Origin of the sequence: Paenibacillus cisolokensis, assembly GCF_050481165.1 — a bacterium.
Lineage (GTDB): Bacteria > Bacillota > Bacilli > Paenibacillales > Paenibacillaceae > Paenibacillus_AH > Paenibacillus_AH cisolokensis.
The window spans coordinates 1-57,671 of sequence record NZ_JBCNFP010000030.1 but is presented as its reverse complement, the minus strand read 5'-3'; the positions used below and the strand labels follow the sequence as shown (position 1 = coordinate 57,671).

Sequence of the window (57,671 nt, the reverse complement as noted above, 5' to 3'; positions counted from 1 at the left end):
TCGATTTCCATCCATTTGAAAAAGGGCATGTACAGCAGACCGAACATCGGGTAAGCGGAAATGTTATGCCACTGCGTCACGATATGCTCCCAGGCGTAAGGGAGAAAATCGCCAAGCCGCTCGAATTCGACGACTTGCTCGTAATAATGGATCTCGTCGGGCCCGGCCAGCGGATCGGTCGTCATCGCATAGACCAGCTTGCCAAGCATCAGGACGCACAGCCCGGTGAACAAAGCGCCCGGCGTATGCGGCCAACGCAGCAGGAAGAAGAACGGAATGAGCAGCGCGAAGAACGCGGTCATGCCGAGTCCCTCGTCCCACGGCAGGATCATCCTGACCGCGAGCAGCAGCAGAACGGCGGCGGACAATTGGACGATCGGACGGTTAATCGAAACTTCCGCCTGCATAAACCCTCTCCAGACGCCGGACGCTGCCGGTGATGTCGTATTCGTGGCGTATCAGCGCGTCCCGCACCGCTGCCCAATCCGGGGACGCCGCCGCGGCAAGCTTGCTCATTCCTTCCGCCCACCGCTCGGCCGGAGCCTCAAGCGGCAGCTTGTCCACCATGCCGAGCTTCAAATCCGCTTCCTCCGGCACCCGGTCCGAGACGAGACAGGGCACGCCGGCCGCCTGGGCTTCGATCAGCACGATGCCGAGCCCTTCGTACAGCGACGGCAGCACGAAGCCGTCGAGTGCGCCCAAAATTTCCGGCACGTCCTTACGCAGCCCGAGGAAGCTGACCTGCTTCGCGAGGCCGCGCTCTTGCACCGTTCGCTCAATGCTCGCACGCAGCGGGCCGTCGCCGACAAGCACGAGCCTGGCGTCCGGCCGTTTCGCGGCAAATGCGGCGAACGCCTCAATCAGGAAGGCATGGTTCTTCTGCTCGCTGAACCGCCCGATATGGCCGAAAAGCGGCGCCGTCGGATCTTCCGCGCCGAGCCGGCGGCGCAGCTCTTCCCGTTTCGCCGGCAAGCTCTCGTACGGCGACAGCTGGATGGCGTTCGGGAATACCCGAACCCGCCCGTCGCGCCAGCAGTCCGTGCCGAACAGCGACTGGCAGGCCGCCCGCGAGCAGCCGAGCATCGCCGTGCTGTGCCGAAGAATCAGCCTGCGCATATAGGCGCGGTATATTTTGCGCGCCAGCGAGGTGCGGCGGCTGTCGTGCGTATTGTGGCTGTGGCTGATCCGCACCGGGATGCCGAGGTTCTCCGCCAGCTTGAGCACGTAGCCGCTGAAGCCGAAAATATGGCTGTGCACCGCGTCGTATGGCCCGTACCGCCGCACGTTGCTTTCGAAAGCGACGCGAAACCGGCGCAGCCCCTTCTGCGGATGCGGCTGGCGGACGATGGTGCCGCCGAGTGCCCGGATTTCGTCGTCATAGAAGGCATCTTCCTCCGTCTGTACGGCGAAATGATACTCGTAGCGGTCGCGGTCCGTATTGCGGTACAAATTCATCAGCAACGTCTCGATGCCGCCCGGATGCATTTTGCCCACGACGTGAAGCACTTTGATTTTGTCCGTTTTCGTGCCCGTATTTCTCCCCGGGCGAATCGTTCCGCTAATCATGCCAAAATTCTCCCCATATGCCGGTACAGCTCCTCCTTCTTCAGCCGGATCAGTTCGGGAAAGCGTCCCGCCGGCGCCTCGGTCAGCCGCATGGCGGCAATCGCCGAAGACGCCGGTCGCCGGAAATCGACGAGATGGCTCTCCAGCCCGAGTTCGCGGAATATGCTGCTCAGCTTCTGATCCCAAATGAGTCCGTACGTCGGTTTCATCATCGAGAGCGCCGGAATGCAGGCATGCAGCCGCTGGGCGATAACGGCCTCGCAGGCCGCAATCCGTTCCACCAGCCCCGCCACCGTCGTCGGATAGCCGAGAAACTGCACGCCTTCAAGGCCGGCGCAGCGCGGCTTGACGTACATCTCGACGAATGCGTTGTCCGTCGCCGAACCGTTCGTAAACACGTTTACCTGCAAGCCGCGCGAGGTCAGCTCGATCGCCGCATCCCGCCACCAGTCGGCGCATTCGTCGCGTTCCCAGCGGAATGCCGAATGCCGTTTCATTTCATGCGGATCCATGATGCCAAGCCCCACGACGGGCCGGTTCCGGGCCGAGCGGCTTGCCGGGACGCGGTCCGTACCGCTCCCGGCCGGGAGCCGGGGGAAAGCTTCCAACGTATACAGCGCGGGGTCGGCAAGCGCCACCGTCTTGTCCGCGAGCGAAGCGTCCATGGCGAGCAGAAATTCCCGGGAATCCGCATCCCGCACCGCAATCGTCTCGGCGTAGCGGCATGCCTCGAGGAACCACCGCTTGGCCGGCAGGCTCCACGGGCCGCGCGCGCCGACGAACACGATGTGCAGCGGTTTGCGCTGCCGTTTCGCTTCGCGGGCGACGCGGCGAACCGACAACGGGAAAGTCAGATACGTGTCGATGAGCAGATGGCCGCCGCCGATGAACACGGCGTCCGCCTCCGCCACCGCTTCCCGGACTTGCCCGAGCATGACGGAGTCTTTCGCCCGATGAAGCCAATAGGCTTTCAGCATCCGCATCCAGTCCGGCGTTGCCCGCTTTTTCAGGCCGGCGGCGTTCAGCCGCACGACGGGCGCGGCTTCGGAAGGCGTCTCCTCCTCGGGGCAGCGGCCGTCCAGCAGATCGAAATGAATGATCCGGTAGGAGCCGCGCATGCGGATCATGCGGTTTATCGTATACGCGATCAAGCCGTCGCCCAGATTGGGGGACTTCGGCACTCCCGCCAGCAAAATCGTCTTCATTCGTCGAACTCTCTCCTTTTCTCTCCAGCACCCTGCTCTTGTATCTGCCATTTATCTTTCGTCTTCATGAAGGGAGGCGCCCAGGCGAACGTCTGAATGCCGAACCGGCGCCAGATGATCACCACCATGACCACGTTCCAGGCGACGCCGGATACGCTCGTCGCCAGCGCCGCGCCCGTTATGCCGAGCGGCGGGATAAGAAGGACGCACAGCGCGACGTTCAGCACGCTGGCCAGGCTCAGCACTTTCGTCAGCACCTTCTGATGCCCGGTCATCGTCGTCAGCGTCCCCGATTGGCCGCAGAACGCCTTGATCAGATGCCCTCCGGCCAACAGCATAAGCGCAGGGTACGCGTCGCGAAATTCTTCGCCGAACAGGCCGAGCAGCGGACGGCCGAGCAGGGCGAAGACGGCGAATACGACGGCGGCGAAGAGAAATCCGGCGCGGCCGGTCGTCGTGCAAACCTGCTGCATCTGCTTGCGGTCGCCCTTCGCATACGTTTCCGACAAAAGCGGAGCGGCCGTCATATTGATCGCCGTCAGCGCAAACGCCACGAGCGTGCCGAGCCGGACGGCCGCCGAGAACAGACCCGAGGCCGTTTCCCCTTGCATGAATCCGATCAGCAGCACGCTGAGCTGCCCGAGCAGCAGGTACATCCCGGCGTTGATCATGAGCGAGACGGACAAGCGAACCCACTCCCGCGTCTCATAGCGGGGAGCAAGCTGCCGGGTATGCCTTCCGATGCGGACTTTCAGCACGAAGGCACCCACGACGTACGTAACGGCGACCGAAACGCCGAAGCACAGCATCGCCAGGCCCGCGTCCGCCGTCATGCCGAAGCCGTATGCGCAAAGCGCCAGCAGCGCGATCGTCAGAACCGGCCGCATAATCTTCTCCGGCATCTGCGCGAACAGAACGTCCTTCAGACCTTGCAGCGCGCTTTGGCGCAGCGTCGCCAGCGTCAGCAGCGGAATGCCCGCCAGACCGGCGATATAGGTCGCAAGCTGCTCGCCGGTCATCCCGTCACGGCCGAGCCATACGGCGGCCATGCCCCCTGCGGCGACGATGAGCGACAGGATCAGGCCGATCTGATTGCCCCGCCGCAGCAATCCCTTGATTCCCGGCCAATCGCCGACGGCGCGATAAGAAGCGGTCAGTCTCACGATCGTCGTATCGAAGCCCAGCTTCGCCGGGAAAACGAGGAACGTGACGACTGTCGTGACGAAGGAGAAGATGCCGTAGCCGTCGACGCCGAGCATGCGGGCCAGCGCAATCTGCATCAGCAGCGCCAGACCCATGCCGCTCGTATTGACCAGGAAGCTGATGCTTCCGCCCTTCGCCAGCGTCCTGGCGATCGGGGAACGTCCCCGGACGCCGGACGCGCCCTGCGCGCGAGGTGCCGGAGCGGTTCCGGCCGCCTCCCCCGAAGCTCTACGAAACATTGCGGTACGTCGGCACGAGATGCTTGAGCACCGCTCGGATTTCGTCCGGATCATTGCCGATCACTTTCTCCAGCTTCCTGATTTCAAACTCCAGCTCGGTCCGGTTGATCTGCGACGGCTTTCCGATAAAGATCCGGTCATGCTTCGTCGACGTCAATCCCTCTTCGCTCGTGAGCAGCTCTTCGTACAGCTTCTCTCCTTCGCGAATGCCGGTGAACCGGATATCGATGTCGACATGCGGCTCGTAGCCGGACAAGCGGATAAGGTCGACCGCCAGATCGTAAATTTTGACCGGCTTGCCCATGTCGAGGATGAACACTTCGCCGCCGCGGGCGAAGGCGCCGGCTTGAATGACGAGCTGCACCGCTTCCGGAATCGTCATGAAATACCGGACCATCTCCGGATGCGTAACCGTAACGGGACCGCCTTGCTCGATCTGCTGCTTGAACCGCGGAATGACGCTGCCCCGGCTGCCGAGCACATTGCCGAAGCGGACCGCGACGAATTTCGTCTCGCTATGCTTGTCGAGGCTTTGGATGAACATCTCGGCGATCCGTTTCGTCGTGCCCATGACGCTTGTCGGGTTGACCGCCTTGTCCGTCGAGATGAGCACGAACCGCTCAGCCCCGTATTTATCCGCGCACTCCGCCACATTGCGCGTGCCGAACACGTTGTTTTTGATCGCTTCGGCCGGATTCCGCTCCATCAGCGGCACATGCTTGTGAGCGGCGGCGTGAAAGACGACTTCGGGCCGTTTCAGCTGGAAGATCTCTTCCATGCGGGGCCGGTCCTGGATATCGGCGATCAACGTCTCGATTTGAAGCTCCGGAAACTTGCTCCGCATCTCCATCTCGATCGTGTAGATGCTGTTCTCGCCATGACCGAGCAGCAGCAGCCGCGAAGGCCGGAACGGCGCAATCTGACGGCAAAGCTCGGAGCCGATGGAGCCTCCCGCGCCGGTGACCAGCACCGTCTTGCCTTCGACGTAGTTGGCGATGTTCTCGAGATCGGTGCGGATCGGGTCGCGTCCGAGCAAATCTTCGACCTGGACGTCGCGAACCCGGCCGACCGCCCCTCCGCCGCGGATAATGTCCTGCAAATCCGGCACGATTTTCAGCCTTGCCTTCGTCGTCTTGCAAATGTTGACGATCGCGGATATTTGAGATTTGGATACCGAAGGCATGGCGATAATGATTTCATCGATGCGGTTCGCCTCGGCCGCCTTCGGAATGTCGGCGCGCGCGCCGAAAACCGGGAGCCCCATAACACTCAGCTTCCGTTTGTACGGATCGTCGTCGATGAAGCCTACCGGCATCAGATTGGAGGCGTCGTTCTGCATCAGCTCGCGGGCAACCAGCGTGCCGCAGCTGCCGGCGCCGACGATGAGCGCGCGGCGGCGGCCGTTATGGCCGCGGCGCGAACCGTATTTGTCGCAGAACGACCGCCAGATGAGACGGGGACCGGCCATGAAAAATACGGTGAAAGCAAAGTGGTGAAACAGCATGAGCGGCTCGGAATCCCCCGGAATAAGCACAACCGCGAGATAGGGCAGCAGCGCCGAAGCGGCGGCGGCCTGCAAGACCGTCAGCATGTCGAGCGCGCCGGCATACTGCCAGATCGTGCGGTGCAGCCCAAGCTTGACAATCGCGCCCAGACCGATCGCCGCAGACAGCCCGATATAGACGAGCCATGCGGCAGTTCCCCACGGCACCTCCGCATGCTGCTGCTGCAGGGCAGCGGCGGCGGCGGCACCGATTCCGACAGCGGCCAGATCGACCGCAAGCCATATATAAGTGCGGTATGCCGATATCATGACCGGACCTCCTGACTGTATTCGTAATAAGGATTCGCCTCGCTGGACGGCACCTGATTCAGCGCCACGCCAAGCACTCTGGCATGGACGAATTCGAGCGCTTCTTTCGCCTTGATGACGTAACGGCGCTTGACGCTCTTCGCATTGACGACAAGCAGCACGCCGTCGCAACGCGCAGCCACAACCTGCGCGTCGCTAACGGCCAGCACGGGAGGCGTGTCGATCAGCACAATGTCGTACGACTCCCGCAGTTCTGCGAGCAGCCGGTCCATCTTGTCGGACCCGAGCAGCTCGGAAGGATTGGGCGGTATCGAGCCGCTCGACAGCAGCTTCAGTCCGTTAATCGACGTATTTTGCACGGCGTCCGCCACTTTGGCCTGGCCGGTCAGAATATGGGTCAGCCCGCAGCGGTTTGATGTCTGAAACATATGGTGGGCCGTCGGCCTGCGCAAATCGGCATCGACGAGCAGTACCGACTTTCCGGTCTGGGCGTAAGCGACGGCCAGATTGTTGACCGTCGTCGTTTTCCCTTCGCGCGGGCTGGCCGAGGTCACCATCAGCAGCCGCAGCGGCCGGTCGACCTCCGCATACTGCAAATTGGTGCGCAGCGTACGATACGCTTCCGATATCGGCGACAGCGGATTGACATCTGTAATGAGCGGTCTCGCTTCATGAGATCGGGACACGGGATGCTTCACCTGCTTTCGATGAATTGGCGGCTAACCGCCGCTTGACTTTCAGATCCCCCTGACGGATGGACGGAATCATGACGAGCGTCGGAAGGCCCAGGTAATACTCGACGTCCTCCTCGTTGCGAATTCTGTCGTCGAAATATTCGAGCGCAAGCGCCGCGGCGATACCGAACAGCAGCGCGACGACAAAGCTGACGGCCATATTCAACTTCTCGTTCGGCTTGACCGGAGCCGGAACTTTGTCCGGATCGGCCATATGAAGCAAGTGGACGTTGTCCACGCGCATAATGACCGGAATTTGCGATTGGAACACCTCGGCTACGGCGTTGACCGCATTCGCCGCCAGACTGTAGTCGTGGTCCTGGTAGCTGAGCGTAAACACCTGCGTTCCGTTGACGGAATGAAAGCGGATCTTGCGCATCAGTTCCTCGCTTGTCACGCCCAGATCCGGATTTTGGGCGACGACCTCATCCATCATGGCCGGCGTCCGCAAAATCTCTTTATATGTGTTGATCAAACTGATATTACTGTTGATCATGTTCAGATCGAGCTTAATGGTGCCCAGATTGCCGACGGCCGAGTTAACGAGCAGCTTGGCCGATGCCTGGTAAACCGGCTTGAGCATGAAATAACTGACAGCTCCGGTGGCGGACACGACGACAATGACAAAAATCATAATTAACCATAACCGTTTGCGTATAATCGACAAGTAATGCTTCAAATCGAGTTCCTTGCTCAATGTGGGTATAAACCTCCATCCTGATAGTTTGGCTTTCGACTCTCCCTCCGGCTTTTCAGTCGATTTTTGATTATGATTATGACACAGTTCGTCGCTAGGCTTTGAGGGAATAAGGATATAAATTGGATTAGGTTTACATATCCATTTTCAAAGTCGTTTTCATAAGCTGGAAAGCCTAATTACTTGTGATGAGAAAAATATAATTTCCATCATTTTTAGCTAAAAATCCGTGAAAAAAAGGAAATTATTTGCTATTTTACAAGGAAAGAATGTGATGACCGGGCGATTGCCGCCTCCATCTAACGAATCATCATTTACAAGATGTAAAAATAAACCTGGAGACCGCTTCGCGACTGGCTTTGCGGCCCCTGGCAGGCCCGATTCGGATAGGGTTGAAAGGAGAGTTAAATACCAAATTGCGGGGGACGGGATGAAGAAGAGAGGGGCTTGGGGCCGATCGTCCCAAAAATCCGGGACGCCCCGCCGATCCCCGGCTGCCGACGCCGAATCCGGCAGGCTGGCAAGGAGGAACGGGCGAACACCTTCCTGTGGACTACATATAGGTCTTCTTGACAATGCTCGGGAAAGTAAAAACCGGACAAGAGAAGTGGTGCGCGAAAGCTTCGCGGAAGAGCGGTGAGCGAAAGCTTCACGCAAGAGAAGCGTGTGCGGAAAAGAAGCGGTATGCGAAAGCTTCGTCCCGAAAGGACGCGACGCAACAAGTTTCGGGGGCGGCTAAGCGCCGCCTCCGGCGGGGATTTGCGATCGAACGGCGGGATCGGACGGGGACGGCTCTTGCATTTGCTGCCGGTATGCGCCTGGCGTCATGCCGACGATGCGGCGGAACACCCGGTTGAACGAATCGATATCGCGGTAACCGGCCCGTTCCGCCACAGCTTGAATTTTGTCTCCGGTTTCGCGGAGCATGTCGCAGCTTTTGCGAATTCTCAGACTTTGCATGTAACGAGCAAACGTTTGTCCCGTATACTGCTTGAACAAGCGCTGAAAATGCCGCTTGCTGAAGCCGCACCGTCCGGCCAGGGAAGCGATGTCGAGCGGCTCCCCGTAATGCTCGTCCAGCCAGGCCAGCACGTCGTACAGCGCATTCGGCGCGGCAGCCGCGGGCAATTCCGGGCATTCCTGCCTGGCCCGGAACACCGACACCAGCAGCTGCAGCAGCATCGCATACATCATCGTCGTCGAGCCGCTGCGCCGAAAGGCAAATTCCCGATGCAACCCGTAAAGCAGCCGTTCGATCGTCCCGTCGTGATCGGGTACGGAGAACCATTCGCTCCTTTCTTCCATCAAGAAATCGAACTGCGTCCGAAGAATCGGCTCGGCCATTTCCCGAAGCGATGCCAACAGGTCCGGCGCAATGACGCAGTTGTAAACGACGAGCGGTTCTTCCTGATTGGCCGAAGCCGGGCGGAATACGTGTGAAACCCCGACCGGGATAACATAGAGCCGGCCTTTGCCGACCCTTTCCGCCGCGTCCCCGATATGGTGGAAGCCAAAGCCTTCGGCGACATACGCCAGCTCCACAAAGTCATGGGCGTGATAGGCGAGATCGAACGTTTCGAGAGCGCGGTTGACGAATAAACGGACGTTTTCGGTAAAGTAATAATCGCTTTTTAACATAAAAGACGGTCGCGCCGTTGCCATTCGCACTCACCTCCGCAGTATGGACCCCGGCGTTTCTCCCGGACGCCGAGCCGACGCGATGTCGCGTTCAACGGGGAAGGATGGCATCATTGCCGGGAGAGGCAACGCTTTCTTTTTTTATAATGATAATTATAAGTAAAACGTCTATCAGCGTCTATTTCGCAATGAGCATCCGCGATTCGGCGGACAAAGAGGAGGTAGAATACGATGTTGAACGTGATCGACCCGCGCTGCGAATATCGTCGCAACCCCATCGGCATCGGCGAACGCCGGCCCCGCATCAGCTGGCGGCTTCAGGGGGATCGCCGCGACGTGCTGCAGACCGCCTATCGGATTCAGGTATCGCTTGACGATGCTTTTCGGCAGATCGTTTGGGATTCGGGCAAGGTGGAAAGCGACGCTTCGACACATATCGAGCTGGACGGCCTATCCGTCAAGTCCCGAACCGTTTATTACTACCGCATACAGGCATGGGATAACGGCGGCGAAACGTCCGACTGGTCGGAAACGGCCTGGTGGGAAACGGGCTTGCTCGATTACCGGGAATGGCAAGCGCAATGGATTGCCTACCCGGAAGCGCATTTGGCGGCGCTTGGCGAAGCCTGTCCGATCTTCCGCCGGACGTTCGACGTCCGCGACGGCGTTGTCTCCGCCCGCATCTATGCCACCGCGCACGGCGTGTACGAGCTGCAGCTCGACGGCCGGCGCGTCGGCGACTGGTATATGACGCCGGGCTGGACGAGCTACAACAAGCGGCTGCAATACCAAACCTACGATGTGACGGAGCGGATGACGCCCGGGAAGCACGCCATCGGCATCGGCGTCGGCAACGGCTGGTACAAAGGAAATCTCGCTTGGTCGGACAGACGCAATATTTACGGCGACCGGTCGGCGGCGCTCCTCCAGCTTCATCTTGTGTATGCCGACGGCTCGGAGGAGATGATCGTCACCGACAGCGAATGGCGGGCCGCTCCTTCGGCGGTGCTGATGTCGGAGATCTATCACGGCGAGACGTACGACGCCTCGCTGGAGCAGCCCGGCTGGTGCTTGCCGGATTTTGACGATTCGTCATGGCTGGCCGCCGAGACGGTCGAATTCGACAAGAGCCGGCTGACCGCCCAATACAACGAGCCCGTCCGTCCGATCGAGACGATCAAGCCGATCGCGCTGCTGCGCACGCCGGCGGGCGAGACGGTGCTCGACATGGGGCAAAATATGGTCGGCTGGATACGCTTCACGGTTCGGGCGGAAGCCGGACGGGAGATGAGGCTGCAGCATGCCGAGGTGCTCGATGCGGAAGGCAATTTCTATACGGAAAATTTGCGGAACGCGAAGCAGACGATCACCTACCGCGCGAAGGGCGGGGAAACGGAAACGTACGAGCCGCACTACACCTTCCAGGGATTCCGTTACGTCAAGCTCGAAGGCTTTCCCGAGCCGGTCGAGCCGGAACAGTTCACCGGCGTCGTCATCCATTCCGACATGACGCCGACGGGCCGGTTCGCCTGCTCCGAGCCGCTGGTCAATCAGCTGCATCACAACATTTTGTGGGGACTCAAGGGCAACTTCGTCGACGTACCGACCGACTGCCCGCAGCGCGACGAACGGCTCGGCTGGACCGGCGACGCGCAAATGTTCGCCCGGACCGCCACATACCTGATGAATGTCGCGCCGTTCTTCGGCAAATGGCTGCAGGATCTCGCAGCCGACCAATTGGAAGACGGCGGCGTGCCGTTCGTCATTCCGAACGTGCTGTCCGAGAAGGAGCATTCGTCGTCGGCCTGGGGCGACGCGGCCGTCATTATCCCGTGGACGCTCTATCTCGTCTATGGCGACAAGCGCATACTGGAACGCCAGTACGACAGCATGACCGCGTGGATCCAATACATCCGCAAGCAGAGCGGCGACGAAGCGCTATGGAATACGGGCTTTCATTTCGGCGACTGGCTGGCGCTCGATTCCAAGCCGGGAAGCTATTTCGGCGCAACGGACAACGATTTCATCGCAACGGCCTTCTACGCCTACTCCGTTTCCCTGCTGCGGGATGCCGCCATTGCGCTTGGCAAGACGGCGGACGCCGAGGAGCTTCGCGCGCTGCACGAACGGATCGTCGCCGCCTTCCGTCGGGAATTCGTGACTCCGGCCGGCCGTCTCGCCGTTCCGACGCAGACGGCGCATGTGCTCGCCCTGACGTTCGGCCTGGTGGAAGGCGACGACCGGAAGCGGATCGGCGAACGTCTGGCGAAGCTGGTGGAGGACGCCGGCCATTTGACGACCGGCTTCGTCGGCACGCCGTACTTGAACCATGCGCTCAGCACCGCCGGACATCATGAAATCGCGTCCCGGCTGCTGCTGCGCACGGAATACCCGTCCTGGCTGTACCAGGTGACCAAAGGCGCGACGACTGTCTGGGAGCATTGGGACGGCATCCGCGAAGACGGTACCTTCTGGAGCAAGGATATGAACTCGTTCAATCATTATGCGTACGGCTCGATCGGCGACTGGCTCTACCGCGTCGTCGCCGGCATCGACACCGATCCTTCCGCCCCCGGCTACAAGCGGATCGTGCTGCGTCCGCAGCCTGTGGCGGGATTGACATGGGCCGACGGAGCGTTCGATTCGATGTACGGCGAAATCCGCTGCGCCTGGAAACTGCCGGACAAGCCGGACGGCGAAATCGAAGTGACCGTCACCGTGCCGCCGAACACGACCGCCACGCTGACGCTGCCCGACTCCGCCTCGCTGACGCCGGATGCGGTCACCGAGAGCGGAACGCCGCTCGACCGGGCAGCCGGCGTGCACGGCGTACGCCGCGGCGATGCGGGACTCGAGCTTAAGATCGGCTCCGGCACGTACCGGTTCGCCTATACGGCGAGCGCCGCAGCAGCGGCGGTTCCGGCCTCGCAAGCGTAAGATTTCGCGCGGCACGCGCAGAACCGCCCGGCAATCGTGTCCGATTGCCGGGCGGTTCGCCGTTTCGAACGCTGCGTCGGATTCCGCTTCAGGTTATGGCTCAGGTTACGGCTTCTTCTTGGGAATGCTGAGCGAATCCCATTGCCCGTTCCGGATCAGCTTGCCGATATAGACGATTTGTCCGACATGGTACCCGTAGTGAGACGCTTGCCGCTGGATCGCTTTGATGACCGTGTGCGCTTCGCCCCGGATACGGACCGTGCGGAGCAGATCGCTTTCTCCCAACTGCTCGAGCGCCCGGAACAGCGTGTCCCAGCCGCTTTCCCACAATCGGAGCAGCTCCTCCTTCGTCAGCGGTTCCCCTTCGAATTCCGCATCGCGCTGTCTCGTCGGCTTTTCGCCGTCCGTCGTCAAAAAATCGGTCCATCTCGAAATCATGTTGCCGTGCAAATGCTTGACGATGATGGCGATGCTGTTGGACTCGCTCGCGGGCGTCCGGTTCAATTCCTCGTCCGACAATCGCTCGATCGTGCGGTCGCCGATCCGCTTCGCGCTTTTGAACGTGCCGATCGCGCTCGTCAACAATTTCTGTCCGATTCCCATGCCGTCCGCCGCCTTTCATTTCCCGTTTGTTCCATTACAGCTTGAACGCCGGTATCGGCATAGCGGGCTCTCCCGTGTCATCATTGCAGTGACGGGGAAAGCCCTTTTTCCCGATCGGGAACATGCCCGCGTGCAAACGGCGATCCGGCTATTCGACATCGCTGCCGTCCAGGGCGAATTTCCCGGGAAATTTGTCCGATTGTTTCGAAGCTTGCCGGTTTCCGCCGTGTAGTTCGCAGCGATACCTGATTCTCTCCGCTCCCGGATGAGCATCGGCCGGCCCGGGATGAGCAGCGTGCAGCCGCTTCTTCCTTCTATCAATATACGAGCAATATACGAGCCCGAAGCATAAAGGGCCGCTTTCGCGGCCCAACAGCATTTTGCTATGCGGACAAATGTCCGTTGTTCTTCAGCCATTCGATACTCGTACGGACGGACTCGAGCGGCGGATTGGCGCAGCGGTCCTGCTCGACGACGAGCCATTCGGTGCCGGCTGCCGCAGCCGCGGCGATAATATCTTGCAGCGCCAGATCGCCGCGTCCGAGCTCGACCGTGTCGATCGGCTCGCCCGGAGCCCCTTTGCGGAAATCTTTCAAATGCAGCAGCGGCAGGCGGCCCGCATATTTCGCGATATAAGCAATCGGGTCCTGACCGGCGAACTGCACCCAGCCGATATCCATTTCCACCTGCAGCAGGGACGGATCGACCGTCTTGTACATCGCGTCGAAGATATAGTCATCTCCGATTTTGCCTTCGAATTCGAAATCGTGGTTATGATAGGCAAATACGAAGCCTTCCCGCGACAGCCGTTCGCCGTAGCCGCGGAATTTCTCGAACAATGCGCGCCATGCGGCTTCATCGCCCCGCTGTTCCGGCATCAAATACGGGCAGACGACATATTTCGCGCCGACCGTCTTCAAATATTCGATCTCTTCGTCAATATGATGCTCAAGCCGGTCCAGGCTGACGTGGCTGCCGAAAGCTTCCAGCTTCAATTCCCGGAGCAGATCGCGCATTTCCCCGGCCGACAGGTCGCCGTAGCCGGCAAATTCGACGCCTTGATACCCCATTTCCGCGACTTGCCGCAGCGTACCGGCAAAATCCCGGGCCGTGTCGTCGCGCACTGTGTACAACTGCAATCCGATTTTCATCTGCACTCTTCCTTTCGTTCGCCGCCGTCTGACGACAGGCGGTTTTTCAGTTTCCCTATTTCACTCCTCCATGTCACATTATTATAGTGGAAAAGCTGCTGCATGAAGATGTAGAATCTAATTATGGCATGTACAATATTGCTGCAAGATGGAGGAAGACCGATGCTGGCGACGGAAATATTGAGCTGCGCCTATTCATTCCACAGCCAGCCGTTTCAGGACGGTTATCCGAACGGGCTCGACTGCTACCTGTTCCGTCTGCAAACCGACGGCGGCTGCGAAGCGCTGGCGGACGGCCGCATGCAGCGGATCGAGCCGGGAGACCTGCTGCTGTTCAGGCCCGGAGACAAATATCAATTGATCGTATCGAAGCGGCAGGCGGAACCGGAAAGCGGCATCGCCAGCGGCGATTATTACGTCATGTGCCGGGGCGAATGGCTGGACGAATGGTGGAACCGCAAATCCCGGCCGCAGAAGACCAGGATCGCGCTCGACGAGCGGCTGCTGACGATCTGGCGGGCGCTCGTGCTGGAGAAGCGGAGGTTCGAAGAGGAAGACCGCGAAATGTCGGATTACTTGCTGCGCTCCCTCTGCCTCGGTCTCGACCGCGCCATCGCCACCCAGTCCGTGCTGCAAAGCCGGTCGTTCATCGCCACCCGGATGAAAAACTTCATCGACGAGCATGCGGCCCGCCCGTTCCGGATACGGGAAGTGGCCGACCATGTCGGGCTCAGCGTATCGCGCACCGTCCATCTGTTCAAGGAATGCTTCGGAACGACAATTATGCAGTATACGCAGCAGGTCCGGCTGTCGCTCGCCGAGGACCGGATGAAGTACAGCACGCTGACCTTGGAGCAGATTGCCGATACGTGCGGATTCGGGAGTTACTCCTACTTTTACCGCGTATTCCGGAACAAGCACGGCGTTTCGCCGGCTCATTACCGGGAAGCGGGCGGTCCCCGTTCCATGATGTAGGCAGTTATCGGTCGAAAGCGGCCATTGAGCCTCCCGGCGGTTTCCGCTACGATAAGAGAGTATCGGCAAAAGAGCCCTTGCCGAGCGATTGGCAAGAACGCATTGGTGTCGCCATTCTATTCGATCAGGAGGAATCGTTAACGATGATTAAAGGATTGACACGGGCCGGCGCAGGCGATGCCGGCAGTTTGAAGCAATTTGCGGAATTGGCGGCCAGACACGGCTTCGGCGCGGTCGACGCGAGCGGCGGCGAACTCCGTCAATGGGCCGAGGAAGCCGGACTCGACGCGGCGCTCGACGCACTCGACGCTATCGGCGTCCGGATCGGCTCCATCGGGCTGCCGGTTGAATGGCGGGAATCGGAAGAGCAGTTTCGCGCCGGACTGCCCAAGCTGGCCCAAGATGCGGAAATCGCCGCGCAGTTCGGCGTCACCGCCTGCTGCACCTATATCCTGCCGTCGACCGACGACAACGCGGCGCGTTTCATGGCCGTCGCCACCAGGCGGCTGCGCACCTGCGCGCAGCTTTTGGGCGCGTACGGCATCTCGCTCGGCCTTGAATTCGTAGGACCTCACCACCTGCGCACCCGATGGGCCAACCCGTTTATCTGGTCGATGGAAGATACGCTGGAATGGATCGCCGCCATCGGCGAGCCGAACGTCGGGCTGCTGCTCGACGCTTACCACTGGTATACGACAGGAGCGGATGAAGCGGCGATCGCCAAGCTCCGTCCGGAGCAAATTACGCATGTTCATCTGAACGATGCCAAAGCCGTGCCGGTAGAAGAAGCGCTGGACAACGACAGACTGTATCCCGGAGAAGGCGTCATCGACCTGGGAACCTTCCTGCGGACGCTGCATCGGATCGGGTACAAGGGCGTCGTCGCCCAGGAGATTCTCACGCCCGAACCGCCGCGGGAAAGCGCCGAAACGCTGATTGCAAGATCTGCGGAAGGATTTCGCAAAGCCTACGCGGCTGCCGGACTCGCCTGACGAAGCCGCAAACACCGTCTTCGCATCCGCAGCGGGCTGTATCCGTGCGGCCCGCATGCCGGACGTCCCGTATCCGTCCTCCGTGAAAAGTTCACTTTGATCACGAAACTGTAACCGCATTTTAATCAAATTTTAATTTAACGCCATTATACTGAAACGAAAAAAGATCACCGATCGGAGGAGTGAACGGGCGATGCGAACGATGATTGTGTTTCAAAATCAAAACATTCCGGTATACCTTTACGATAATAACACCAAAGCGCTGGACAAGCTGACGGCTATTCTGAACCGCAAGCTTGAAACCGGCAAAAAAGCGTTGCAGCGCTGCCTCCGGTCGCTCATAAGCGTGGAGATCAGCGGCAGCGAAGCGACGCTGCACGCGCGCAACGAGATGGATACGCTGACGATATCGTTGTACTGACCATCACATATCGCTAGGGCGGCGGATCATGAAGATCCGCCGCCCTTTGCCGTTATTTTGCCGCGAGACGAAATTCGTGCGCCGCTTCGCCGCCGGCGCTCGTTTCCGCAAGCGCGCCGGGCATACAGGCGGGACGATCGGGAACGTCCAGCCATATAAGATCGGCATCCATCGCTTTCAACGCATCCAGCATTTCGGTTTCGTCGCTGAAGCACAGCCGCAGCTCGATCTGCGTATCGTCTGCGGCCTGACCGGTCGCAAGCTGCAACGTCTCGCCCGCCCATTGCAAGTACCCGTCCCACTCCCGCTTCTTGAGCGGCGCCCCTTCGCGCAGCGCCGGTTCGTCGAGCTGCAGAACGCCGATGCCCGCCGCCTCCAGCGCCCGGATCTCCATTCGGATCGCGGCGGCCAGCTGGCCGGCCGCATCCTGCGACGAAATATCGGTCCGGACATAAGAGCGGTTCAGCAGCGTCAGCGGGCCGGGCAGTATCGCTTTTACCGGCCGATCCGCAATCGATGCGGCATATGCCGCCTCCTCGGCCAGTACCGGCGTCCGGTATGCGATGTCGCCGAACAAAATCGGCGGCTTCACGCAATGCGTACCGCAGGACTGCACCCACCCGCGCCCGGTGATCAGAAAACCGTCCAGCTGCTCGGCGAAATATTCCTCCGTGCCGTGCATCCCCGCTCCGCCGAGCTCCAGCACGTCCTGCCCGAGCTTCTCCTGCCGTCCGACCCATTCGGCGACATGGCTGCGCATGAAGACGAGGTACTGCTCGCGGCTCCACTCTCCGCTCCGCCAACGCTTGCGCGCGAGCCGCAGCTCCCGGGACTGCGTCAAACCGCCGGCGGCGGCCGATAACGGCGGCAGCGCGAGCCGCGCCTGCCGCAGCTTGCGCTGCCGCGCTGCCGTCGCCTTCCCGGAAGGCGCAGCGTCCGCTGCGCGGCTACCGGCACTGAGCCCATTCCGTTCCGGACAGCGCCGCAGCGCATCGGCCAACACCGCGCTGTCGGCAAGATCGAGCTTGACGGCTTGCCTGCCTTCCCGGATAGCGGTCCCTAATACGGCCAGCTCCTTCAGCTTCTCGTCGGCGAACGCGAGCGCCAGCTTGCCGAGGCCGTGCAGCCGTTCATCGCCCCGAACCGTCACCGGAACATGCTGCAAGCTGCAGGACGGCTGCAGCACCAGCCGCTCTTCGCCGACGATCCCGGCCAGCGTTTCCGTCAGCCGCAAAGCGGCGGACAGGTCGGTTCGCCACACGTTGCGCCCGTCTACGACGCCAGCTCCGAGTATTTTGTCCTCGGGAAAGCCGTTCGCCGCCAGTTCGCGCGCATGCCGGCCGCGATCGTGAACGAAGTCGAGGCCAACGCCGGCAACGGGCATTTCGAGCAGCGCGCCGACGTTGTCGACGGCGTCGAAATAAGTTTGCAGCATGACATTCAGCTTCGGCGCAGCCTGACGAAGCGCGGCGTACACTTCCTGAAGCAGCTTCCAATCCCCGGCCTCCAAGTCCCCGGCCAACGCCGGTTCGTCGAGCTGCACCCATTCGGCCCCTGCCGCTTCGAGTTCGCCGAGCAATTGAGCGTAGACAGGGACCAGCGTCCACACCGCATGCGGAACGCAGGCAGACCGGACGCCCTTCGACAAGCGGACGAACGTGAACGGTCCGATCACGACCGGACGCGTCGCCAGCCCGAGCTCGCCGCGCGCTTCCTCGAAAGCGTCCCGCCACGGATTGGCGAGCAGCTTCGGCCGGGTTCGCGCCGTCCATTCCGGCACGACATAATGATAGAAAGTATCGAACCATTGCGCCGTCTTGCAAGCCGGCACGCCGTCCACGCCGCGCGCCATGGCGAAGTAAAGCGGCATGCCGCCCGCATCCCGCTCCCGCAGCGGTTCGAACCGTTCCGGTATGATTCCGAATGCCAAGCTATGATCGAGCATCGTATCGTACAGCGAGAAATCGCCGGAAGGAATCCAGCGAACCCCGGCTTTTATCTGTTTGCGCCAGTTGGCAAGACGCAGCGCCTTCATCCGGACGGCCAGTTCGTCCTCCCGCAGCTCGCCTCTTTCATATTGCTCCAGGGCCATTTTCCATTCCAACCGTTCGCCGATCCTCGGATAACCGAGGCTGGCAAAGGTGCCGCAGTCGATTGTAGGCATGCTTCGATTACCTCCTTGTTTAAATAAATATACATTATTGCGTATATTAATACAACATTTTTTCCGCTGCCGCAGGCCTATCGGCGGATAGTCCGCAGCTCCTATCGTGTGATATGCTGATAATGAGGCGGATTTAGACCGCCCCAACATTTTCCGAAGGAGTGATCACCGTTGCCAAAGAAAATATTGCTGCTGACCGGAGACGCCGCCGAAGTGCTGGAAGTGTATTACCCGTACTACCGCCTGCTCGAGGAAGGGTTCGAAGCAGTCATTGCCGCGCCGACCAAAAAGGTGCTGCATACCGTCGTGCATGATTTCGTGGATGGTTGGGAGACATACTCCGAGAAGCCCGCGCATTTGTTAAAAGCGGATATCGCCTTTGCCGACGTTAACCCTTCGGACTATGACGGGCTGATCATTCCCGGCGGCCGCGCGCCGGAATATATTCGCGGGGATAAAGATTTGCCGCGGATTCTGAGCCACTTCCTGGAGCAGGACAAGCCGGTAGGCGCCATCTGTCATGCGGTCCAGGTGTTTGTCGCTCTGCAGGATACCCGCTATTTCGAAGGCAAAACGATGACAGCTTATACCGCGTGCCGCCCCGATGTGGAGCGTCTCGGCGCCCGCTATGCGCCGGATACGCTGCATGTGGACGGCAAGTTGGTGACCGGCCACGCCTGGCCGGATCTTCCGGGATTTATGCGGGAGTTTCTGCGGTTGTTCAAATAACGGGGCGTACGACAAGCAGGATGGCGGCCCTGGACGTTCGCGCCACCCCCACCGGGGGCCCGATTGCGAACCTCCAGGGCCTTATTCGCTCGCTCCACCGCCGCCGGGCGCCTGATTGTGCACCTCCTGGGCCTTATTCTCTCACTCCACCGCCGCCAGGCGCCTGATTGTGCACCTCCTGGGCCTTATTCGCTCACTCCACCGCCGCCGGGCCCCTAATCGCGCACCTCCAGGGCCTTATTCGCTCGCACCATTCCCGCTTTGAACTGATACCAGTCCCGAAATTGCTTGTGCTTACTTTACTTCGGCTCCGCGGCGGCTGGCATCCGGAAGATAGAAACCCTATAAAAGAACAATGCTGCAAAAATGCAGTTTTTTCGGATGTAAAATAACCAAAACGCGAAAATTGCTGCGATTATACAGTTTTTTTGATCCGTTCAAGCCAGACAAGCGAAAATTTCCAAAAAATACTGTATTTTTGCAGGATTTTGCTCCATAGTTATCTACTCGGGCCAAAATTCCTGCACTTTTGCAAGATTTTCGCCAAAGCAATCTGCCGGGAGACAGGGGCGCTGAAGGCGGGGCACACCGACGGACTGGAGACGATTTGACGGAGGACGAAGCGCACCGACGGACGGGCGACGATTGACGGAAGGCGTGGACGGTCTCAAGCGGAAACGACTCCGTCGTCCCTGTCTAAGGACCGATACTGTTTCGCGGTGAAATCAAAAAACAGCCGGACAAGGATGTTCCTTGCCCGGCTGTTTCTCGTTCCGGCTCCCGCCGTGGACAGCGGAGACGAGCCGAAAGCGACACGTTTCGGGAGTGTCGGTCAAACAACAGGCGTTCCGTGCCGACGTCAGCAAATTTTGTCTTTCTGCCAGCGGATCGATTCGTCGAATTCGGTAACGGCAAGCCGCTCTTTCTGCCAGTAATACTGCAGCTCCGGCCGCTGCCACCCCTCGTAGAGATCCGCCCAGGAGAACGGGCCGTGCGGCAGCAGCGATGTGCGGTCGACCGGCTCGGAGGCCGGCTGATATCTCATGTCGCAAGACAGCCGGATGCGGCGGGGCGTCAAGTTGGGCAGCGCCTTGTGTACGGTCAGGCTGTGGAAGGTGATGATATCGCCCGCCTCGTAATCACCTTCCGCCCATTCGTAGCCGAGCCCGCACAGAATCGATTCCAGGCCGCCCGCGCCGGGATGGGCCGTAACCCCGAGCAAGCCCGCCTTATGGCTGCCGGCCAGCACCTTCAGCCCTCCCAGCGATCTCGGCACGTCGCCGAGCGGAATCCAGCACGTCCACGTCTCGGTCGTCCCTTGAATATGAAGATAATCCTGATGCGACGGCGTAACGTGCGTGTTGCGGTGCGGCAGCATAAGCCGGGCGATGTTGCGCGGATGGACGAACGGACGCTCGTCGAACAGCATCTCGTACAGCGCCAGCAAGCGCGGCTCGTGAGCAAGTGCGTGAAACGCTTCCAGCTTCTGCGTCTTGCGGTACAGCTCGAACGGTACGCCGACGCCGTTCCAGTTGGCGTCCGTCTCGTCCAGCCGGTGAACCGCCCTGACATTCGCGATGCCGTCGATCCGCTTTCTGTCGCGATGCAGCAACCCGGCCTCATCCAGGATGGCCAGCATTTGGTCCCGAACGTCCATAATTTTGTTGCGATCGATAAACCGTTTGAAGAACAGGTATCCGTCTTCTTCCGCTTTCGCCCGAAGCCGGTCCGGGTCGGCCAACAGCGGAGTCGCATCCTCGAAGGTCAGAGTCGACGGTTTGCGGGCGGCATCCTCATCCTCGAAGGCCAGGGTCGACGGTTTGCGGGCGGCATCCTCATCCTCGAAGGCCAGAGTCGACGGTTTGCGGACGGCATCCGCATCCTCGAAGGTCAGAGTCGACGGTTTGCGGACGGCATCCTCATCCTCGAAGGCCAGAGTCGACGGTTTGCGGACGGCATCCTCATCCTCGAAGGCCAGAGTCGACGGTTTGCGGACGGCATCCGCAGCCGGCGAAAGCGGATCGGCCGATTCGATGCCGGAAACGGGAGCAGACGCAAAAGCGGGCGAAGCGGCGTCCGACGGTCCCGACGGCCGTAAACCGGAATCGTCCGGCGCAGGACGGCGAAGCACATCCATGCTCGCACACCTCCTTATCATTTATCCGTTGCCGTTCTTTCCACTCCAGTATATGCTTGACTTGAAAAGGAGTCTTTGCGCGTCATCGATGAAAATGTATCATTCGCCGACTATAACGGCATCTAGCTCTAGCGAAAGGACGGTGCCAAGCCGCATGCGCGAAGCGTCACGCCGATTGCCGTCGCTCCCCTGGCGGGAGCTGGCGCCTGTCGTCGGCTATGCGAATCGGCTCGAATGCCGGCCGGGGGAAACGTTTGGCCCCCGCTGCATATCGGATTATCAGCTGCTCTATGTGGCGGAAGGCAAAGGCGAGGTCACGGTCCAGGAAACGGCGCGCCAATGCGAGGCAGGCGATCTGTTTTTCTACGGCCCCGGCGTTCCTCACCGGATTCGGGCCGACCGTAGAGACCCCTTCGTACTTTACGGGGTCCATTACCTTTGGCAAGGACCGTTGCCCGAGCCCGGCCGGCCTCCGCAAATCACCATTCGGCAGCTCGGCGCCGCCGAAAAGCTTCCCTATCGGGACAACCGCTTCTTGATTGGCGAAGACATGACGGGCGACTCGCTGCTGCTTGACGGCCACCGGCGCGTTCCGCCGAAGCGGTTCGAGCCGTTCTTCGCCAGGCTGGCCGAAGCGTGGCCGTCCCAGCGCGCCGCTACGCCGCTGCTGCTTCGATCGCTATTGACGGAGCTGCTCGTCGAGCTGCACGCGAGCGCGGCAGGCGGGGACGGTGAAGGAGACGGCCCGCTCGTGCAGCGGCTGGCCGAGCGGCTGAGGCGCCACGCGGCGGAAAGGTATGACCGGGATTGGTTGTCGGTCTGGACGTCCTATCACCCCGATTATATATCCCGTTTATTCCGCAGCCGGATGCGGCAAACGCCGTACGCGTATTTCATGTCTTGCAAGCTGGAGCTGGCGCGGGAAGCGCTTGCGCATACCGGAGAACCGCTGGCCGCAATGGCCGAGCGGCTCCGCTTCTCTTCCGTCCATGCGTTCACGCGCTGGTTCGTCCGCCAAACCGGCATGCCGCCAGGACGCTTTCGCCGCGCGAGCCGCACGATCTGAGCGCAGCCGGAAGGAACAGCGGCAAGGTCAGAGGACGATACGGGCCGGTCCTTGCCGAAGTCCAAAGCCGCAGCAGCCCAGGCCGATTGCGCCATCGCTGTGCCGGGACGATATCGGCCAGCCGCAGCATATCGAGAACACTTCGACACCGCCTCCGGATTAAGGCCGGCCTCGTAAACAACGCGGCCATCGAGCGATGGCCGCACAAACCGTTACGGCAGGACAATCTCCCGGCCGCACGCCCGGACGGCGATGCCGGAAGCGTCACCGTATAGCACCTGCACGTCGAACTCGTACTCGCCGCTATCCGGATTTTTCCGCTGCGAGCAGGTGCCCCAGGCACGTCCTGTGCTCCAGAAAAAGCTGCAGTCGCCCTCGCTCACGACCGGGTCGAACGACATCGTCTTGCGCGGCATGCGGAATCCGCTAAGCGCGACGAGCATTCCCCAGCTCGCCATGGAGCGCGCGTAATGATTGCCGCATTCCACCTCGTTCCACGGATTGCGGCGGTACCCGTCATGCCGGTCGCGAACGGCTTTCACGATCGCGAGTCCCTCCTCGACGAATCCCTCGTAAATGAGATGGGTCGCCACTTGATATTCAATGCCGGTCCATACTTCATCCGAATAGACGAACGGGAGCTTCGGCCGCCCGCCGTTTGGCCACGAGCAGAGCAGCAGGCCTTGCTCGTCATTCAGCACGTACGTGCGCTGGCAGTTGGCGTGATCGCCGAAATCCGTCCTGAAATTGTATTTGTAGACCGCACGGATCGCGCTCTTCACCTTGTCCTCCGGCAGCAAATAGCCGAGACCATACAGATGAGCGAGCTGCTGTCCGAGCAGCTGGTCCGACAGACAACCAAGGCCGTGCTGATATTTGTAGGCATTGACGTCCTCCAGCCGCTGAACGTAATATTCGCCGTTCCACAACAGCTCGTCGAGCCGCTTCGCGCTCTGCTCGAAGACGGACGCATAGGTGCGCGCGGTCTGCTCGTCGCCGAGATAGGAAGCCATCTCCTCGCCGGCCCGAAGCGCGCCCAGAAAGACTACGCCGGTCAACGGGTTCGGTCCGTAAAATTCAATGTCATACGTGTTATGCTGCACGCCGTCGAGCACCAGGTCGCCGTCGGTATCCCAGTGGATCAGCGCAAAGGCAAGCGTTTTCCGGACAGACGGCCACAATTGCCGGAGAAACGCGTCGTCCCCGGACAGCTTCCATTCCCGGTAAACGCGCATGACGGCGCCCATCTGGCCATCGACGGCCGCCGGCGCCGGCCGGCCGTTCATTTGCCAAACGTTATCAAACATGCCAAACGCCCGAAAATTCATCTTGCCGTCCTCGCCGACTTCCTCCAGAAATTCGGTTCGCCGCATGTTCTGCTCCAGCTCGGGAAACAAAAACGCGAGCGTTTGCGCATAGTTCCAGACATGAGTGCAATTGCCTTCACAGCAGCCCGCGTTATCGAAGCAGCCTTCATAGCCGAGAAAACGGCCATCCTGAAGCCGGAAGCAGGTCGTGCTCCGGAGAACCGTGATGTTGGCGGACAAGGCATCGAGGACGAAAGCCGGAAGCGAGCTTGCGAACAGCGCTTCGTGAAACCGTTTCGTATCCCGTTCCAGACGGGACCTGTTGCGGGCGAGATAGGAAGCGGCCGACCAGGAGCTGTCGAACTTGACGGCGTAGTAATTGCGGGTCAGCTCTTTGCCTTGCTCGCGTACGCGGACATGATCGTTCCAGCCGTTCAGCCGGTTCGGAAAATACCAGGACAGAATAAAATCGAACGTTTTCGTCTCCCCCGGCGCCAGCGTTTCATAAATGCCGATCGTTCCCGTATCGGTCTTCCCGTCTTCCGAAGGCGTCTCATAGCCGAGATCGGTCAGCCGCCCGTCCTCCTTGAAATCGTCCCAAAATTCCTGTAAAAAATCGTACCAGGCGCCGCGCAGCCACGCGCGCTTGCAGGTGATGTTCGGGCTGACCGCGATCAGTGACATATTGCCGTAATCGGCGTCTTCCGGCGCAAACTTGCCGCTGCCGAAAAACAAACCGGCGAACGCTTCCTCGCGGCGGAAGACGTTCTCGTTTTGTCCGCTGTTGGACAAAGCCATATTGCCGAACGGATCGTACTTGACGCCCCCGACCGGATTGATCATCGACCCGGCAATCGTCACATCGACGGAACCGCTGGTCGGGTTCGTGACGCGGTACGTCAAATAGGCGCCCGGAATGCTGGAATCGTCGACGTTCAGCGGAATAAGCGGCGTATAGGCTTCCAGGCTGACCGCAACCGGCAAGTCCTCGTCTTCGAAATCGATCCGGACAAGCGGGTATTCGCCGCGCATCGCCGACTTGTGCAGGCGCGGAAGTCCGGCCGCCGTATTCGGATGATAGCCGTGGGACCTGTGGTAAGGCGGAGACAATCGGGATTCCAGCACTTTGGCGACCGGGTCGCGCCCTTCCTGTCCGGCCCAAATGGCAAAAAACGTGTTCGGCAGAAAGACCCCCTTGCCCGGACGATTGAATATTTCCCAATCCCGCAGTTCCCCCCTGCTGCCGAGCGAAACGTTGCCCGTACCGATGCCGCCGAGCAAAAAGGCAGCTTCCCTGGCATCGCCTGCGAATGACCGCTGCGCGGCGGAACGCTGCCGCTGCGCGATGGAACGAACCATCTTTCGACGCCTCCCTTTCTTCTCCGTTTTCCCCTTCCGTTCACGTGCACGAACGCTGGTTTTATGACTTCATTGTAGCAGCGGAAGGGTCGATTGTAAACGTTTACCAACGAATATGGAGAAAGATTTTTCCCGATCGTTCACGTGAACGGTTGACCTCGCTCCGATTCTGTAATACGATCGCGGTGACAGCGACAGACAAAAACGAAGGACGGGTTTGACGTTGATGAAGGTTACGAGCAAACAAATCGCGGAAATTTGCGGCGTGACTCGGGGAACGGTCGATCGCGCGCTTCATAACCGTCCGGGCATTCATGCGGCGACGCGCGACAAAATATTGAAGGTGGCCGCCGAGCTCGGCTACCGCCCCCACTTTCTCGCCCAAAGCCTCGTAAAAGGCCGGACGAAGACGCTCGGCGTCATTTTGTTCGATATTCATAACCGCATTTTTGCGCAGCTCTACCATTCCTTTGAGGCGGAAGCGAGAAGGCGCGGATATGTCGTTTATTTGGTGCTGTCGAACAAAGACAAGGAATTGGAGATTCAATACATCAACAGCCTGCTGGACCGTCAAGTGGATGGCATCGCGATCACGCCGGTCAATTTCGGAGCCGAATTTGCATCGCTGCTCGCAAAGGCGCAAGCGCCGGTGGTGACGTTCGGCAACCGGGTATCCGCCGATATCCCTTTCGTCTGGATCGACGACAGACGGGCGATCGCGGAGTCCGTCAGGCATATTTATGCGAAAGGCTACCGCAGCCTGATCTATGTGAGCCCTCCGCTGCGGCTCAAGGGGAAGCAGAACATCGGCACGCCGGAGCAGCGGCATCTGGGACTTCTGGACGCATGCGGGGAGCTCGGGGATCTTCGTGCGACCGTCGTAACCGATCGGGATTTCGTCCCTGCAGTTGTCCGCGCGCTGGAAGAGACGGAGGGAAAGCCGGCTGTTCTGTGCAGCAGCGACGTCTATGCGCTGGAGATTGTGCGCGAATTCAAGCAGCGGAACATCCGCGTGCCCGGGCAAGCCGGCGTAATGGGCTTCGACAATATCGATACGCTGCAATATGTCGATCCCCCGCTTGCTACGGTGGATTACAACGTCGACGAAATCGGCAGGCTCGCGGCGGAGCTGCTGATCCGGCGGATCGAGGGGCAGGTCATCCCGCCGCGGACGAATGTGCCCCATCGAATTGTAGACCGCGAGTCCCTGTGAGCCGGCCAAGACAACGATTGCGTCCATTAGCCGATCTCCCGGCCATGCGAAAGCGGAAAAGGCGTCCGGCGCAACGCCCGGCCGAGGAGCCCGGCGTCCGTGCCGAGAAGCCCGGCGTCTCTTATGCCGAGGAGCCCGGCACACGTTCCGTGGAGCGCTATCCGCCGAATCCTTCGAGAACGGCCCCCTTGACGAAGAAGCGGCCGATGTTCTTCTCGACCTGCGGATCGGGAACGAGCGGCGGCGCATGATGCGGCTTCGCGCGCGCGTCGATAATGACGTTGTCGCAGCACCAGTGCTTGTTTTCGTAATAGCTGTTTACGCCGTAAATATCATGGGAAGGGTTGCTCCGCGTAAACGTCGCCCACAAAAAATTCGACATGGAACGGCTTAAAAATTCGCTGTCGTCGCACAGCACGATCATCGGGCAGCTATCAAGCGGCCCTTTCCCGCGAATCGCCTCGCACAGCTCGTACAGCTCCTTATGGGCGTTCCCGTAATTCGTAAACGCCGGCCCTTCAATGGCCGCGATTCCCGGCATCACGAGCCGGGCATGTCCGAATCCTCTCAGTTCCTTCAGCGCCTCGGGCGGCTCGGTGCACAGCTCCCGCTTCTTGTCGCCGTACGCGGCGAACACGACTTTGCTGCCGCTGTTAAGTCCCGTGCCTGAATAATCGAGCGTGTCGATCGTCGTATTCGTGTAAAAATGAATGTCCCGGCGCAGGTCGATCCGCTCCAATATATAGGTCAGAAATTCAGTTTCCCGATGCGTATCCAGAGGCCGCTCGTCCTCCGCCGTAATGAATAAAAATTTGGCCAGGCTGAGCTGCCCCGTGCCCAGAATCCGGTTGGCGATCGTCAGCAGCTCGGCCGGTTGCTTGGTCGGAAGATACGGCGTGTAGCGTTCGCTGCCGATCGCCAGCAGAAGCGGATGGACGCCCGCCGCGTCCACGGCGTGCACTTCCTTGACGCCCGGGATTTCCTGCTTGATCGCATCGCCCGTCAGTTCGTGAATAATCGCCCCGAACGCGGTATCCTCCTGAGGCGGCCGGCCGACGACGGTAAACGGCCATATGGCGTCAGGCTTGGCGTATACTTTATGCACCCGCATGACCGGGAACGGATGAATCAGGCTGTAATAGCCCAGATGATCGCCGAATGGCCCTTCCGGCTTCGTCTCGCCCGGATACACTTCCCCCGTAATGACGAAATCGGCGTCGCGGCTGATGCAATAGCCGTCGGCATAGCTGTAGCGGAAGCGGCGGCCGGACAGCAGGCCGGCAAACATCGTCTCGCTCAAGCCTTCCGGCAGCGGCATGACGGCCGACAGCGTATGCGCCGGGGGGCCGCCGACGAAGACGCTCACTTTGAGCGGAGCGCCCTTGCGTCTCGCTTTTTCCTGGTGGATGCCGATTCCCCGATGAATTTGATAGTGCAAGCCGATTTCTTTGTCCTGCACATATTCGTTTCCGCTTAACTGGACGCGGTACATCCCGACATTGGCTTTCATGATGCCCGGCTTGTCCGGGTCCTCGGTATACACCTGGGGAAGGGTGATGAAGGCGCCGCCGTCATCCGGCCAATGATGAATTTGCGGCAGATCGGAAATCCGGATTTCCCGGTGCGGCAATTTGCCGTTCGTTTTCATGGGCAAAGCGTTCAAGGCCGCGAGCCCGGCTCCGACATGGCGGAAAGGCTGCTTTAACGCTTTGAACGGGTCGTTCCGCAGCGCAATGACGCTGCGCGCGGCGTCCCACGTTCGGCGGAACAGAAATTTGCTGCGCTCGACGGTGCCGAACAGATTCGATACCGCCCGGTATTTCGAGCCTTTTACGTTTTCGAACAGCAGGGCGGGGCCGCCGGCCGCCTGGACCTTCAAATGGATCGCGGCCATTTCCAGATAAGGGTCCACTTCCTCGCGAATGCGGATTAAATGCCCGTGTTTCTCCAAATCGATGATGCATTGTTCCAGATTGCGGTACATCGGTATCAACGGCTCCTTTGTCATATTCCGCTTTCATTATACCAGAGGGAGAGGTCCGTTTCCCAAGCCGTTTCCGGCGCACCGGCAAACAGCCCTGACGGCGCTCGCCCAAGAGCTCCGTCAGGGCTTTCCATTATGGCGTCATGCCGGCGGCCGCCGCAAGCGGCGAAGGCCGCGTCGCGGACCGCGTGACGCTGCCGCTCAGGCCGTCCGGGATGCGGATGTCGAGCTCTACATCGTCGGGCGCGGATACGTGCAGCTCCATCCGGCCGCCGTCGATGCGCCAGCTCACTTCGATCCGGCCGCCTTGCGGCAGCGGAACGGCGCCGCGCGCCCACTGCAAGCCGCAAGGCTCGGGCGCGACGGCCGCCCGCTTCCAGCCGTCATCGAGACGCCGGATGCCGAGGACGACGGCGCCGAGGAAGTAGCCCGGCGCCGCCGACCAGGCGTGACAATGGCTGCGGGTTAGCTGGTTCGGATTGGCGCGGTTTTCCGAGAAGTTCGGGTACATCTCCCAGCAGGTGGTCGCGCCGTTTTCGATCATCATCCCGTAGCTGTGGCGAATGTCCGCAATCATACGATCGTATTGGCCGGAACGGACGAGCGCTTCGTAGTAGAAGAACGACATGAACGGGCTGCCGATCTGCACGAAGGATGCCGGCGGCGCGACGAGATAGCCTTCCAGCCGCTCCTTGCGCTTCCCTTCGGCGATATCGCACAAATAGGCGACGACCTGGGTTTGCATGCTGAAGGTAGCCGAACGTCTGCCGTCCGCATGAATGCAGTCGAGATAGGCCTGCCGCTCCTCATCCCACAGCTGGCCGTCGATCGCCTTCCGCAGCGCGTCCGCCCGCTCGGCAAGCGGCGCCGCTTCCTGCGGCACGCCCGCCGCGGCGGCCAGCCCGGCCGCGTCGCGCAGCGCCTTCGCCAGAAACATGTTCTGGTGCGTGACGATGCCGTCGTTCGGCTGATCGATCGGCGCCCAGTCGAGCAGATTCCAGCCTTTTATATCGAGCAGGCCGCGCTCGCCGATATGCCGCAAATAATGCGTCAGCGTATGCCGCACCGCCGGCCAGATGCGCGCGGCGAACGCGCGGTCGCCGGTATGCGCCGCATATTCCGCGCAGGCGGTTACCCAGAAGAACGTCCAGTTCGGAATGACGCTGTTCCAGGCGCTCGGCACCTGGTCGACATAAAGCGGCGTCATCTCTCCCGAGCCCGGCACGAGGTTCAGGCACCGCTTTACGATATCGAGCGCTCCGAATACGTAGTAATTGACAAGCGCCTCGTTGCGGCTGTCGCCGACCCAGAACACCTGCTCATACGACGGGCAATCGACGAACGTGTCCTCCATGCACAATAGCGTCGTATGGCGGCTGATTTCCCAGATGTCGTTCAGCAACGCGTCCGAGCTGCGGAAATAACCGTTTTGCGCCACCGGATACGCGCTCTGGTTGACGAATACCCGATGCAGCCGCACCGGCGCAGACGCCCGCCGGATCGTCACGACGAGGTAGCGGAACCCGCGCCTGACCGGCGATATATATTGCTGACGGCCGCCTCGGCAGATGTAGCGGATCGTATTGTCGAGCCCGTACGTATGCTGCCGGTAATCGTCCTTCATATATTCCAGGCCGTACAGATCGATGACCGTCCCTTCCGGCGCCTCCGCCTCGAAGCCGATAAACCCGCTCCATTCTTTGCCGAAATCGATCACGAGCTCGGTGTCCATGCCGTCGAAGCGCGGCACGACGGCCGGCTCCGGCGACGCCTGGACGCAGCGGTCGAGCTCCGGCGGCACCGCGTAGGACACGGCGGCCGTCCGCCATACGTTCGAGCCGAACACATCGTCCTCGCTGTACATCCCGCCCGGCAGCGGCCGGACCCATTCGCGGAACGATTCCAGATCCCGTTCGTGCTTTATGCCCTTCGCCCGTACATAGTCCGGCTGTTCCAGATCGAGCGGTTCGACGCCCTGATGATCGATGTCGATCGTATAGTGGAACGGGCCGACGATGGCGAACGGCGTATCGTTGCCGGCCGCTGCGGCCGCAGGGGAGCGCAAGACGAACGGGCTCGCGCTGTCTGCCGCGATATGAAAGCTTCCGCCGTGATCGCCGCCGGATACGTCAATCAGCACGAAGTGATCGCCCGCCGCCAGTTCGAGATCGCAGTATCGCTCGGGCTGATCGCCATACCAGCCTCCGCAGAGCCGACCGTCCACCCAGACGCTCGACACGCGCCCGTTCGGAAAGCCGAGCGTCAGCTTGCCGCTTTCGCGCATCGTCAGCACCGTTGCGAGAAATCCGGCATATTTGACGCGGTCGGCGTGATTGGCGCTGTCCGGCAGCATCCCGTTGCGCACATCGAGCGCAGCGGCCCATCTCGGCGGCTTCACCGCCTGAAGCGACGCGACGCGCGAAGGATAGACCGTTTCCTCGGTCAAAAACGGGATGTCGCGCGGGACAAGCTTCTTCCACGGGCCGCTTCCGACCGGTCCGACGATGTTCGCGAGCGGCCAGTCCGCATCGTCATAGTCCGCTTCCGTCCACCGTTCGTCCCATTTGCGCGCGTCGTAAATATCGGCAAACCCTTGCTGGCAAGACATGCGCGGGGACCGTGGGTCCTGCGCCGCCAGCCTGGACGTCCGCCACGAGCCGTCGGTCGCCGCCAGCGTCCCCGTCCTGCCCCCGCCTTCGAGCTCGGCCAGCAGCCCGCCCCGGCCGCGAATATAGTAGAAGTTGGCCACGCCGAAATGAAGGACAAGCACGGCGATCGCATTCGTCCGTCCCGGCTTGAGCAGGTGGCCGATATCGTACGTGTCGTAAAACTGCTCGGCGGGCCAGGACCGCACCGGACCGCGTCCGGCACGCTCGCCGTTCACGAACAGCACGTATCGGGAATCCGCGCTGATATGCAGCCGGGCGCCGTTCTCGCCTCCCTCCGGCACATAAAACGTTTTGCGGAAGCAGCGCCATTCGTTGCGCGGGCTTACCTCCTCTCCGCCCCAAATCCATTGCGCCGACCATTGCCTTCCGGCCATTGAGCACACTCCTTCCGATTGTCTGAATGGTACGCTTTGCTTCTCATTCTACTTGTTCCCTGCGGCAGAAAAAGCGGCGATTGCGACAACGAAGGAGGGCAAATCGGACAAATCGGTTTACCCGAAGCGGATTCGCTTATATAATCATGGAAAGCGCTATGATAGAGAATGGAGAAACGCCAGAATGATCAACAGACCGATCCGGCTTACGCCGGGCACGCTGTTTTTCGAGGAACGGCTGCCGCTGTTCGTTAACCGCGTCAGCGAATCGTTCTCGCTGCAGGAGCATCGCCATGATTTCGTCGAGCTGTCGTATGTCGACGAAGGCTCCGGGTTTCATTACGTAAACGGCGACGTGCTGCCGGTCGCGAAATCCGATCTGTTCATACTGCCGATCGGCGTCTCGCATGTGTTTCGCCCGGCCGACGCCGGCGCGAACCGCTCGCTCGTCGTTTACAATTGCCTGTTCAAGCCTGAGCCGTTGGCCGCCGATCTGCGCGATTTTCCCGGCACGGACGGGCTGCGCGAGACGCTGGCGGCTCTCCAGCTGCTGCCCGGCGACGCCGGAAGCTGGCGGCGCATCCGCGACCGCGACGGCCGGCTCGGCGAGTGGTTCCGCGCCATGCACCTGGAATACGAGCGGCGCGCGCCCGGACGCGTCGCCCTGCTCTATGCCAAGTTCGTCGAGCTGATCGTCCTGCTCGAGCGGGCGCACACTGCCGGTCCCGGCACGGAAACGGCGGCACAGGAACGCGATTCTCTCGCCGGTATCGTTCGCCGGATCGAACGCCGCTTCGCCGAACCGCTGCATGCCGGACGTCTCGCGGAAGAACTGAATATGAGCGAACGGCATTTTCACCGGCTGTTCAAACGGTATACCGGCTCCACCTTCAACGCCTACGTGCAGAACCGCCGCATCGATAAAAGCTGCGAGCTGCTCGCGTCCACCCGGATGCCGGTTCAGGACGTCGGACCGGCGGTCGGATACCAGGACAAGTCGTTCTTTCTCCAGCTGTTCAAGCGGAAGACGGGAATGACGCCGCGGGAATACCGAAGGTTGAAAAACAACGAAGCCGCCGATGCCGGGCAACCGAAAGCCGATGCCGAACCGAAGACCGATACCGAACCCAAGGCCGATACCGAACCCAAGTCCGATGCCGGACAACCGAAGGAGGTGTCTCCATGATTATTCGCGAGCGGAACGATGCGTTCGTCATGATCGCCCAGCACGATCACGGACGCTTGTCTGGCGATTTCGCCAGCCGCTGGAAGCCGGAGGCGTGGGCAGGGGACGAGCGGCGGGAGGACGTCGTATTTGCCGCCTACGAGCATGACCGGTGCTGGCTCGATCTGGACGATATTCCGATCTGGAACGACGGCGACCGGGCGCCCTATCACTTTATCGATTACCCGATCCGTCCCAAGCTCATCTGCTACGGCAAAGGCATCGACGAGATCAAAGCGCGCAGACCTTATGCCGGATTGCTGACGAGCCTGCATTTTTCCGCCCTTCTCACGCCGGAGCAGCACCCGGCCGTACGGGAATATCTCGAAGCGCGGTTCAGGCTGGAGGAGCAATGGAAGCGCGAACTCGGGCTGACGGACGAAACGGCGCTGGAGACGCTTGACTTTCACCTGCGCGTGCTGCAATTTTGCGACCATCTGTCGCTGTATGTCTGCCTGAACGAACCGGGCTCGCCCAAGGACGAGGAGATGCCCTGGTATCGGGACGGCATCCCCGGCTCGGAGCGCTTTCCGTTCAGCGGAGGGCGAACGATTGTCCCGCGCTGGCAGGACGCCGGCACGATTGCGATCGCGGAATTTCCGTTCGACGGCGTCTTCCGGGTCGGCTTGCGCGGCAAGACGGTGACGAAAGCGGCGATTCAGGCATACGGCCTGGCCAAAGCCTATGACAGCGCGCCGTTCGAGCAATGGCAATTCGCGATTACGCCGGGGTAACCCGGTACGAAGCGGAGCGGTCTGGCGGGCGGCCGCCTCACCCTTATAGCCGCGCTCGAACCTCGTACCGGTATTTCAGCGGCGTCGTGCCGACATGCCGTTTGAACAGCCGGACAAAATAAGAAGGGTTCGGCAAGCCGACTTCGCCGCCGATCCGCTCGACGGGCAGCGAAGTCGTCTGCAGCAGCCGGCACGCCTGCTTGATCCGCCGCGCGGTCAAATAATCGGTAATGCTGCTGCCGGTTTCCTCCCGGAAGATGCGCGAGACGTAAAATTTGGACAGATGCAGCCCGTCCGCCAGCTTGTCGAGGCGAAACTCTTCCGCGTAATGCGCCTCGATCCAGCGCATGACCGATTCTGCATAGCGGAACGGCCGCTGCGGGCCGTTCGCATCCGTACGTGCCGCCCCGTCCTCCCGGCGCGCGCCGATGACGCTTACGATCGCGTTCAGGAGCTGCAGCAACAGCAGCGACGCTTCCTCGTATGTTTCCCCGTGGCCGGAAGCAGCCGCCCGGCCGTATATCCGGCATACTTCCTCGGCATAACCGATTCTGTCGCCCAGATCGAAGGCGTATTCCTCCCGCTGCCCCCGGCACTTGCTGTCCAGCAAGCCGCGGCGCGCCGGAAATCCGCTCAGGCTGTCCCCCATCAGCTCATGATCGAAATGAAAGACCGAGCGGATGTAAGGGCATTCCGGACTGACATGGGCGAACACGTGGTGGAGCTGAAACGGCGGAAAAAAGAACAGCATCCCTCTCCGAATTTCGTGTGCATGGCGGCCGACGACAACGCTTCCGCGTCCTTCGTGCACGAGCAGCATTTCGGCGCATTGATGCCAGTGGTAATAACCGGAGAAATCGGCCTCCGTGCGCTGGCGGCCATGCCACATGACGGGCTTTCCTTCCAGTTTCATCGGTTCGAACAGCGGGTTCATGACGCCTCCAGAGATATGTAACCGTTTTATATTTTTTACTGTAAACGGCAAATGACAACAGCGCAACATTTTCGGGCATTGTACTGCCACTTTTTCCGGACAGGACGGCATATAATCGAGAAAAAACAGCACAGGAGGCGTCGGGAATGGATGCAGCGTACAAAGCGGACATCATGAAGCGGCTGGAAGCAAAGGTGGAGCGGATGATCGGACAGATCGGCCCCAAATCGCCCCATCGCGCCGGAGCGGACGGCAAGTACGACGATGCGGACACGAGCTGGTGGACGTCCGGATTTTGGCCGGGCATGCTGTGGGTGATGTACGACGTAACCGGCCGGAATCCGTTCAGGCAAGCGGCCTGGCGGTGGGACGAGGAGCTCGAACGGTGGTTTGCGCGGGACGGCGAGTTTCTGCATCATGATGTCGGCTTTCAGTTTCTGTCGACAGCCGTTCTCAAATATAAAATAACGGGCGACGCCGACGGCCGGCGCAGAGGATTGCGGGCCGCGGATTATCTTGCGTCCCGTTTCAACCCCGCCGGCCAATTCATTCGCGCCTGGAACGGCGATATGGTCGGCTGGGCCATCATCGACTGCATGATGAACCTGTCGCTGCTCTTCTGGGCCAGCGAGGAGACGGGAGACCCGAGATACCGGCATATTGCGGTCCGCCATGCGGAAACGGCGATCCGCCACAGCGTGCGCGAGGACGGGTCGGTCAACCATATCGTGTCGTTCGACCCGGAGACCGGAGCGTTTATCGAATCGTTCGGAGGGCAAGGGCTAGCGCCGGATTCGTCCTGGAGCCGCGGCACCGCATGGGCGTTGTACGGATTCGCGAACACGTACCGGCATACCGGCGATGAACGGTTTCTGACGACGGCCAAGCGGATCGCCCATTATTTCATTGCCGCGCTGCCCGAAGACGGCGTGCCGTACTGGGATTTTCGGCTCGAATCGCTCGAGGGCGAGCCGCGCGACAGCTCCGCCGCCGCCATCGCCGCCTCCGGCCTGCTGGAAATCGCCGAAGCCGTGCCCGCCGGAGAAAAAAGGCTGTATGCCGACGCGGCCGAACGGATACTGGCATCGCTAACGGAGCGCTATGCGACCTGGGATCGGCCGGAGCATGAAGCGATTCTGCTCCATGGAACCGGCCACAAGCCGGGAAACGCCAATATCGACGTCTCCCTTATATACGGCGATTACTTCTACGTCGAAGCGTTCGCCAAGCTGAACGGCTGGAAACGCCGGGTGTACTGACACCCGGCGTTTCCTTGTCCGTTCCCGGTTATGGCTCATGCATCCGGCGCGCAGCTTTATGACGACAGCGGCGGACGGCTCCCGGCCTTGCCCGGCCTTGCCCGGCCTTGCCCGGCCTTGTCCGTCCTTGTCCGGTCGTGAGCGAAAAACCGGCGGTTACAGCTTGACTTTGCGGTCCAGCATATAGAGGATCGCATAATACAGCGCAGCCACGATGGCCAACTCGAACAGCAGCAGTCCCCAGTCGAAAGAAGTGTTGGCTTTGGATATGGCGCCGCTGACGATCGCGCCTTCGGTGATTTCAATGCTGACAATTCCCCACGAACTGTCATCCTTCGTTTGCGGGAACAACAACGATTCGATCCAAACGATCAGCGCGAGCAGCGCAATGAAAGCGGCGATGCCCATGAATGTCCCGCCCTTTCCGTCAATCGTCCGGGCAACCGTAATGGCCATAAAAACGGCAACGGTAATAAAAAGCAGCCCCCATAAAAAATTAAATGTCATCGCGGCGGAATCCCAAAATCCGATTTGCCCGACAAACTGCCGGAGCATCGAAAACAACGTGTCCTTCACGTCGAAAATGAGGGAAAACAGCGTATCGAACAGCACGAACATCGCGCCGAGCGCCAGATAGCAGATCACGAGCAGCAAAAAGGGCGAAACCGGCAAGTACCAGGAGCCAAGCGGCAGCAGCCTTCTGCTGTACGATCGGATATTGCCGTTGTAAGTCTGGCACATCATCAGGTAGGCCAGAAAACCGAACAGGACGTAGATCACCATAATGCCGATGTAAAGGATCTGTCCGTCCCAATCCCTCCACCATCCGGCCAGCATCAGGGCGGCCTGCGCGAGGACCAGAATGGCGGCCCCCGCCAAAATCAGGTTCGCATTGCGCTTGAAGTCGTATTTCAATAAGTTGATCATTCGGCATACACCTCTTTGAACAGATCGTCCACGCTTTTGTCATGATTCGTACGAATGGCGTCCACTTGCTCGTGCAGAATCAGTTGTCCGTTTTTGATCAGCAATACTTCGTCGAATATCCGCTCGATATCGCGGATCAGATGCGTCGAAACGATCAGGCAGCTGTCTTCGCTGTAAAACTGGATGATCGCATCCAAAATTTTCTCGCGCGCCACCGGATCGACGCCGCCGATCGGTTCGTCGAGCAAATAGAGCCTGGCATTGCGCGACAGAGCAAGCGTCAGCTGCAACCGCTCGTTCATTCCTTTGGACAGCGAGGTCACTTTGTCCCGCTCGTTCAATTGCATGAACGCGAGCATATCCCGCGCTTTCGCCAGATCGAAATCGGGATAGAAGTCGCGGTAAAAAGCGATAGCATCGCGGACGCGCATCCATGGTTCCGTCAGCGGCTTGTCGGGCATGAACGACGTGACGGCTTTCGACTTGACGCCGACCGGTTCGCCGCATACCCGCACCGTGCCGGATGACGGCTGGAGCAGGCCGGCCGCGATTTTCATCAGCGTTGTCTTGCCGCTTCCGTTGCTGCCGAGCAGGCCGATAATTTTTCCGGCTCCCACCTGCAGCGAAACGTCCTGCAGCGCTGTCTTCGAACCGTATCGTTTCGAAACGGACGAGAATTGCAAAATCGGATGGCTCATCTTATTTTCCCTCCCTGTCCGAACCCGATGCGACAGCTTCGGCGACGAGAGCGACAATATCCCGCTCCCCGAAACCAAGCTCCTTCATCCCCGACACGAATCGTTCCAACAATTGATCCGCCATTTCTTTTCTCATTCGCATCATCATCGACTCCTCTTCCGTCACATACCGCCCCAAGCCGCGCCTCGTCACGACAACCCCTTCGCGTTCCAGTTCCTGAAACGTCCGTTGAATCGTGTTCGGATTAATCTGCAGCTCGGCCGCCAATTCCCGAACCGATTCGATCTTGTCGCCAGGCTTCAGCTTGCCGGCTACGATCTGCTTCTTGATGTAATTCATCACTTGCAAATAAATCGGCAAATTATTGTCGAATTCAATCGTCACAGCCAAAACCCGCCTTTCGCTTTTTGCCTAGCGTTTCAAGCCTTGCCAGACGCCCGTCGAACCGCGGCCGACCGGGCACGCCGAGAGGACGCCGTCCGAACGCAGGCATTGCGGAGCAGCATCATCTTCTTCGTCTTCGTCTTCGTCTCAATTGTCATATCGCACCTCGCATGTATTAGTGTCATAGTTAAATAGTACACTAATAGTGAGGTGCTGTAAAGCCCGAACTTGCTGTCCGACTATTTCATTTTCGAAAAAACCGGCTTGATTATGTAATGCTATAATATATTCTCAAATTTCATTTACTTCATCCCCCGATTCAAGTAGTATTAAAACATATCATATTAAGCGAAACGAGGGTGAATAGATGGCCAAAAAGACGATTCATGTCGTATCGCATACCCACTGGGACCGCGAATGGTATATGCCTTTCGAGGCGCACCACGTTCGCCTGCTGAAGACGATGGACACCCTGCTCGACCTTTTCGAGCAAGATCCCGAATACCGCAGCTTCTATCTGGACGGACAGACGATCGTACTCGAAGACTATCTCCAGGTTTATCCGGAGAAACGCGACAAGCTGATCGAGCTGGCGAAGGAAGGCAAAATTTCTGCGGGACCGTGGTACGTCCTCCAGGACGAATTTCTGACGAGCGGCGAAGCGAACATCCGCAACTTGCAGGTCGGACACCGCGACGCCAGGCCGTTCGGCGCCGTGTCCAAAATCGGATATTTTCCGGATTCGTTCGGCAATATGGGACAGGCGCCCCAGCTGCTCCGGCAGGCGGGCATCGATACGGCGATTTTCGGCAGGGGGGTCAAGGCGACCGGCTTCGACAACAAGGTCGAGGACGCGGCGGCGCAGGAATCTCCGTTCTCGGAGCTGAGATGGGTATCGCCTGACGGCTCGGAGGTGCTCGGCATTCTGTTTGCCAACTGGTACAGCAACGGCAATGAAATTCCCGTCGACAAGGAAGCGGCGAAAGCGTTTTGGGACCGGGCCATTGCGGCTGCGGAGCGGTACGCCTCCACCTCCCATCTGCTGATGATGAACGGATGCGATCACCAGCCGCCGCAAACCGATCTGTCGGCCGCGCTGCGCACCGCTCGTGAGCTTTACCCGGATTATGAATTTATCCATTCCAATTTCGACGATTACATCAAGGCGGTGAAAGCGGAGCTGCCGCAGCAGCTAAGCGTAATCAAGGGCGAACTTAGAGGGCAGCATACGAACGGCTGGTATACGCTGGTGAACACCGCATCGGCCCGCGTATATATCAAGCAGAAAAACCAGAAAAACCAGACGCTGCTCGAGAAAGTGGCCGAACCGCTGGCCGCGCTCGCCCACCGGCACGGGCTGCCGTATCCTCACGCCGTCCTGACCTACGCCTGGAAAACGCTGATGCAGAACCACCCGCACGACAGCATTTGCGGCTGCAGCGTCGACGACGTATACCGGGAAATGACGACCCGTTTCGACAAAAGCATCCAGGTCGCCTCGTCCGTTGTCGAGGAAAGCGCGGCGCATTTGAACGGCCGGATCGACACTTCGGGCTTTGCGGACATGCATCCGGACGCCGTCCCGTTCGTCGTCTACAATACGAGCGGCTATAAAGGCTCCGGCGTCGCCACCGTCGAACTGCGGATCGGCAGGCGATACTTCCGCGATGGCGGCAGCCCGGCCGACATTGCCGCGCGCGTGGAAAGCGCCACTTCGGCCGCAGGGTATATCGTGGATACGGCGGGCCGCAAAATCGACGCAACGGTCGAGGATCTCGGCGTCCGGTTCGGCTACGATCTGCCGGACGACAAATTCAGGCAGCCTTATATGGCGCGGGTGCTGCGGCTGACGTTCGAAACCGGCGAGCTGCCGGGGCTCGGCTATGCGGCGTTCGCCTGGATTCCGCAGCAGGAAGCGGCGCAGGCTGCAGCTTCGTCGCTCGTCGCCGGACCGACCGCGATGGAGAACGAATGGCTGAAGGTGACGATCGAACCGGACGGCGGCATTACGCTGCTGGACAAGCGAAGCGGCCAGACATATGCCGGCCTCGGCCATTACGAAGACGTCGGCGATATCGGCAACGAATATATATTCAAGCAGCCCGAAGGCGACGCGGCCATTACGACCGTCGGCCGGCCGGCCGAGATACGCCTGGTGGAAGATACGCCGTTCCGCGCTTCGTTCGAAGTGACGCATCACCTGCCAATACCGGCGCAGGCCGACGACCTGCTGCAGCGCGAGGTGCAGACGATGGTCCCGTTCCTGAAGCGGAAAGCGGGCCGCAGCGGCGAGATGACGGAGCTGTCCATCGTGACGCGCATCAGCCTCGAGCGTTCCGGCCGAGGCGTCAAAATTCATGCGAAATACGTCAATACGGCCAAAGATCACCGGCTGCGGATGCTGTTCCCGTCCGGTGTCGCCGCCGACACCCATTTTGTCGATTCGGTGCTGGAAGTGGCGGAACGCGATACGACGCCCGCGCCGGAATGGGTCAATCCGAGCAATTGCCAGCATCAGCAGGCGTTCGTCGACGTGCATGCTTCCGGCCGGGGATTGACGATCGGCAACAAAGGATTGAACGAGTACGAGGTGCTGCGCGACGGACAAGGTACGATTGCCGTCACGCTGTTGCGCGCGGTCGGCGAGCTCGGCGATTGGGGCGTCTTCCCGACCCCGGAGGCGCAATGTCTCGGGCCGAACGAGGCGGAGCTGATCATTCTGCCGCATAACGGCAGCGACCGGTTCGACGCGTATACCGAAGCCTATCGTTTCCAGGTTCCGCTGACAGCCAGCCAAACCGACGTTCATGCCGGCACCCTGCCTCCCGTATGCGACATGCTGGAGTGGGAAGGGAAAGGACTTGCGTTCTCCAACCTTAAGGTGAACGAGGACCGCGGCGAGCTTGTCGCCCGCTGGTACAACATGTCCGATTCCCCCGTTGCCTTGCGCATTTGCCACGACGCCCTCGGATCGGGGCTTTATGCCAGCACGATCATGGAAGACCGGCGCGAGGACATCGCGACGGAAGACGGTGCCGGCAAGGTCGAATTGCGCGGTTTCGAAATTTTCACGGCCGGTTTCGACCGCTGATCGCGCGGCTGTAAATCGGACCTGTCCTTGCACCGGCTTTACAACCTTTAAAGCCCTCCAACCGGGTGTTGGAGGGCTTTGCTAATATTCCCGTTTCCGGGGAGGCGCCGACGACCGCCGCACGACAAGCTCGGTATTCATCGTAATCGTTTGCGGTTCGGCCGGTAGGCCGCCACTCGCGATTTGCTTCATGACAAGGCTCGCCGCCTTCGCGCCGATTCCCGCAAAATCCTGCTTGACCGAAGTGAGCGGCACGATGAAATGCTCGCCCGTTTTCAGATTATCGATGCCGGCGACCGACAACTCCTCGGGAACGCGTATCCCTCGCCGAAGCGCCGTCTCGATCAAATGCATCGCCGTCAAATCGTTAACGGCGACGACGGCCGTCGGCATTTCCGGCAGACGCAGCAGCTTCTCGAGCCGGGAAGCCGCACACGGATGGCCGGAATCCAAATGCTCGCTGCCGACGATCGGCGACGGGTCCTCGATCAGCCATTCGCGCTGCGGGACGATGCTGGCGTCGATCAGCGCTTTGCAGTATCCGCGATAGCGCTCCGCAACCGAGACGGCTTCGTGCAACGACGTGCAAAGAAAAGCGATCTTCCGATGTCCGAGACCGATCAGATGCGAGGTGACGGAGTAGCCCGCCTGGAAATTATCGGATACGACATTCGGCGCATCCAGTCCTTCGATCGTGCGGTCGATCAGCACAAATGGAAAACGGTTGATCAGCATGCTGCTGAAGACGTCGATATTTTTGCCGCTGCCGACCGGATACACGATCGCGCCGCTCAAATTGTCGCTCATAATTTTCCCGATCAGTTCCCTCTCGGTTCGCGCGTCGTAGTTCGTATTATGGTAGGTGACATAATACCCGCTGCCGGCGCAAGCTTCCTCCACGCCGCGAAGAATTTCGTAGCCGAATTCCTCGTTGAAGGGCAGAAGCAAAGCGATGACCGGGATCGTCATGCCATCGGCCTTCGTCTCCTCCGGCGCGTCGGGCTCGGTGATGAAGGTGCCTTTCTTCTTGATGCGCTTTACAAATCCTTTGTACTCCAGATCCCGCAGCGCTCGGGAAACGGTAATGCGGCTCACCTTGTATTTGTCGACCAACTCGGCTTCCTTGGGGATTTTATCTCCCGGCTTCAGCTCGCCGCTGCGGATTCGTTCCATAATATCCTGAATGATCGCTTCGTACAGCTTTGTTTTTTTGGCCAATTGATTTCCCCACTCCTTCGGGCTTTCCGGTTCGCGATATTGGAAAGACCTCGGCAGAGCTTTCCCATTAAAGTATAGCATATTATAAATGTTCGGATAGAACAAAGACAACAGGATGGCGTCCAGTGCCTTATTCGCTCGCGCCATCACCACCGGGTGCCTGATTGCGAACTCCGATGCTTTATTTGCTCGCTCCACCTCCACGGCGGCTGTCATCCGGAAGATCGATAAAAGAACAATGCTGCAAAAATGCAGTTTTTTCGGGCGTAAAATAACCAAAACGCGAAAACTCCTGCGATTATGCAGTTTTTTTGATCCGTTCAATCCAGATATGCGAAAATTTCCAAAAAAATACTGTATTTTTGCAGAATTTCGCGCCATAGCCGTCTATTCAGAACCATATTCCTGTACTTTTGCAGCTTTTCGCCAAAAGCAATCTGCCGGGAACGGGGGCACTAGAGGCGGGGGGCATCGACCGGACGATTTATTTCAATGAAAACCGTCCCTGCCGCCGAACGGCAGGAACGGTTTTCATTGCCGATCATGCGGTCCGGTCATCCCGTCAGGGCCTGGCCGGACTGCCGTCCGGCAAACGCGCCAGCGTCCAGAACGGCAGGTCGTTGCGGCACGGGAATTTCGCCGCGAGCGTCTCGTCGATATCGACGCCGAGGCCCGGCGCTTCGTGAACGTACGCGTAGCCGCCGCGCAGCGACGGAGTGCCCGGGAACACTTCGCGCATCCGGTCGGAGAACGGGTACCACTCCTGGATGCCGAAATTGGGGCTGCTCAGATCGAGGTGCAAGTTGGCCGCATGCCCGACCGGTGAAACGTCCCCCGGACCGTGCCATGCGGTGCGCACGCCGAACGCTTCCGCCAGCGCCGCGATTTTGCGGGCCGGCGTAATGCCGCCGATTGCGCTGATATGCACGCGGATGTAATCGATCAGTCCGCCGGATATAAGCGGCACCCATTCCCGCGGATGGACGAACAGCTCGCCCATGGCGATTGGCGTCGCGCTTTGCGCACGGATCATGCGGAAGCCGTCGAGCTGCTCCGGCGCGAGCGGGTCTTCCAGGAAGAACAGCCGGTATGGCTCCAACTGCTTGGCCAGCCGAACCGCTTCAATGACGGAAAGCCGCTCATGGACGTCGTGCAGCAGCTCGATCTCGTAGCCGAACGTTTCGCGCATTCGCTCGAACAGCCGCGGCACGCTGCGCGCATAGGCGTCCGGATCGTAATACGCGCCGGGCAGTGCGTTTTCCGGCGATACGCAGTCGTGCTTGCCCCCGTATCCGCCCCACTGGCAGCGGATATGGCGAATTCCCTGCTCCATAAACCGGCGGACGTTCTCCTCCACCTCTTCCAGATCTTTGCCGTCGGCATGCCGGTAAACGGCAACCGCTTCTCTGCATTTGCCGCCAAGCAGCTGGTAGACCGGCTGGCCGGCAAGCTTCCCCTTGATATCCCACAGCGCCATGTCGACGCCGGAAATCGCATTGTTGAGCACCGGGCCGTTGCGCCAATAGGAGCTGACCATCGCCGTGTGCCATATATCTTCGATCCGCTGCGGATCTTTGCCGATCAGAAAAGGCCTCAAGTAATCGTTAATGGCCGATGCGACGGTCAAATACCGCTGCGTAAACGTGGCGCAGCCCAGACCGTACAGCCCCGGCTCCGACGTTTCGATTTTGACGACGACGAGATTGATGCCGTCCGGCGCCGTCAGAGTCGTCTTTACATCGCGTATCGTGATCCCGCTCATACTTCCCGTCCTTTCATTTCGGTTTTGGCCAGACTGCCCCATACGCTGACGCCGTCTTCCGGCATTCCCGGCAAAATGAGCCCGCCGTCGGCGCGAAGCGTAATGCCGGTCACATAAGAGGCTGCATCCGACACAAGCCATGCTGCGATTCGCCCCATATCCTCGGGCGTGCCCATTCGGCCGAGCGGCACCTGGCGGCCTACGCCCTCATGCGGCTCCATCCCTTCCCTTACCAGCGTGGCGCCCGGCGCCAGGCAGTTGACCAGGATGCCGTACGGAGCCAGATCGAGCGCGGCCGATTCGGACGCCCGTTTCAACCCCGCTTTCAGGCCTCCGTAGACCGCGTCGCCGGGATAGGCGCGTTCCGCCCGCGAAGACGTAATATTCAGGATGTTGCCGCGAATGCCGGCGTCAATCATATGCGCCGACAATTCCCGCATCAGAATGAGCGGCGAGCGGAAATTAAGCTGAATCAGATGATCCAGCTTCCAGGTGGGCAACCGTTCGACCGGATCCTTCAATGTAACGCCGGCATTGTTGACAAGCACATCGATTGTGCCCAGGCCGGCGATCGCCTGTTCCGCTGTCCGCTCCGCCACTCCCGGTTCGGCCAAATTGCCGGGCAGCACCAGACATTCCTGCCCCGATGCCGCGCGAATTCGCTCCGCCGCCTCCGCCGCATGGACATCGTCCTGCCAGTGCGTAATCGCGAGCTTGTAGCCGGCCTCGGCCAGCGCAATCGCAATGCCGCATCCGATGCCGCGGCTTCCTCCGGTTACCAATGCCGTCTTGCCATTTCCCCGGCCGTCTGCGGCGCCGCCTTCCGGCCCGTTCGACCGCCGGCAGCCGCTATCCGGCCCGTCCCGATGCCCTTCGGACGTCTGCCGATCTTTCGCCATCCCGTTCTCCTCCTTCACCTGCTTCGGTTCAGATTTCTCCCAGAACGTAAACGCTATCAATTGCAACTTCTATTCTACCTGCATCCGGAAATTCCAACAATTAGAAAAATGGCGTTAACCGTATAAAATACAACCGTTCCGCATGCCGAAAAATGTCCAGCCGCCCGATTGCCGCAAAAAAACATAAAAATCCCGCCGGACGGCTGGCCGCCAGACGGGACGGTCGGGAATTTTACTCGGCTTTCATGCCGATCCTGCGGACAAAGGAACTCATTCGAACCTCAAAGGTGACGTCCTTGTACATTTGCTGCCATTTCTCTTTCGTTCGGACATGCCGGTTCCAATACTGCGGCTGGTACGCACGCACATATTCGCCAAAACCGAATATGTCCGCCCCGTATTTCTGCGATTTCCGGATGAGCTGCTCGCATATTTTCTGCAGCGATTGCGCATTTTCGTTGGCAATCCTCTCCAGAATGTCGGTTGTGGCGACCGTTACCGCTTCGGACGTCTTTTCCTCTACATTGATCTCCGAAAACGCGGTTATGCGGAAATGCGGATGGCCGTTCCTGATCTCCAGCCCGATATTCGATGCCCGGTGAGTCGCGTTAATCGTTACCGTATCCTCCGAATCGGTAAGCCGGACCATCCCGCGGTACCCCGCCGGATTCAACCCTTTGATCAACATATAGGCGGCAATTTCTAACGGCTTCGTCGCGCCGACCATCTTGTCTCCCCGAAAGAGAGCCATCCCTTTGATTTCGATATTTTGCTCTTTCATCATTTCGACATAGGGCAAAAATCCTTCCTGGCCTTTCTTGGAAACGTTGCTCCAGAACATGCCGGTATAATCGCGCGGAAATTTGCCTTGCTTGACGGCGTCGTCCAACGTCGATATCAAATAAAGCGTCGGCACGCGTTTCAGTCTCGGAGTGGCCCTTATCAGATTTTCCGCTTTTCCTTTGGAAATCATGAGCCAGGCCATCCGCCGCACTTCCGGATTGCGGCGCAAGTAATCGTTCAAGTTTTGTATTCCTTTTTTCGCCACTTCCTCCGACACTACAATGACGCGCAGATGCCCGAAAAACAGTTTGCCTGAAATTTGCTGCTGCAGATTCATAATCGCATCGTCAATCGTATGCCCTACGACATTGACGACCCATACCGCTTTTCCCGGATCGTTGTTCGCTCCTCCGCCTTCTCCGGGTCCGAGCGGTATGTGGCCGGGCAAGGCAATCTGCGCGGCAACCTTGATCATATCCACTTCCGGAGGGGGATACGCCCCGAGATGGGACACCTCATCCTCTTTCTCCCGGGCCGCCCCCGGTTCGGCTACGTCGACCGAAATGCCGAGCACGACGGCTCGTTCCTCGATTTCCAGCCGATCCCAGCATCCGGTCGCAAGCGGAACGACGAGAAGAAGAGCAAACAGCGGTTTTGCAGACAGTTTCCGTATCGTTCTGCCCATTTCGGTCCCTCCATTCCAGTTGTGCGATGCGCGGCCTAGACGAAAATCCGTATCACCCACGCTCCGATCAGAAGCAGGGCGCCGACAACGAGATTCAACCATCCCAATATCCGGGACACTTTCATTTCCTTGCGCATGCCTGCATCCTCGTATTTTTTGACGTCGAGGCGCAAAATGAACCATCCCGTCAACAGCCATAAGGGGACGGCGAAATTGAAATATCCGCTGTAGAATTCCCCGATCATGCCGTATCCCCTCTTTTCTTTCGCATCATCGCGATGAGGAGCAACGCACCCGGATACGCAATCGTAATCAGCAGTCCGATGCGCCCGACGATTTGAATAATATCGTACATTTCCAAAATGTTTCGCGGCAGCATGGCCAGTATGAACACGATCGGCAGAACGAAGTACGACAGCATGCGGTGGTCGGTCAGACGGAACAGCTGGCTGATCGAACGGATCGTAAAGTAATAGCTCGAAAACAACGTCGTAAACACCGCCGTCACCCATACCGCGAGAAACGCCGCATCCAATCGTTCCAGAATGTTGGCGGGCAAGGAAGTCGCCTTCGCCAATTCCAGCGTCGGCCACAGCAGTTTCTTCGTTTCTTCGGCGCCGAATACGCTGACCGACGCGATGACGATGGCCACGTACAGCGTTCCCGTAATCAAGATTCCCCTTATGGAAACCCGCAGCGCCGACTGGGGCTTGCTCATGGCCGGAATGACCATCGTCAGCACGAAGGCGCCCTGGTATAAAGCGGCCGTCGTTAAAACTCCCTCCAGCATGCCGGACGGATTGTTGCCCCAGATCGGCAGCAGATTGATCGCCTCGGCGTTTTTAAGCGAAAGCACGACGATGATCAAAACGGGAAAGAGCAGCAAAGGGGAATAGAAATAATGGATGTAGGCGAACGTCGTCAAGTTTTTGCGCGAAGAGACGGCGGCCATGATGAGCATGACCAGCACGGTCACTTCCAGTGGCGTATTTTTCAATACCGCCGTAATGACCACCTCGCCGAATTCCCGGGCGATGAGAGCGGACAGTATGGCGAAAAAAGCGATTGCAAGCGCACTGCCGATCCAGGCGAGCCATCTGCCGATAATGTCCTCGCTGTACTGGATGATGGATTGATTCGGAAAGCGCATGCCGAGCAGCGAGACGAACACCATCCCGACAAACGCCAGCATCGTTCCCAGCAGCGTAACGAGAGGCGCTCCCGAATCGGCCCCGCGAACGGCAAAAAGCGGAAACGCAAGCACCCCTACGCCGATAATGGTGCTGATCAAGATCGTCGTGGCCTGCCCGACCGTAATATTGCGGGAATCGTTCATCGTTAACGCTCCTTGTCTTCCTTGGCATTCTTGTCGTCCGGGGCGCTATTGTCATCATCTTTAGCGCTATTGTCGTCCTTGGCGTTCGGGTTATGGACAGGTTCCATAATATCGTCTTCCCGGGAATGAATAACGGCTTGTTCGATATTCTCCCCCGTGCGGGATTGGTCCAGAGGGTGCAAAAAGGACGGTCTGCTCTTCATTTTCCACAACGGGCCCCGGATCAGCAGATCTCTCGAATCGAGAAAATTGCCGGGAACAAGCGGACTGAGATAAGGAACGCCAAACGATCGCAGCGACAGCAAATGATTGGCAATGAATATGATCCCGATCATCAGTCCGTACAGACCGAAAATCCCGGACAGGATCACGAGGGGAAAACGAAGCAGCCGCAACGCCAGCGCCGCGTTATAGGACGGCGTAGCGAACGACCCGATCGTCGTCAGTGCGATGATGACGACCGTGATCGGACTTGCGAAACCCGCCGATACCGCCGCCTGCCCGATGACAAGGACGCCGACGATGGAGAGGGCGCCGCCGACCTGCTGAGGCAGCCGGATCGTCGCTTCCCGCAGCACCTCCATCGTAACTTCCATAAAGAGCACTTCGATAATGGCCGGGAAAGGAACGCCCGCTCGTCCGCCGGCGACCGCTACCGCAAATTCCGTCGGGATCAGTTCCGGATTGAAGGAAATGATCGCCACATAAATCGATGGAAAAATAAGGGAGAAAATCAGCGCCACCAGCCGCGCCAAACGAATCGCGCTCATCATGACATACCGTTCGGTATAGTCCTCCATCGTCTGGTAAAACTGACCGAAAACAGTCGGGACGATTAAAGCGAGCGGAGAACCGTCGACGATAATCGCCACCCGTCCTTCGAGCAGATTGGCCGCCACTTTGTCGGGACGTTCCGTATATTGCACTTGCGGAAACGGCGACCAGTGATTGTCTTCGATAAACTGCTCCAGATACCCGGAGTCCAGCACCGCGTCGATATTCACTTTGGACAAACGATTTTTCACTTCGCGGACAATTCCCGGATTGGTCACGCCTGCCAAATAGCAGATGGCGACTTTCGACTTCGTCTTCGTGCCGATTTCCATCGTATTGACGCGAAGATCCGGAGTCTGCAGCCGGTACCGGAGCAACGAAATGTTCGTTCCGAGCATCTCGATGAACCCTTCGCGCGCGCCCCGAATAACCTGCTCGGTCGCCGGCTGGTCGATCGAACGCTTCATAATATTGCGCGTGCCGATCATGATCGCTTCGTCCATTCCATCGACGACAACGACGGACTGACCGAAAAGCAAGCCTTCGACCAGCTTCCCGAACCGCTTCTCCAGAATGGCTTCGCTATGGTACAGCGTATCTTTGACCAGCACTTCCTTAAGCGGAGCCGCAGCGTCTTGCTGCCCGCTCTCACGTGGCTTCAGCATAAGCGGCTTTAAAATGTCATTGTTGATGACCGACTGGTCAACCATATGGGAGAAATAGAAGATGGCCGCGTCATGTTTCCCGAATACATGGAAACGATGCGTGACGAAATCGTCGTTCTCGCCCAGCAGCTTCTTCATAAATTCGACTGCTTCCGCCAGACTGCCGCTAAGTTCGCGATTCTTCTTTTCATCCATAACATGATCCGGAACTGCCGCTTTATTTTGTTTTTTCGAGACTTTCGAACGCAACCAATTCGAATATGACATATCTGCACCGTCCGGTTTCCTTTTCAATTCAAGTTAAGTCTTTCCAAACGGAGCGGTTTTCATGAATATAAAAGCGATGTTTATTACAATCAACTTGCAGGATTTTCCTGAATCTTGCCGAAGAAATGAAAGGTCTGAATTTCACAGGGGCAGCCTCTTTAAAGATACGGATTCTCCAGTAACAAAATAGGGTAAAATTGTGAGGGAACGTAATGAAGATCTTCCAAAGCGCCGCCATATTGTTGCTATTCAGTTTTATGGCGGTGCCTCTCTACGCTTCCGCAGCCTCCGCCGGGACAGTTCGAGTCATTCTGAACGATAAACAGGTTGCACTATCTAAGGATGTCATCGTCCGAAATAATCGCACGTACCTGCCACTTCGCTCGTTGTCCGAAAATATGGGATTTAAAGTCCGGTACGAGGCTGCTTCCCACACCGTTTCGTTGGCCAGACCGGAGACCGACATCATCCTTGCTTTGAACCGGCCTGATGTCACCGTCAACGGAGTCGCAAAGACCAATCCGGATGCTCCGTTCGTCCGAAACGGTACGACCTATGTTCCGCTACGTTTCATCGCGACCGCAACGAAAGCGAATATCGAGTGGAACAAGAAGGCAAACGAAATTGCGGTAAAGGATCAGGCGTTCATTCATTACGCCGATGCAAAGGCCGATTATTGGGTATCGTTCGAAAACGGGAAAGTGTTCATCTCGCAAGACGGAAAGATCCGCGAGCTGACCGGGGCCAATGTGAAGCCGCTTGAGCAGGGAAGCATCGAAACGCACTATTTCGGGGATCGATCATTGCTACTGACGGTCGATGACGAACATGGGGCTCATATGACGATCTTTCACAACCGATATCAGTTTCTGGTGAAGGATGGCGCGGTAATCAAGAAATCCTATTACACTTATTCGGGCAATTACGCCATTGCGGATTTCCAAAAAGTTAAGTCGAATCAGTCCTATTTGTTCGACGGTAACGTTTTGCAATTGATCGACCGCCAAGGCCGCCTTTCCGAAGCGTACGATCTGAACGCGATCACCGGCGAAACCGGCTCCTTCGTGATCGACTATGTCGATCCGGGATTCGCGCTCGTCCGGCCGGCCCGCAATCTGCAGCTCATTTATGTCGACCTGATGGATAAATCAAGCGAAGTTCTCTATCGAAAGCTGCTGACGGAAGAAGAGCAAAAGCTGTGGGAGAGCGTCGATGAAGCGGGGGACGCGTATTTCGTCTCCACACTGTTGAAGCTGGAGAAAAGGGAAGGAAACACTCTTTATCTCAGTTACCGCAGTCCCGCAACGGAACAGACGGTTCATGTCGAATACCGTATTCAATGAAAAGCAAAACATTCCGATTAAGCACCTTAAGATTTTGCTCCAAAAGAAAACCGCCCACATACCTGATATCCATTCTCAGGATAGGTTAATAGGAGTTTTTCCCAATCTTCAAAATTTCCAAGGATATTCATCATTTCTTGTTTACTTCTCAACCCCGTAGTCCTTCGTTCCAATCGTTTTCTTTTGTAGCCAAACCAAGATATTAACCCGGTTATAAAATAAACGTTCTTATTGATCAAATATCAATAGTTGAAGTTAACATAGCCTATGAAAAAGAAAAAGGGAAGCTTTAACCAGCTCCCTTTTTCAGCCTGTTGTGGTTTTTCAACAAGTTGGCTGCTGAACTTGTGTTCGATCGCTTTTTGATCGGCAGCCACCGGAACAACCGTTAAAAAAACAATACGTAAATGGCAGCCGCGAGAAGAAGACGGTAAACGGCGAAAGGCACAAGCTTGATCCGGTTGATCAGCTTCAGAAAGAAGCGGATGGAGAAATAGGCGACGACAAAAGCGCTTATAAAGCCCGCGATGAAGAACGGCAGCGCATCGGCCGACAAATACTCCCAGTTTTTGAACAGCGACAGCGCGCTGGCTCCGGCCATAATCGGCACCGCCATAATAAACGTAAAATCGGAAGCCGCACGGTGGCTCATGCCGAGCAGTACGCCTCCGGAAATCGTCGAACCCGAGCGCGAAAAGCCGGGCCAAAGGGAAAGACATTGAATCAGGCCGACGGTCAATGCCTGCTTGTACGTAATCTGATCGACCGTCTCCGTCTCCGGCCGCTTCTTGCGGAACCGGTCGGCGGCGATCATCAGAATGGCGCCGAGGACAAGACCGATCAGAACGGTTCTGGTCGAGAACAAATATTCATCGATGTAATCCTCGAACAGCAAACCCAAAATCGCTGCGGGCAGCAGTCCGACGATCACATGGGTCAGCTTCAGCCTTTTGGCGCGAGGCTCCGACGCACGGCGGCCAAGCCCCAGCATGTCGATAAATCGCTGCCAGAACAAAATGACGACGGCCAAAATCGATCCGAGCTGAATGACGACCTTGAACGTATTGGCCCCTTGCTGCGTTAAGAACTGTTCGGATTTCAGCCACATATCGTCAAAAATAATCATATGACCCGTCGACGATACGGGGGCGAATTCCGTCAAACCTTCGACAATGCCCAACATTACCGCTTTTAAAATGTCGATCATGTTTTCGCTCCTGTTTCAAAAATTCCGCATATAATGCCGCATATTTATTATAACGAAGTTAGGAGCGATTCGGTTTTAGGAAGTTTCGATCATTTTCGTTTCCCGAAAAACAAGAAAGGAGCGCAGGTTGCCGCTCCTCTCCCTGGTACTTATGCACCAATCCGGCGTTATCCGTTCAGCCCGGCTCTGATCGCTTTCAGCCGCTTCATCACATCGTTGCCGCCGCGGCCGAAATAATCATGCAGCGCCACATACTCCCGGTACAGCTGCTCGTAGACTTCCGTATGGGCCGGGATCGGCTTGAACGTTTCCTTGCGCACCCGGGCCATATGGTCCGCCGCTTCGACGATCGAATCGTAGCCGCCCGCCGCCGAGCCCGCGGCCACGGCGCCGAACATGGCCGCTCCGAGCGCCGCCGTCTGCACCGAATCGGCGATTTTGATTTCCCTTCCCGTCACGTCCGCGTAAATCTGCATCAGCAGCCGGTTTTTTTGCGGCAGTCCGCCGCAGGCATACAGCTCGCTGATCTCCACACCGCTGTCGGCGAACGCCTCGATAATCCTCCTCGTGCCGAAAGCGGTCGCTTCCAGCAGCGCGCGGTATATTTCCTCCGGCTTCGTCTGCAGCGTGCAGCCGAGCAGCAGGCCCGATACGTTCGCATCCATCAGCACGGAGCGGTTGCCGTTCCACCAGTCGAGCGCGAGCAATCCGCTTTCGCCCGGACGATACTTCGCGGCTTGCCGCTCCAGCCATTCATGAACGCCGATCCCTTCCCGCTGCGCCTTATCCTTCACGTACTGCGGCACCGCCTGCTCCACATACCAGGCGAAAATGTCGCCGACCGCGGATTGCCCGGCTTCGTACCCGTAGCATCCGGCCACGATGCCGTCCTCCACGACGCCGCATATGCCTTCGGCATGAACCTCCCTGTCGCTCAGCAGCAGATGGCAGGTCGACGTCCCCATCGCCATGACCAGCTTGCCGGGCGTCACGACGCCGGAAGCCGGCACCATCGCATGGGCGTCGATCACGCCGACGGCTACCGCCGTGCCGGCGTTCAGCCCCGTTATCGCGGCCATCTCCCCGGTCAGCCTTCCCGCCCTTGCGCCGAGCGGCGCGATCGGTCCGCGCAGCTTCGTCTGCGCCAAATCTTCGAGCCGCGGATCGAGCGCCCGGAAAAAATCGGCGGACGGGAAGCCGCTCCGCTTGTGCCAGAGCGCCTTGTAGCCGGCCGCGCAGCTGCTGCGCACCAGCTCGCCCGTCATCTGCATGACGATCCAGTCGGCCGCCTCGATGAACAAATCCGTCTGCTCATAAATATGCGGCGCCTCGTTCAAGATTTGCCATATTTTCGCCAGCATCCATTCCGACGACAGCTTGCCGCCGTACCGGGGCAGAAACGCCTCGCCGCGCTCCCTGGCGATTTCGTTGATGCGGTCCGCCTCGTCCTGGGCCGCATGGTGCTTCCACAGCTTGACCCAGGCATGCGGTTCGTCCCGCCACTGTTCGCGCAGGCAGAGCGGCGTGCCCGACTTGTCGAGCGGCATCATCGTGCAGGCCGTAAAATCGATGCCGACGCCGATCACTTCGTCCGGACTGACGCCGGCCATCCGCAGCACTTCGGGCACCGAGCGCCTGAGCACCTCCACGTAATCGTCCGGATGCTGAAGCGCCCAGTCGGGCCCGAGCCGCCTGCCTCCGGGCAGCGCTTCGTCGATGACGCCGTGAGGATAAGGCGTCACGTGGGAAGCGACCTCCTCCCCTGTCGCCAAGTCGGCGAGAAGCGCCCTTCCCGACTCTGTCCCGTAATCGATGCCGATCGCATAACGCTTCATATGCAGCTTTCCCCTCCGTCTTGTCATTCCCATCAGGATGCGATTGCCCCAAGGATGCGCTCGACCACGCTGCGATCCATGCGCATGAGCCTAACGTCCTGCCAGCCTTCCTAATAAATTCGGCCCGATCGGCAGCTTCCCGGCCTTGCTTCCCATTTCGCAGGCCGGGCCTTCCGCCGCGAAATCGCCGCTGTAAAATCACTGCTATACTAATAAGGCGGACGCTTGTTTCCAGGTTCCTTCGTCGCCCGTATCACGCCTTCGGGACGTTCGCGTCCGGTGGTCTGGCATAGCCGCTGTCGCGGAGAACTCCGGGCATGGCCGCCGCCGACACGCCGGCTTCCGCAGCCGCTTTCTCGAATCGTTGCTTGGGACCGACCCGTTTCGCCTCGCGCGTGGCTTCATCGCCCAGCAGACTATGTAAACGATTACGTAATCGTTTACATAGAGTTTACTTCGACTTTGCTTTGATGTCAATATCGAAATGGGCGGATTCAAACCTATGTGGATGAAATGAGACGCTTTTCCAAACGGAAGTGCGGCCCGTCACCAATTCGGATGCGTTGATGCGACGGCTGCTAGCAATCATGAAATCCCCCATTTCAGTCAAAATTCCCCTTCTCCATCGAGGCGCCACGTGTTGTTGTTAATTGTAAGCGTTGTTAAATGTAAGCGCACTCTTGACTTCCGACAAGGGGAACATTTTACACGGCAATTTCCGGGCGTTGCACTTTTTTGCAGCCGGCCGCCAATACAAGCGATAGCCGATGGCACAAGGAAAGCCACAGGATGATTTCCGCCAAAGTGACGCCAATCACTTTGTGCAGGAAAATCAAACTGTGGCTTTTATGAAGAAACGGATTCGCACGGCGTCTGTCCGCGGGGGTTAGCCGATCACCGCCACGATATTGCCGTTCGGGTCCTTCATATAGGTTTTGACGATTTGAACGACCATCCCTTTAAAAGCGGACAGTTCGATCACACCTTCCTTCGGCTGCAGCTTCCGGGACAGTTCGGTAGCGCTTGCCTCGTCGAGCTTGATCCGAACCTCGTTCTGACCTTGTTCGAAGCCCGGTTTCTCCCCCGGCTCAAAAACGACCCGAACATCCGGACCTGTCATCGAAAGAGACTTTCCTTTCAAAATGCGTCCCGCCAGCAGCTTGCCGACGATTCCGGCCTGCTTGGCGCCCAGCCTGAGCGCAGCCGGGGTCTTGCCCAGCAGACGCCTCTTGGCCGGCTCCCAGCCCAATTGATCGACATATAAAAAACCGGTGCTCGATCCGTCCCGTTCCATCCCTCTTTGCACCGCTTCGGCGACCGCAGGCACCCGCATGAAGGAATCCCTCGACAGATCCGTGATGTAACGCGGCATATGCTCCTCGCAAACATTCAGCATGCCGAGCGTATTCCACGTCTGCATCGCTTCGAGCTCACAGCCTGTAATGCCGACCATTTGCAAAAACTCGACCTGCCCGTTCGGCGTGTCCAATGCCGGAAGCTCGGGATCCCGGACAAAGGCCAGCGCCGTCAGCTTCGTATCGGCCCCAAGGCAGATCGGGCCGTTGGCATCCAGGTAATCGCCGTTTCGGAAGACGTTGCCGCTTTTGAACACGTATCTCCCCATATTTTGCAGCAGGTTCATCGCCCAGGCCGGCGGTTCTTCCTCCGTTTCCCCGCGCGCAAGCCGAAAGGTCAGTTCGAATCCGTAGCCGCTGCGTTCGGGATCGTCCGATTCCTTATCGTACAGCTCCGAAAACCCGAACGTAACAAAATGCCAATGCGGATAAGGCCGTTCCGCCTTGTATGCGCTAATGCCGTCGAGCGGGTCCCGGCCTCCCAGCATATAGGGAATAAGCGTCCCGTAGTGCTTCGGCTCCTGATCGCCGTAAATCTTCGACATGGCCCTTTCAATGGCATCCCATCCGGCAGCGTTCGCTTCTTCGCTCATCGTCGTTCCTCCCCGTTTTGTATCGCTTATTGCAACAGAAACCGATCCCTCTCTACTTTTATCGGTCTTTCATTCGCTTATAGAAGAAAACGCAATATAAAAACTTTTTAAAGAAATACATATTTTTGAACACTTTGGAGCGCACAAACGTCATACATAGTAAAACGTAAAGGAGGAAAATCATGGGCAAAAAACGTTTATGGATTGTGGCCGCTTCGCTCGCGCTGACACTGCTTATGCCGACGGGGGCGATGGCGGCAACCGGCCAAAACGCCGGGAAGGATTACGAGAATACGCGCAAGGCCGCGGCGGAGAAAGCCGCGCTGCTGACGGAGACGTACGGCACGACAAGCGTTCAATATGCACTTATCGATCAGGGTAACATCGTCGTGTCCGGCCAATCCGGGCGAAATGATGAAGAAGGAAAAATCCCGCTGACCGCGGAAACGATGTACGGCATCGGCTCCACCAGCAAAATGTTCGTGACGGCAGCCGTCATGAAGCTGGCGGACGAAGGCAAGGTCGATCTGGACAAGCCGGTCGTCCAGTACATTCCCGAGTTTACGATGAAGGACGAGAGGTACAAGCAGATTACGCCGCGCATGCTGCTCAACCATTCTTCCGGTCTGCGCGGTTCGACGCTGGCGAACGCCTTTTTGTTCGAGGACAACGACACGTACGCCCACGACACGCTGCTGGAGCAATTGAAAGGCCAGACGTTGAAGGCCGATCCCGGAGCCTTCTCGGTCTACTGCAACGACGGCTTCACGCTGGCCGAAATTTTGGTGGAGAGAGTGAGCGGCACCGACTACACCACCTTTATCCGCGAACATTTCACGGAGCCGCTCGGCATGTCCCGTACGGCGACGCCGCTCGACAATCCGGACCCGGCCGGGATGGCGGGCCTGTATTCCCCGACGATCAAAGGCCAGCTTCCGAACGAATCGGTGAACGTCATCGGAACGGGCGGCGTATATTCGACGGCCGAAGATCTGGTCCGGTTCTCGCAAATTTTCACCGGGCAGGTCGAAGGCATTCTGTCGGACGCGGCGGTGAGCGCGATGGAGCAAGAGGAATACAAGAAAGGGCTGTGGCCCGAAGAAGCCGACAACTCGATCGGCTACGGGCTCGGCTGGGACAGCGTGAACCTGTTCCCGTTCGGCGATTACGGCATCAAGGCGCTGACCAAAGGCGGCGACACGCTGCTGTACCATGCCGCGCTCGTCGTCCTGCCCGAGCATAATATGGCCGCCGCCGTTCTCTCTTCGGGCGGTTCCAGCACGCTCAACCAATTGCTGGCCAACGACATGCTGCTTAATGCCTTGAAGGAAAAAGGAATAATCGATGCCATCAAGCCGGAGAAATCTTACGGCGAGCCCGTTAAAGCGGATATGCCGGAGGAAATGCTGTCTTACGCGGGCGTATACGCGGCCACGAGCCAATCGATCCGGGCCGATCTTTCCGAGGACGGCGAACTGTCGCTTTCCATCATTCAGTTGCCGGACTATCCCGCGGAGAAATACTTCTATACGGCGGACGGTTCCTTCATGAGCGGGGACGGCAGTACGAAAGTCGAATTCGTTACCGAAAAGAACGGCCGCACGTACATCTGGGTCCGGTCGTACGCCACAATTCCGGGTCTGGGGCAGACGGCGCTGTCGTATTACGCCGCCGAGAAGCTCGAGCCCCGCGACGTTCCGGCACGGACGGCGGCCGCATGGAAGCAGCGCGACGGCAGCAAATATTATGTGGTAAACGAAAAATATACGTCGGCTGCGTATTTGCAGGCGCCCATCCTTCCGATCGATCTGACCGGCGGCCTGCCCGGATATTGGGCCGACCGGCAATTGACCGGCCCGGATTCCGCAGCCTCCAATGTGCAAATTCCGGGCATGAGCGGCCGGGACATTATGGAATTCAGCTTTGCGAACCAGGGCGGAACCGAATATGTCGAAGCCGGAGGCAGCATCTTTGTTCACGAGAAAGCGGTGAAGCCGCTTTACGCCGGCAAGAAATCGGCCGCGACGATCCAGGCGAACGGTTACGCCAAATGGTATACGGTGCCCGATAAAGCCGCCGGCAAGACGTTGACGGTGAAGCTGCCGAAGAACGGCGCGTTTGTCGTATACGACGGCAACGGCGCAGTAATCGAGTTTTCCACGATCACCGGCAATAACAAGGTCGTGCTGCCGAAGGACGGCGTCATTGTATTCGCCGGCGACGCAGGCGCCAGATTCGAGCTTTCGTTGAAATAAACGAGGTTTAGCCCGGCTCGCCGACCACGCCGACAGCACCTTGAACGAACATTTCGGACTGCCCGTTCCTCCGAACCGGTTCGCAGCCGCGACGGAACGACCGGCTGCCCGTCCGGGCACCGTTCGTTCCGCGCTCGTTCGGTCCGACACTCCGACGCTCCTATCCATCCATGGTGCGGATGACGCCGACACCGCTGACACCGCTGACACCGACACCGCTGACACCGACACCGCTGACACCGGGGAACGATAAGACCGGCCGGCT

42 protein-coding genes (1 of these 42 running past the window's edge) are annotated in these 57,671 nt (G+C 59.0%); 13 read left to right on the top strand and 29 right to left on the bottom strand.

What is annotated here, in order from left to right:
• The 8 genes from ABEV74_RS06005 to ABEV74_RS05970 all read right to left on the bottom strand — a co-directional run.
• Window positions 1–407: the start of a hypothetical protein gene (locus ABEV74_RS06005; RefSeq protein WP_430144346.1), read on the bottom strand. The gene continues 892 nt to the left of window position 1, outside the view; the window shows 407 of its 1,299 coding nt (coding positions 1–407); the start codon lies at window positions 405–407; its stop codon lies off the left edge, out of view.
• Window positions 385–1,566 carry a glycosyltransferase family 1 protein gene (locus ABEV74_RS06000; RefSeq protein WP_430144344.1) on the bottom strand — a complete coding sequence of 394 codons (1,182 nt, stop codon included), beginning with the start codon at window positions 1,564–1,566 and terminating at the stop codon, window positions 385–387. Before ABEV74_RS06000 ends, ABEV74_RS06005 begins: the two co-directional genes overlap by 23 nt.
• A complete protein-coding gene (locus ABEV74_RS05995; RefSeq protein WP_430144341.1) occupies window positions 1,563–2,771 on the bottom strand; it encodes a polysaccharide pyruvyl transferase family protein in 1,209 nt (402 codons plus the stop codon). The genes ABEV74_RS06000 and ABEV74_RS05995 overlap by 4 nt, the downstream gene beginning before the upstream one ends.
• Window positions 2,768–4,213, bottom strand: coding sequence for a flippase (locus ABEV74_RS05990; protein ID WP_430144338.1), 1,446 nt, complete (start codon window positions 4,211–4,213; stop codon window positions 2,768–2,770). The genes ABEV74_RS05995 and ABEV74_RS05990 overlap by 4 nt, the downstream gene beginning before the upstream one ends.
• Window positions 4,203–6,026 carry a polysaccharide biosynthesis protein gene (locus ABEV74_RS05985; protein ID WP_430144335.1) on the bottom strand — a complete coding sequence of 608 codons (1,824 nt, stop codon included), beginning with the start codon at window positions 6,024–6,026 and terminating at the stop codon, window positions 4,203–4,205. Before ABEV74_RS05985 ends, ABEV74_RS05990 begins: the two co-directional genes overlap by 11 nt.
• Window positions 6,023–6,712, bottom strand: a complete 690-nt coding sequence (locus tag ABEV74_RS05980) for a CpsD/CapB family tyrosine-protein kinase (protein ID WP_430144332.1) — start codon at window positions 6,710–6,712, stop codon at window positions 6,023–6,025. The genes ABEV74_RS05985 and ABEV74_RS05980 overlap by 4 nt, the downstream gene beginning before the upstream one ends.
• Complete coding sequence (locus tag ABEV74_RS05975) at window positions 6,696–7,457, bottom strand: YveK family protein (protein WP_430144329.1); 762 nt, start codon at window positions 7,455–7,457, stop codon at window positions 6,696–6,698. The genes ABEV74_RS05980 and ABEV74_RS05975 overlap by 17 nt, the downstream gene beginning before the upstream one ends.
• Window positions 7,458–8,192: 735 nt before the next feature.
• Complete coding sequence (locus ABEV74_RS05970) at window positions 8,193–9,119, bottom strand: AraC family transcriptional regulator (protein ID WP_213527867.1); 927 nt, start codon at window positions 9,117–9,119, stop codon at window positions 8,193–8,195.
• 207 nt (window positions 9,120–9,326) lie between these two features.
• Between ABEV74_RS05970 and ABEV74_RS05965 the strand changes: the two genes are divergently transcribed.
• The gene (locus ABEV74_RS05965) at window positions 9,327–12,032 is read left to right on the top strand and encodes a family 78 glycoside hydrolase catalytic domain (protein ID WP_430144326.1); all 2,706 of its coding nucleotides are present in this window, start codon (window positions 9,327–9,329) and stop codon (window positions 12,030–12,032) included.
• 105 nt (window positions 12,033–12,137) lie between these two features.
• On the opposite strand, the gene ABEV74_RS05960 is transcribed toward ABEV74_RS05965, so the two are convergent.
• Window positions 12,138–12,635 (bottom strand): DUF1572 family protein, encoded by a 498-nt coding sequence (locus tag ABEV74_RS05960; RefSeq protein ID WP_430144324.1) that lies wholly within the window; start codon window positions 12,633–12,635, stop codon window positions 12,138–12,140.
• Between the two features lie 383 nt (window positions 12,636–13,018).
• The gene (locus ABEV74_RS05955) at window positions 13,019–13,786 is read right to left on the bottom strand and encodes a sugar phosphate isomerase/epimerase family protein (protein ID WP_430144322.1); all 768 of its coding nucleotides are present in this window, start codon (window positions 13,784–13,786) and stop codon (window positions 13,019–13,021) included.
• Between the two features lie 162 nt (window positions 13,787–13,948).
• Here ABEV74_RS05955 and ABEV74_RS05950 point away from each other — a divergent pair, with 162 nt between their 5' ends.
• From ABEV74_RS05950 to ABEV74_RS05940, 3 genes are all read left to right on the top strand, one after another.
• Complete coding sequence (locus ABEV74_RS05950; protein WP_430144319.1) at window positions 13,949–14,761, top strand: helix-turn-helix domain-containing protein; 813 nt, start codon at window positions 13,949–13,951, stop codon at window positions 14,759–14,761.
• A gap of 143 nt (window positions 14,762–14,904) precedes the next feature.
• Window positions 14,905–15,753: a sugar phosphate isomerase/epimerase family protein gene (locus tag ABEV74_RS05945; RefSeq protein ID WP_062491315.1), complete on the top strand. Its 849-nt coding sequence runs from the start codon at window positions 14,905–14,907 to the stop codon at window positions 15,751–15,753.
• Between the two features lie 193 nt (window positions 15,754–15,946).
• On the top strand, window positions 15,947–16,174 hold the full coding sequence (locus ABEV74_RS05940; protein ID WP_062491313.1) for a hypothetical protein: 228 nt from the start codon (window positions 15,947–15,949) through the stop codon (window positions 16,172–16,174).
• A gap of 52 nt (window positions 16,175–16,226) precedes the next feature.
• On the opposite strand, the gene metE is transcribed toward ABEV74_RS05940, so the two are convergent.
• Entirely contained in the window at window positions 16,227–18,338 is a 2,112-nt protein-coding gene (gene metE / locus ABEV74_RS05935) for a 5-methyltetrahydropteroyltriglutamate--homocysteine S-methyltransferase (protein WP_430144316.1), read from the bottom strand.
• Window positions 18,339–18,509: 171 nt separating this feature from the next.
• Between metE and ABEV74_RS05930 the strand changes: the two genes are divergently transcribed.
• The gene (locus ABEV74_RS05930) at window positions 18,510–19,067 is read left to right on the top strand and encodes a DJ-1/PfpI family protein (protein ID WP_062491309.1); all 558 of its coding nucleotides are present in this window, start codon (window positions 18,510–18,512) and stop codon (window positions 19,065–19,067) included.
• Window positions 19,068–19,926: 859 nt separating this feature from the next.
• Here the strand turns inward: ABEV74_RS05930 and ABEV74_RS05925 are convergent.
• Window positions 19,927–21,204: a phytanoyl-CoA dioxygenase family protein gene (locus tag ABEV74_RS05925; RefSeq protein ID WP_430144313.1), complete on the bottom strand. Its 1,278-nt coding sequence runs from the start codon at window positions 21,202–21,204 to the stop codon at window positions 19,927–19,929.
• A 154-nt stretch (window positions 21,205–21,358) separates the two neighbouring features.
• Between ABEV74_RS05925 and ABEV74_RS05920 the strand changes: the two genes are divergently transcribed.
• Window positions 21,359–22,270: an AraC family transcriptional regulator gene (locus ABEV74_RS05920; RefSeq protein ID WP_430144310.1), complete on the top strand. Its 912-nt coding sequence runs from the start codon at window positions 21,359–21,361 to the stop codon at window positions 22,268–22,270.
• 212 nt (window positions 22,271–22,482) lie between these two features.
• On the opposite strand, the gene ABEV74_RS05915 is transcribed toward ABEV74_RS05920, so the two are convergent.
• Window positions 22,483–24,936 carry a GH116 family glycosyl-hydrolase gene (locus ABEV74_RS05915; RefSeq protein WP_430144308.1) on the bottom strand — a complete coding sequence of 818 codons (2,454 nt, stop codon included), beginning with the start codon at window positions 24,934–24,936 and terminating at the stop codon, window positions 22,483–22,485.
• A 226-nt stretch (window positions 24,937–25,162) separates the two neighbouring features.
• Between ABEV74_RS05915 and ABEV74_RS05910 the strand changes: the two genes are divergently transcribed.
• On the top strand, window positions 25,163–26,149 hold the full coding sequence (locus tag ABEV74_RS05910) for a LacI family DNA-binding transcriptional regulator (RefSeq protein ID WP_430144397.1): 987 nt from the start codon (window positions 25,163–25,165) through the stop codon (window positions 26,147–26,149).
• A gap of 157 nt (window positions 26,150–26,306) precedes the next feature.
• Here ABEV74_RS05910 and ABEV74_RS05905 read toward each other — a convergent pair whose 3' ends face one another.
• A complete protein-coding gene (locus ABEV74_RS05905) occupies window positions 26,307–28,133 on the bottom strand; it encodes a UbiD family decarboxylase (protein WP_430144305.1) in 1,827 nt (608 codons plus the stop codon).
• 133 nt (window positions 28,134–28,266) lie between these two features.
• Window positions 28,267–31,176: a family 78 glycoside hydrolase catalytic domain gene (locus ABEV74_RS05900; protein ID WP_430144302.1), complete on the bottom strand. Its 2,910-nt coding sequence runs from the start codon at window positions 31,174–31,176 to the stop codon at window positions 28,267–28,269.
• A 184-nt stretch (window positions 31,177–31,360) separates the two neighbouring features.
• Between ABEV74_RS05900 and ABEV74_RS05895 the strand changes: the two genes are divergently transcribed.
• Together ABEV74_RS05895 and ABEV74_RS05890 are read left to right on the top strand one after the other, a co-directional pair.
• The gene (locus tag ABEV74_RS05895) at window positions 31,361–32,362 is read left to right on the top strand and encodes a helix-turn-helix domain-containing protein (RefSeq protein ID WP_430144299.1); all 1,002 of its coding nucleotides are present in this window, start codon (window positions 31,361–31,363) and stop codon (window positions 32,360–32,362) included.
• Window positions 32,359–33,135, top strand: a complete 777-nt coding sequence (locus tag ABEV74_RS05890; RefSeq protein WP_430144296.1) for a DUF3891 family protein — start codon at window positions 32,359–32,361, stop codon at window positions 33,133–33,135. The genes ABEV74_RS05895 and ABEV74_RS05890 overlap by 4 nt, the downstream gene beginning before the upstream one ends.
• A 43-nt stretch (window positions 33,136–33,178) precedes the next feature.
• On the opposite strand, the gene ABEV74_RS05885 is transcribed toward ABEV74_RS05890, so the two are convergent.
• Window positions 33,179–34,069 carry a helix-turn-helix domain-containing protein gene (locus tag ABEV74_RS05885; protein ID WP_430144293.1) on the bottom strand — a complete coding sequence of 297 codons (891 nt, stop codon included), beginning with the start codon at window positions 34,067–34,069 and terminating at the stop codon, window positions 33,179–33,181.
• 146 nt (window positions 34,070–34,215) lie between these two features.
• Between ABEV74_RS05885 and ABEV74_RS05880 the strand changes: the two genes are divergently transcribed.
• The gene (locus ABEV74_RS05880; RefSeq protein WP_430144288.1) at window positions 34,216–35,328 is read left to right on the top strand and encodes a glycoside hydrolase family 88 protein; all 1,113 of its coding nucleotides are present in this window, start codon (window positions 34,216–34,218) and stop codon (window positions 35,326–35,328) included.
• A gap of 156 nt (window positions 35,329–35,484) precedes the next feature.
• Here ABEV74_RS05880 and ABEV74_RS05875 read toward each other — a convergent pair whose 3' ends face one another.
• The 3 genes from ABEV74_RS05875 to ABEV74_RS05865 are packed head-to-tail and all read right to left on the bottom strand — an operon-like array spanning window position 35,485 to window position 37,338.
• Entirely contained in the window at window positions 35,485–36,255 is a 771-nt protein-coding gene (locus ABEV74_RS05875) for a hypothetical protein (protein WP_430144285.1), read from the bottom strand.
• Window positions 36,252–36,953 carry an ABC transporter ATP-binding protein gene (locus ABEV74_RS05870; RefSeq protein WP_062491281.1) on the bottom strand — a complete coding sequence of 234 codons (702 nt, stop codon included), beginning with the start codon at window positions 36,951–36,953 and terminating at the stop codon, window positions 36,252–36,254. The genes ABEV74_RS05875 and ABEV74_RS05870 overlap by 4 nt, the downstream gene beginning before the upstream one ends.
• Window position 36,954: 1 nt before the next feature.
• Entirely contained in the window at window positions 36,955–37,338 is a 384-nt protein-coding gene (locus ABEV74_RS05865) for a GntR family transcriptional regulator (RefSeq protein WP_062491279.1), read from the bottom strand.
• 367 nt (window positions 37,339–37,705) lie between these two features.
• Here ABEV74_RS05865 and ABEV74_RS05860 point away from each other — a divergent pair, with 367 nt between their 5' ends.
• Window positions 37,706–40,429, top strand: a complete 2,724-nt coding sequence (locus ABEV74_RS05860; RefSeq protein ID WP_430144282.1) for an alpha-mannosidase — start codon at window positions 37,706–37,708, stop codon at window positions 40,427–40,429.
• A gap of 81 nt (window positions 40,430–40,510) precedes the next feature.
• Here ABEV74_RS05860 and ABEV74_RS05855 read toward each other — a convergent pair whose 3' ends face one another.
• From ABEV74_RS05855 to ABEV74_RS05825, 7 genes are all read right to left on the bottom strand, one after another.
• Window positions 40,511–41,647, bottom strand: a complete 1,137-nt coding sequence (locus tag ABEV74_RS05855) for a GntR family transcriptional regulator (protein WP_430144279.1) — start codon at window positions 41,645–41,647, stop codon at window positions 40,511–40,513.
• A gap of 562 nt (window positions 41,648–42,209) precedes the next feature.
• On the bottom strand, window positions 42,210–43,409 hold the full coding sequence (locus tag ABEV74_RS05850) for an enolase C-terminal domain-like protein (protein WP_430144276.1): 1,200 nt from the start codon (window positions 43,407–43,409) through the stop codon (window positions 42,210–42,212).
• Window positions 43,406–44,374, bottom strand: coding sequence for an SDR family NAD(P)-dependent oxidoreductase (locus ABEV74_RS05845; RefSeq protein WP_430144273.1), 969 nt, complete (start codon window positions 44,372–44,374; stop codon window positions 43,406–43,408). Before ABEV74_RS05845 ends, ABEV74_RS05850 begins: the two co-directional genes overlap by 4 nt.
• A gap of 166 nt (window positions 44,375–44,540) precedes the next feature.
• Window positions 44,541–45,776 (bottom strand): Ger(x)C family spore germination protein, encoded by a 1,236-nt coding sequence (locus ABEV74_RS05840; protein WP_430144269.1) that lies wholly within the window; start codon window positions 45,774–45,776, stop codon window positions 44,541–44,543.
• 35 nt (window positions 45,777–45,811) lie between these two features.
• On the bottom strand, window positions 45,812–46,021 hold the full coding sequence (locus ABEV74_RS05835) for a CLC_0170 family protein (protein WP_062491270.1): 210 nt from the start codon (window positions 46,019–46,021) through the stop codon (window positions 45,812–45,814).
• Window positions 46,018–47,112, bottom strand: coding sequence for a GerAB/ArcD/ProY family transporter (locus tag ABEV74_RS05830; protein WP_430144265.1), 1,095 nt, complete (start codon window positions 47,110–47,112; stop codon window positions 46,018–46,020). Before ABEV74_RS05830 ends, ABEV74_RS05835 begins: the two co-directional genes overlap by 4 nt.
• Before the next feature lie 2 nt (window positions 47,113–47,114).
• Window positions 47,115–48,818, bottom strand: coding sequence for a spore germination protein (locus tag ABEV74_RS05825; protein WP_430144262.1), 1,704 nt, complete (start codon window positions 48,816–48,818; stop codon window positions 47,115–47,117).
• A 212-nt stretch (window positions 48,819–49,030) separates the two neighbouring features.
• On the opposite strand from ABEV74_RS05825, the gene ABEV74_RS05820 reads away from it, so the two are divergent.
• Window positions 49,031–50,161 carry a stalk domain-containing protein gene (locus ABEV74_RS05820; RefSeq protein ID WP_430144259.1) on the top strand — a complete coding sequence of 377 codons (1,131 nt, stop codon included), beginning with the start codon at window positions 49,031–49,033 and terminating at the stop codon, window positions 50,159–50,161.
• 388 nt (window positions 50,162–50,549) lie between these two features.
• Here ABEV74_RS05820 and ABEV74_RS05815 read toward each other — a convergent pair whose 3' ends face one another.
• The 3 genes from ABEV74_RS05815 to ABEV74_RS05805 form a co-directional block, all read right to left on the bottom strand.
• On the bottom strand, window positions 50,550–51,368 hold the full coding sequence (locus tag ABEV74_RS05815; protein WP_430144256.1) for an undecaprenyl-diphosphate phosphatase: 819 nt from the start codon (window positions 51,366–51,368) through the stop codon (window positions 50,550–50,552).
• 167 nt (window positions 51,369–51,535) lie between these two features.
• Entirely contained in the window at window positions 51,536–53,203 is a 1,668-nt protein-coding gene (locus ABEV74_RS05810) for a ribulokinase (RefSeq protein WP_430144253.1), read from the bottom strand.
• A gap of 886 nt (window positions 53,204–54,089) precedes the next feature.
• Entirely contained in the window at window positions 54,090–55,151 is a 1,062-nt protein-coding gene (locus ABEV74_RS05805) for a suppressor of fused domain protein (protein WP_430144250.1), read from the bottom strand.
• Between the two features lie 182 nt (window positions 55,152–55,333).
• Here ABEV74_RS05805 and ABEV74_RS05800 point away from each other — a divergent pair, with 182 nt between their 5' ends.
• Window positions 55,334–57,406, top strand: a complete 2,073-nt coding sequence (locus ABEV74_RS05800) for a serine hydrolase domain-containing protein (RefSeq protein ID WP_430144247.1) — start codon at window positions 55,334–55,336, stop codon at window positions 57,404–57,406.
• The last annotated feature ends 265 nt before the right edge of the window (window positions 57,407–57,671 follow it).

Bases quoted from the DNA above. Each gene is read 5' to 3' on its own strand.
- ABEV74_RS05940 (WP_062491313.1), top strand. From the start codon at position 15,947: ATGCGAACGATGATTGTGTTTCAAAATCAAAACATTCCGGTATACCTT.
- ABEV74_RS05875 (WP_430144285.1), bottom strand. From the start codon at position 36,255: ATGATCAACTTATTGAAATACGACTTCAAGCGCAATGCGAACCTGATT.
- ABEV74_RS05960 (WP_430144324.1), bottom strand. From the start codon at position 12,635: ATGGGAATCGGACAGAAATTGTTGACGAGCGCGATCGGCACGTTCAAA.
- ABEV74_RS05835 (WP_062491270.1), bottom strand. From the start codon at position 46,021: ATGATCGGGGAATTCTACAGCGGATATTTCAATTTCGCCGTCCCCTTA.
- ABEV74_RS05870 (WP_062491281.1), bottom strand. From the start codon at position 36,953: ATGAGCCATCCGATTTTGCAATTCTCGTCCGTTTCGAAACGATACGGT.
- ABEV74_RS05950 (WP_430144319.1), top strand. From the start codon at position 13,949: ATGCTGGCGACGGAAATATTGAGCTGCGCCTATTCATTCCACAGCCAG.
- ABEV74_RS05900 (WP_430144302.1), bottom strand. From the start codon at position 31,176: ATGGCCGGAAGGCAATGGTCGGCGCAATGGATTTGGGGCGGAGAGGAG.
- ABEV74_RS05815 (WP_430144256.1), bottom strand. From the start codon at position 51,368: ATGATCGACATTTTAAAAGCGGTAATGTTGGGCATTGTCGAAGGTTTG.
- ABEV74_RS05880 (WP_430144288.1), top strand. From the start codon at position 34,216: ATGGATGCAGCGTACAAAGCGGACATCATGAAGCGGCTGGAAGCAAAG.
- ABEV74_RS05825 (WP_430144262.1), bottom strand. From the start codon at position 48,818: ATGTCATATTCGAATTGGTTGCGTTCGAAAGTCTCGAAAAAACAAAAT.
- ABEV74_RS05830 (WP_430144265.1), bottom strand. From the start codon at position 47,112: ATGAACGATTCCCGCAATATTACGGTCGGGCAGGCCACGACGATCTTG.
- ABEV74_RS05850 (WP_430144276.1), bottom strand. From the start codon at position 43,409: ATGAGCGGGATCACGATACGCGATGTAAAGACGACTCTGACGGCGCCG.
- ABEV74_RS05965 (WP_430144326.1), top strand. From the start codon at position 9,327: ATGTTGAACGTGATCGACCCGCGCTGCGAATATCGTCGCAACCCCATC.
- ABEV74_RS05820 (WP_430144259.1), top strand. From the start codon at position 49,031: ATGAAGATCTTCCAAAGCGCCGCCATATTGTTGCTATTCAGTTTTATG.
- ABEV74_RS05970 (WP_213527867.1), bottom strand. From the start codon at position 9,119: ATGGCAACGGCGCGACCGTCTTTTATGTTAAAAAGCGATTATTACTTT.
- ABEV74_RS05920 (WP_430144310.1), top strand. From the start codon at position 21,359: ATGCGCGAAGCGTCACGCCGATTGCCGTCGCTCCCCTGGCGGGAGCTG.
- ABEV74_RS05800 (WP_430144247.1), top strand. From the start codon at position 55,334: ATGGGCAAAAAACGTTTATGGATTGTGGCCGCTTCGCTCGCGCTGACA.
- ABEV74_RS05885 (WP_430144293.1), bottom strand. From the start codon at position 34,069: ATGAACCCGCTGTTCGAACCGATGAAACTGGAAGGAAAGCCCGTCATG.
- ABEV74_RS05805 (WP_430144250.1), bottom strand. From the start codon at position 55,151: ATGAGCGAAGAAGCGAACGCTGCCGGATGGGATGCCATTGAAAGGGCC.
- ABEV74_RS05840 (WP_430144269.1), bottom strand. From the start codon at position 45,776: ATGGGCAGAACGATACGGAAACTGTCTGCAAAACCGCTGTTTGCTCTT.
- ABEV74_RS05860 (WP_430144282.1), top strand. From the start codon at position 37,706: ATGGCCAAAAAGACGATTCATGTCGTATCGCATACCCACTGGGACCGC.
- ABEV74_RS05810 (WP_430144253.1), bottom strand. From the start codon at position 53,203: ATGAAGCGTTATGCGATCGGCATCGATTACGGGACAGAGTCGGGAAGG.
- ABEV74_RS05890 (WP_430144296.1), top strand. From the start codon at position 32,359: ATGATTATTCGCGAGCGGAACGATGCGTTCGTCATGATCGCCCAGCAC.
- ABEV74_RS05995 (WP_430144341.1), bottom strand. From the start codon at position 2,771: ATGAAGACGATTTTGCTGGCGGGAGTGCCGAAGTCCCCCAATCTGGGC.
- ABEV74_RS06000 (WP_430144344.1), bottom strand. From the start codon at position 1,566: ATGATTAGCGGAACGATTCGCCCGGGGAGAAATACGGGCACGAAAACG.
- ABEV74_RS05915 (WP_430144308.1), bottom strand. From the start codon at position 24,936: ATGGTTCGTTCCATCGCGCAGCGGCAGCGTTCCGCCGCGCAGCGGTCA.
- ABEV74_RS05910 (WP_430144397.1), top strand. From the start codon at position 25,163: ATGAAGGTTACGAGCAAACAAATCGCGGAAATTTGCGGCGTGACTCGG.
- metE (WP_430144316.1), bottom strand. From the start codon at position 18,338: ATGCCTACAATCGACTGCGGCACCTTTGCCAGCCTCGGTTATCCGAGG.
- ABEV74_RS05990 (WP_430144338.1), bottom strand. From the start codon at position 4,213: ATGTTTCGTAGAGCTTCGGGGGAGGCGGCCGGAACCGCTCCGGCACCT.
- ABEV74_RS05895 (WP_430144299.1), top strand. From the start codon at position 31,361: ATGATCAACAGACCGATCCGGCTTACGCCGGGCACGCTGTTTTTCGAG.
- ABEV74_RS05925 (WP_430144313.1), bottom strand. From the start codon at position 21,204: ATGGATGTGCTTCGCCGTCCTGCGCCGGACGATTCCGGTTTACGGCCG.
- ABEV74_RS05945 (WP_062491315.1), top strand. From the start codon at position 14,905: ATGATTAAAGGATTGACACGGGCCGGCGCAGGCGATGCCGGCAGTTTG.
- ABEV74_RS05955 (WP_430144322.1), bottom strand. From the start codon at position 13,786: ATGAAAATCGGATTGCAGTTGTACACAGTGCGCGACGACACGGCCCGG.
- ABEV74_RS05985 (WP_430144335.1), bottom strand. From the start codon at position 6,026: ATGATATCGGCATACCGCACTTATATATGGCTTGCGGTCGATCTGGCC.
- ABEV74_RS05905 (WP_430144305.1), bottom strand. From the start codon at position 28,133: ATGTACCGCAATCTGGAACAATGCATCATCGATTTGGAGAAACACGGG.